The sequence below is a fragment of the Micromonospora sp. FIMYZ51 genome (assembly GCF_038246755.1).
In the GTDB taxonomy this organism is placed as follows: Bacteria; Actinomycetota; Actinomycetes; order Mycobacteriales; family Micromonosporaceae; genus Micromonospora.
Window position 1 is genome coordinate 567,167 of sequence record NZ_CP134706.1, and the last position, 57,671, is coordinate 624,837.

The window sequence follows — 57,671 nt, forward strand, 5'->3', positions numbered from 1 at the left end:
GCCGGGGCCGATCTCCAACTCCTGGCGCAGCCGGTCGATGGTGGCCAGCACCCGGGGGTCGTCGCCGGGCAGGAAACCGACAAGCGGGATCCGCAGCAGCGAGGCGTCCAGCTCGGTCGAGCCGTACGTCATCACGAAGCTGTTCACCTGCCGGTTGAAGCCGCGCTCCAGCACCTCGGCGTGCACCGCGTCGCGTGCGTCGCGCCACCGGTCCACGTCCGCGCTCCGGTCGTCGAGCAGTTCCGCCAGGCGGATGCCCCGGTCCAGGCAGACCCAGATCATCACCTTCGCGTTGACGTAGTGCTGACGGGGGCCGCGGATCTCCCAGATGCCGTGGTCCGGCTCGCGCCACCGCTGCGCCAGCATGTCGATGTGCCGGCGCAGCAGCGCCCACTGCTCGTCGGTCAGGTCGCCGGTCAGCTCGTGGTACGCCAACGCGGCGTCCAGGATGTGCCCGTACGTGTCGAACTGCACCTGTTCGGCGGCCTCGTTGCCGATCCGCACCGGCCGCGAGCCGGCGTACCCCTCCAGGTGCGGCAGCTCGCGTTCGGTATCGGTGCTGCCGTGGATGCCGATCAGCGGGGACAGCAGTTCACCGGTGCAGATCGAGATCAGGAAGTGCAGGTAACGCCGGCCCTCCTCGGCGTGTCCGAGGCGGAAGAGCGCGAGCAGCAGCAGTGCCGCGTCCCGGTGCCAGGTGTACCGGTAGTCCCAGTTGCGTACCCCGCCGATCTCCTCGGGCAGGCTGGTGGTGGGCGCGGCGATCAGCGCGCCGGTCTCGTCGAAGGAGAGCCCGCGCAGCACCAGCGCGCTGTGCCGCACGGCGTCCGCGCCGAAGCCGGTGTAGTCGCTGCGCGCCGACCAGGTCTGCCAGGTTTGACAGGTACGCGCCAGCAACTCGTCCGGGTCGATCTCGTCGGTGACGTCGTCGTCGTAGCCGACCAGCACGACCGCCGTCTGGCCGGCGGTCAGCTCCGCCTCGATCCGCAGCACTCCGTCGGTAACCTCGCAGGGCAGGTCCGAACCGACCCAGAGCGGAGTGTCGGCAACCCGCCAGCGCCCGCCGACCTGCTCCCAGGTCGCCTCCCGGACGCCGTACCCCGGCCGGGGCGTCACCCGGACCGCCAGCCGGATGCGGCCCTGCTCGACCCGCACCCGGCGGACCAGCACCTTGTCCGCGCGCAGCGGCTGGGGCCCGTCCCCGGGCGCCACCGCCAGGAAGTCGTGGCCGACCGCCGACCCGTCCGGAGTCGTCCACCGGTTCTCCAACACCAGGGTGTCCGGCAGGTACCGCCGGCTCGGTTCGGCGCAGCCCGCCACGGACAGTTCGAGCCCGCCGCCGCTGCGCCGGTCCAGCAGGCGGGCGAGGACCGCGTCCCCGGCGAAATGCGGTACGCAGAACCACTCGACCGCGCCGTCGGCGGCGACCAGCGCGGCGGTGTGCGTGTCGGAGAGGAAGGCGTACGAGTCGATAGGGGGATAGTTCATCGCAGCTCCGGAAGGATGTGGTTGGCGAAGGCGTCGAGGAAGGCGTCCTGGTCCCGCCCGACGTGGTGCAGGTAGCACTCGTCGACGCCCAGTTCGGCGTACTCGTGCAGCCACTGGGCGTACCGGGCCGGTTCGCTGGAGATCAGGACGTGCTCGCGCATGTCCTCGGCGCGGACGTAGGCGGTGGCCTCCGCCAGGTCCTCCGGCAGGGCGAGATCCCAGCCGGCGTCGCTGCCCAGGATCGCGGTACGCCACTGCTCGTGCGCCTGTCGCAGCGCGCTCTGCTCGTCGGTGGCCCAGGAGAGGTGCACCTGCAACAGCACCGGCCCCCGACCGCCACCGCCCCGGTACGCCTCGACCACCTTTCGTACCTCGGGCAGTGGCTGGTTGATGGTGATCAGGCCGTCGGCCCAGGACGCGGCCCAGCCGGCGGTGGCCGGGGTGACGGCCGCCGCGTACAGCGGCGGTGGTTCGGCCGGCCGGGACCACAGCACGGCCCGGTCCACCGTGACCAGCCCGCGGTGGCTGACGCACTCACCGGCGAAGAGGGCCCGGATCACCTCGACGCACTCGCGCAGCCGGGCGTTGCGTTCCGGCTTGCTCGGCCAGCGCTCGCCGGTGATGTGCTCGTTGAGTGCCTGGCCGCTGCCGACGGCCAGCCAGAACCGGCCGGGGAACATCTCCGCCAGGGTCGCGGCGGCCTGCGCGACGATCGCCGGGTGGTACCGCTGCCCGGGCGCGTTGACCACCCCGAAGGGCAGCTCGGTACGGGCCAGCGCGGCGCCCAGCCAGGACCAGGCAAAACCCGACTCGCCCTGCTCGGGGCCGAACGGGGCGAAATGGTCCGAACACATCGCCCGGTCGAAACCGGCGTCCTGCGCCGCCGTCACCAACCGCAGCAGCTCGCTCGGTCGGAACTGTTCGTGCGAGGCGTGGAAACCGTACGCCGGCATCCCTTTTCTCCCGTCGTCGGTCCCGCCAGCGGTTTGCCGGCGGTGCGGCGAGTGTCCGGACATGCCTACGACTACCCCGCCAGCCCGGGGGTAAGCCCCGGCAGCGCTGGTGGAGGGGAGGTGCCGGGTGGTGCGCCCGTTCGTGAACTGGTCCGGCAGCCTCGCCTTCACCCCCGCCGGCTACGCCGAGCCGACCACCGAGGAGGAGGTGCGGGAGCTGGTGCTGCGGGCCCGCGAGTCGGGCACCACCCTGCGCCCGATCGGCTCCGGACACTCGTCCAGCCCGCTGGTGCGTACCGACGACGGCACCCTGGTCAGCCTCGACCGGCTGGCGGGGGTGATCGATCAGGTCGATGAGTGCGCGACCGCCTGGGCCGGTACCCGGCTCAAAGCGCTCGGCGAGGGCCTCTACGAGGCCGGACTGGCGATGGACAACCTCGGTGACGTCGACTACCAGTCGATTGCGGGGGCCACCGCGACCGGTACCCATGGCACCGGCCTCGGCTTCGGCAACCTCTCCACGCAGGTGACCGGGGTGCGGCTGGTCACCGGGACCGGCGAGGTGCTGGAGATCTCGGCGGAGCACAACGCCGACCTGCTGCCCGCCGCCCGGCTCTCGCTCGGCGTCCTGGGCGTGGTCACCCAGCTGACCCTCGACGTGCAGCCGCGCTACGAGCTGCGCCGGCGGTCCTGGTGCGCGCCGATCGAGTGGACCCTGGACCACCTCGCCGAGCTGCAACACACCAACCGCAACATGGACTTCTACTGGTACCCACGCAGCGACCTGGCCCAGATTCGGACCATGAACCGGGCCGACGAGGTGGCCGAGGGAGAGCAGTGGACGGCCCGCCAGGTGCTGGAGGCCGATCCCTCGGCCGAAGTCCGGGAGCTGGAGATCGGACCCACTCACCGGACCATTCCGCAGAACCGGGAACTGCGCTTCGAGGAAATCGAGTACATGATCCCCTCGGAGGCGTTCCCGGCCTGCTTCGCCGAGGTGCGGCGGCGGATCCTGCGCCGGCATCGCCGCACGGTGGCCTGGCGGGTGCTGGTGCGCACCATCGCCGCGGACGACATCTGGCTGAGCAACGCGTACGGCCGGCTCACCACCACCATCGCCTGCCTACAGAACACCTCGCTGCCGTACGAGGACTACTTCCGCGACATGGAATCCGTCTTCCGGCACTACGGCGGCCGGCCGCACTGGGGCAAGAAGCACTGGCTGACCGCCCGCGAGCTGCGTCCCCTGCTGCCCCGCTGGGACGACTTCCAGGCCGTGCGGCGCCGGCTCGACCCGGACGGCGTGTTCCTCACCCCCTACCTGGCCCGGCTGCTCGGGGAGTCGTGATGGCAGAACTCGGCGCGCGGGTGTGGCTGGTGCCCGGTGGTCGCATCCCCTTCAGCGACACCGCTGCCGAGCGAGAGCTCAGTGGCGGCACCGCTGCCGAGCCGGAGTTCACCAGCTTCGACCAGCTCTGCGTGCTGAACACCACCGACCGCACGGCGGAGCTGTCGCTGGACTTCTACTACGAGGACACCGACCCGGTCGGGCCGTACCGGCTGGTCGTCGATGCCCGGCGGATCCGGCACGTACGGATCAACGACCTGATCGATCCGGAGGCGATCCGCCTCGACCGCCCGTACGGTTGTCTGGTGCGTTCCCCGGTGCCGGTGGTGGTGCAGTTCCTGCGCCAGGACACCCGGCTGCCGGACACGGTGGCACTCACCGGGTTGATGGCCTATCCCGCCGACTAGGGCCCAGCCGACCGGGTACCCCCGGCCATGCGGATCTCGGCGGAGGGCCTACGTGGCCGCGCCCGGGCCATGAGTTGGCAGACGTACCGACGGTTGCAGCAGTATCTGCTGCTGGCCGTGCAGGGCGGGCTGGCCGCGTCGCTGGCCTGGGTGGTCGCCGGCCAAGTGCTCGGTAACCCGGAACCGACCTTTGCACCGGCCGCCGCGGTCGGTGTGATCGCCGCGTCGATCGGCCGGCGTGCGATGCGTACCATCGAACTGATCATCGGTGTGGTGCTCGGCATCCTGATCGGTGACCTGCTGGTCGAGACGATCGGCAGCGGCGCCTGGCAGACCTTTGTGATCGTGTTCGTTGCGCTGCTGGTGGCGGTGGCCGTCCGGGGCACCGGCGCTCTGGTGACGCAGGCCGGCGGTACGGCGGTGCTAATCGCCACGCTCACCCCGAACGCACCGGACATCAACCTGCCCCGGACGGTCAACGCGCTGGTCGGCGGCGTGACCGGGCTGGCGGTGGTGTTGCTGATCGCGCCGATGAACCCGACCCGCAGCGTGCGTCGCGTCGCCGGCCCCGCGCTGGACACCTTCGCCCGGCAGATGACCGCCGCTGCCGAAGGACTGGCCAAGGGGGACGCCCGCAAGGTCGAGCAGGTCCTCGACGACATGCGCGCCTCCGAGGCGGAACTGCGACAGATCCGGGAGGTGGTGACCGCAGCCGGGGAGGTGGTCCGGTTCGCGCCGCTGCGCTGGCGCCGACGGCGGGCGTTGGCCGCGTACCGGGCCGGGGCGGAGCACCTGGAAAGGGCGTTCCGCAACAGCCGGACCCTGGTCCGGCGGATCTCCACGGCACTGCGGGACGGTGAGCCGGTGCCGGCCGATCTCCCCGCCGCCGTCGAGCACTACGGCCAGGGGGTGCGCCTGCTGCACCAGGAGTTCCTCCAGATGTGCGAGCCGCTGCGGACCCGGGAGCGGGTGCTGTGGGCGGTCCAGGAGGCGGGTGCGGCGTGCCGGCAGCAGATCGGCTTCTCCGGCACCATCGTGGTGTCCCAGCTGCGGACCATCGCCAACGACATGCTGCGGGCCACCGGCCTACCCGGCAACGAGGCCCGCCGACTCGTCCGCCGCGCGGCTGCCGGCGGGTAGCAGCACCTCGGCACGCTTCACCGCCTGCTCCACCCGTCCCGAGCCACCCGACGCCGCAATCCCACCCGGCGATATCGTCGGTGGTTTCGACCTGATAAGGGTGCTTTGTTCCGGAAGATGGATAGACGCAACGTCCGGCCGTCCCGGCTCGGGCGTCGACCGGGCGGCGGCCCTGATTCCGATTTCTGAATCGTCGGCGAGGTGACGGTGACGCTCGAACAGTCAGCTGCGACATCGGGTGGCGAGGAGCACCACGGCATGTCGCTCCACGAGGTGGTGCTGCTGCTGGAGACGGATCCGCAGCGCGGTCTGAGCAGTGCGGAGGCCGCTCGGCGGCTGGACCGGTACGGCCCCAACGTGCTGCCCGCCGCTGGTGGCGGCAGCCTGCTGCGCCGGATCCTGCGGCAGTTCCACAATCCGCTGATCTACGTGCTGATCGCCGCCGCTGTGGTCACCGCGGCTCTCGCGGAGTACGTCGACTCCATGGTGATCCTCGCGGTGGTGCTGATCAACGCGGGTATCGGCTACGCCCAGGAGTCCCGGGCCGAGGCGGCGTTGGACAGCCTACGGTCGATGGCGCGTACCGAGGCTCGGGTGTTCCGGGACGGCGAACCGCGGACGGTCTCCTCCGACGAGTTGGTCCCCGGCGACCTGGTGGCGTTGGAGGCGGGCGACAAGGTCCCGGTGGATCTACGCCTGGTTCGGCTGGTCGAGCTGCGCGTCGACGAGTCGGCGTTGACGGGTGAGTCGGTCCCGGTGGACAAGCTGGAGGTGGAACTGCCGGTCGGTACCCCGGTGGCCGACCGACGCAACATGGTCTGGTCGGGCACCCTCGTCACGGCCGGCAACGGAGCCGGGATCGCGGTGGCCACCGGTGCCGGAACCGAGCTGGGAAAGATCCACCGCCTGGTCGGCGCGGCGGAGACGTTGGCCACCCCGCTGACCCACAAGCTGGCCCGGTTCAGCAAGGTGCTGACCGTGGTCATCCTGTTGCTGGCGGCGGTGACCTTCGCGGTGGGCCTTTTGCGTGGCCAGGACGCGGTCGAAACGTTCACCGCCGCCGTGGCGCTCGCCGTCGGTGCGATACCCGAGGGATTGCCGGCGGCGGTCACCATCACCCTGGCCATCGGCGTGACCCGGATGGCCCGTCGACGGGCGGTGATCCGCCGCCTGCCGGCGATCGAGACGCTGGGCAGTACGACGGTCGTGTGTTCGGACAAGACCGGCACCCTCACCGAGAACCAGATGACGGTGCGAGCGCTGTGGACCCCCGACGGCGGCTACGAGGTGACCGGCTCGGGTTACCGGCCGGAGGGAGAGATTCGCGACGACGGCCGGGCCGGCGTGGCGGACAATGCGGCGCTGCGCTGGACCCTGCTGGCGGGAGCGGGGTGCAATGACGCCCGGGTGCGTGAGCAGGACGGTGAGTGGACGCTGACCGGTGACCCGACCGAGGGCGCGATGCAGGTGGTCGCGACCAAGGCGGGCGTCGACCACGATCAGCTGTCCGCCGACTATCCGCGCCGGGACGCGATCCCTTTTGACTCCAAGCGGCAGTACATGGCGACGTTGCACGACGAGCGACCGGCAGGACGCACGGTGGTCCTGGCCAAGGGTGGTGTCGAGCGGATCGTGTCGATGTGCCGCGCCGAGATGGGGGCCGACGGGGAACTCCGCCCGCTGTGCGCCGACGCCGCCCTGCGCGCGGCCGAGGAACTGGCCGGCCGAGGACTACGGGTGCTCGCCACCGCCGTACGCCCACCGGATGGTCCGCAGGACGGTTTCGACGAGGTCGCCCTGCCCGGCACGCTGGTCCTCACCGGCTTGCAGGCGATGCTCGACCCACCCAGGAGGGCCGCCGCTCCGGCGGTGCGGGCGTGCCACACCGTAGGCATCGGAGTCAAGATGATCACGGGCGACCATGCGGCGACGGCCGGTGCCATCGCCCGCCAGCTCGGCCTGCTCGACGAGGACCGGCCGGCCCGGGTGGTCACCGGCGCGGACCTCGACGGGCTGCCCGCCGAGGGCTTCGCCGACGCGGTGGACCGGGCCGTCGTCTTCGCCCGGGTCTCCCCGGAACAGAAACTCCGCCTGGTCGAGACGCTCCAGCAGCGCGGTCACGTCGTCGCGGTGACCGGCGACGGGGTCAACGACGCCCCGGCGCTGCGGCAGGCGAACATCGGCATCGCCATGGCGCGCTCCGGCACCGAGGTGGCCAAGGAGGCCGCCGACATGGTCCTCACCGACGACGACTTCGCCACCATCGAGGCCGCGGTGGAGGAGGGGCGCGGGGTCTTCGACAACATCACCAAGTTCATCGTCTGGACCCTGCCGACGAACCTGGGCGAAGGGCTGGTCGTGCTGGTCGCGATCGTGCTGGGTACCACACTGCCATTGCTGCCCACCCAGATTCTGTGGATCAACATGACCACCGCCGTCCTGCTCGGCCTGATGCTGGCGTTCGAGCCGAAGGAGCGCGGCATCATGAAACGCCCGCCCCGCGACCCGGGCCGATCCCTGCTGACGGGTGCGTTGACGATCCGGATCCTGCTGGTGGCCGGCCTGCTGGTGGCAGGCGCGTGGTGGGTGTTCCAGTGGGAGCAGTCGATCGGCGCGGATCTCGCGCAGGCGCGTACCGCCGCGCTGAACCTCTTCGTGGTGGTCGAGATGTTCTATCTGTTCAGCTGCCGGTCGCTGACCCGCTCGGCATGGCGGATCGGGTTCTTCGCCAACCGGTGGTTGCTGCTCGGGGTGGTCGCCCAGGCCGCCAGCCAACTCGCCATCACATATCTGCCGCCGATGAACACGATCTTCGGCACCGCACCGATCGGGCCGGCGGTCTGGCTCCGCATCCTGGCGGTCGGGGCGATCGTCGCCGTCGTGGTGGCCGTGGACAAGCGGCTGCGTGGTGATCTGCGCTCGTAGCCGGTCGGCGAACCAGGTCACAGCGCGAGCACCAGGTACGCGACGGTGAAGTAGATGATCAGCCCGGTCGCGTCGACAAGCGTGGTGACCATCGGTGCGGAGACCACGGCCGGGTCGATGCGCAGACGCTTGGCCAGCAGCGGCATGGTGGCCCCGACAGCGGCTGCCCAGGCGCAGATCAGCACCAGCGAGATCCCGACCACCAGGGCGATCTGGGCATCGACCACGACCGCGCCGACGACCAGGCCGACCAGCGCCAGCAGGGAGCCCAGCAGCAGACCGACCCGGGCCTCCCGCCAGATCAGCCTCGGCAGGTCCGAGCCGCGCAGCTCGCCGAGGGCGAGAGCGCGTACGGCCGAGGTGGTGGCCTGGGCCCCGGCGTTGCCGCCGGTGCCGACGAGCAGCGGGATGAACAGGGCCAGCGCGGTGACCTGTGCCAGGGTGGTCTCGAAGACCTGGAGGACGTTGACCGTGAGCACCGAGGCGACGATGAGCAGCAGGAGCCAGGGGGCGCGGGAGCGGGCCAGCCGCCACACGCTTACCGCCATGTAGTGCCCCGGCCAGGGCGCGGTGCCGGCCTGGCGGGCCACGTCCTCGGTGTCCGCAGCCTCGATGATCTCCATCGCGTCGTCGATGGTGAGCAGGCCGACCAGGCGGTCCTCGCTGTCGATGACGGGGAGCGCGAGGAGGTTGGTCTCCCGCATCAACCGGGCGGCGTCCTCGGCCGGGTCGGTGGCCCGGACCCGGGGCACCTCGGTGTCGACCAGGTCGGCCACTGCCGCGTTCGCCGAGCTCAACACGAGGTCTCGCAGCTCCACCACGCCGACCAGGCAGCGGCCCGGGTCGACCACCGGCAGCACGTACACCGTCTCGGCGTCGGTGCCCTTCCGGCGTATCACGTCGAGGGCCTCGGCCGCGGTGACCTGGCGGGGCAGCGCGACCGTCTCCGGGGTCATGATCTGGCCGACCGAGCCCGGCGGGTAGCCCAGCAGCTCGGCGGTCATCTGCCGCTCGCGCGGCGACAGCCCGGCGAGCACCCGCCCGGCGACCTTGGCCGGCGCCTCGGTGAGCATCCGGGCCCGGTCGTCTGGGGCCATCGCCTCGACCAGGTCCCGGAATGCCTGGTCGCGCAGGCCGAGCAGGATGACCTGCTGGTCGACGGGCGCCAGTTCCTCGAACACCAGCAGGGCGCGGTCCTTGTCGAGCAGCCGGAACGGCACTCCGGCGGCCACGCCGTCGAGCCGGGCGAGCGCGTCGGCGATCTCGTGCGGTGGGTGGGTATCCAGCCACTGGCGGATCAGGTCGAGGTCGTTGCGGTCGACGAGCTGCTGCAACGCCACGGTCATGCGATCACCTCCGCCAGTTTCGCCGCCGTCGCCGGGTAGTCGGATCTGGTCGGCCGCGCCGATCAGCCGATCTTGGTGGGCCGGATGATGCACACCTACCCAGCAGGCCCGGGGGCTGAACCGTTGGGCCGGTGAAGCGGGTCAGGACCACATGGCCTCGGCGACGGTGACCCCGACGAAGGCGGCACCGAGCGCGGCGCCGACGCTGACACCGGCGTTGATCAGCGCGTAGCGGTGGGCGCCGTCCTCGAAAAGCCGGACGGTTTCGTAGCCGAAGGTCGAGTAGGTGGTCAGCGCCCCGCACAGGCCGGTGCCGAGCAGGGCGACCAGGGAACCGGGTACCGCGCCGACGGCGGCGCCACCGATGAGCACGCCGAGGACGAGCGAGCCCACGACGTTGACGCTGAGGGTGCCCCAGGGAAACGCGGGACCGCACCGGGCCTGCATGGCCCGGTCGACCAGATAGCGCAGCGGCGCCCCGAGCGCGGCACCGAGCGCCACCAGGATGACAGTCATCCGCGGCTCCAGCGTCGCCCGGTGCCGGTGGCCAGGCGGGTAAGCGTCAGGCCCAGCCGGACCGCGACGAGCGCGGCGACGAGGGTGCCGGCGAGATACAGCAGTGCGGTCCGCGCCGCGCCGGCAGCCACCGCCTGCTGCACCTCGACGGCGTAGGTGGAGAAGGTGGTGTAGCCGCCGAGGACGCCGACGCCGAGGAAGGGCCGGACCAGTCGTGGCGCCCGCCAGAGCTCCGTGATCAGAACCATCAGCACGCCGATGAGCAGGCAGCCCGAGACGTTTACGGCGAAGGTGGCCCACGGGAAACCAGCGGGCGGGTGCGGAAGGGCCACCGCCAGCCCGTGCCGGGCCAGCGCGCCGACCGCACCGCCGACGGCGATCGCGGCGAGCAGGCTGGTGCTGCCGACCCGCAGCTCCGCGCGTTGGCGGGCAATGCCGAGGTCGACATCCGGATCGATCGGCGGTCGCTCAGGCTGCACCACTCCACCTCCCTGTCAGTGCACGGTATAGCGCCGCCGATCGCGTCGAGCGGGTGAGCCCGGGCTCGTTCCGGCCAGCGGTCCAGGCGATCGTCCGTCGTCATGTCTGCACGGTAAGTCCGTACCTGGGTACCGGATGCAAGCGGCGAACCGAGTGCACGTTTGGGCCGTTCGAGGGCGGGAACCGGGAGCGAACCCGGAGAGTCAGGAGCAGCGGATGAACGAGCCGGTGTCGGAGCCCGTCGGCGAGTTGGAACTCGTACATGCCTTCACCGGCCCGATGCCGACCGGGGTGAGCGTCTCGCACACCGGAAGGATCTTCGTCAACTTTCCACGCTGGGGCGACGAGGTGCCGGCCACGGTGGTCGAGCTGCGCGACGGCCGGGAGGTGCCGTTTCCGGACGAGGCATGGAACCAGCCGAGCGGCGACGACGACGCCGGGGCGTTCGTCTCGGTGCAGAACATCGTGGTCGATCCCGTCGACCGGCTCTGGGTGCTCGACACCGGCAGCCCGATGTTCCAGCCCACCCGGCCGGGCGGCCCCAAGCTGGTCCGGGTCGACCTGGACGGCAACACCGTCGCCCAGGTGATCACCTTCCCGCCGGACGTGGCGCTGCCCACCACGTACCTCAACGACGTGCGGTTCGACCTGCGGCGCGGGGAGGCCGGGATCGCGTACATCACCGACTCGGCGATCGCCGGGCCGAACGGGATCATCGTGGTCGACCTGGCCACCGGTGCGTCCTGGCGGCGGCTGCATGACCACCCGTCCACCAAGGCGGAGCCGCTGTCGGACTTCCGGCCGGTGGTGGAGGGCCGCCCGTTCCTGCAACGGCCGGCGGACGGACCCCCGGAACCGGTGACGATCGGCTCCGACGGCATCGCCATCTCCGCCGACGGCACCCGGCTCTACTACTGTGCGTTGGCCTCCCGCCGCTGGTACAGCGTGGCCACCGACGCCCTCGCCGACGCCTCGCTCAGCGAGGACGAGGTCGCCGCGACGGTGCTGCCCGAGGGGGACAAGGGCGGCGGGTCGGACGGGTTGGAGACCGACGACGCCGGGCGCATCTATCTCACCTCGTACGAGCAGAACGCGGTGCTGCGCCGCCGCCCGGACGGCGAATACGAGACCGTGGTGCACGATCCTCGACTGCTCTGGCCCGACACCATGTTCGTGGCCACCGACGGGTATCTCTACCTGACCGCCAACCAGTTGCACCGGCAGGCCAACTACCAGCGTGGCCGGGACCTGCGCCGCAAGCCGTACGCGCTGTTCCGCACCCGGATCGACGCCGGGCCGGTGCTGCTGCGCTGAGGTGCCCGACCCACTCGGTCAGGAGGGCGAACCAGCGCTGCCTCGTCGGCGCAGGAAGATCGCGCCGACCGCCAGGGCGACCAGCACCAGGCCACCGGCGAGCAGCGCGACCAGCAGGCCGGAGCCGCCGGACGACTCGCCCGCGGCGGGGCTGGCGGCAGCGGCGGAGGTGGGCGCGGTGGTCGGGGCTGCCGGCGTCGTCTCCGCCGGCTCGCTCGGCTGCGGGCTCGCGCTCGGGGAGGGCGCGGCGGTGGCGGTCGGATCGGCGACGGTGAACGTGTACGACCCCTGCACCGGGTGCCCGTCGAGGGAGACCACCCGATAGGCGACCGTGTAGACGCCGTTGTCCAGCGTCCCGTCGATGGTGATCGTGCCCTTGGTGCCGGAGACCTCCGGCTCGCTGGTGGCCACCGGCTGCTTGTCGGCGTCACTGAGCGTGATGGTGGTGAACTTCGGGTTCAGCTTCTGCATGAACTCCAGCGTCACCTTCTTCGGGGCGGTGTCGAGCTCGGCGTCCTGGGCGGGGGTCGCCTTGCGCAGGACGTTGTGCGCGTACGCGGGCGAGGCGGGTGCGACCAGCAGGGCCGCGACGGCCAGCGTGGCGGCCAGGCCGGCGACGAACGGGCGGCGGAGGTGGCGAAACATGGGTCCATTCTCCTCGTCAGTCGAGCAACTGCTGGCCGATCCAGCCGCCCTCCGGGCAGCCGGGCGGGACAGCGAAGACGGCGGAGCCGATCGGGGTGGTCCACTCGTTGAGCAGGTCCCGTTCGGCGAGCCGACGCTGGATGGGCAGGAACTGCTTGGCGATGTCCGCCTGGTACGACGCGAAGATCAGCCCGCTGTCGGCGGTGCCGTCGGCACCGGGCATTCCATCGTAGTTGTAGGGGCGCCGCAGGATCCGGAACCGGTCGTCGCTGACGTGCGCCCGGGTGAGGTGGGAAAAGTCCGGAATCACCGTCAGCCCGTCCGGGCCCAGCGCGGCGAAGTCCGGTTCGTCGTGTTCGGCCGTGCCGGTCAGCGGGGCACCGGTGTCCAGGCGTCGCCCGACGCTCAGCTCCCGGTCGGTGCGGCCAAGCAGGTCCCAGGTTTCCAGGTCCATCCTGATCCGCCGGACCACAAGGGTGGTGCCGTTGCGCAGCCAGCCCGGTCCGTCGGTGATCCAGACGGCGGTCGCCAGGGGTACGCCCGGCTTCGGGTTTGCCGTGCCGTCGAGCTGGCCGAACAGGTTGCGCTGGGTGCGGCCGGGTTCGGCACCGGCGGCCCGCCGGAAGCCCTGCTGCACCCAGCGGACGGTGGCGAACGGGCGGCTGTCCTTCACCAGCACCCGTTGGGCGTGGGCGACGGTGACCGGGTCGTCGGCGCAGATCTGCACCAGCAGGTCCCCGCCGGACCAGCGCGGTTGCAGCCGGTCGATCGGGAACGCAGGCAGGTCGACCACCGAGGGCGGGCGGCGGTCGTCAAGCCCGGCGGCGGTGAACAGGCCGGGGCCGAAGCCGAAGGTGACGGTGAGCCGGGCCGGTAGCAGTCCCAGCTCGGGTTCGGTGTCGGCCAGGGCCGGCTGACCCTGGGTGAGGCGGGCGGCGTCGTCGGAGAGCAGTCGCAGCATCCGGCCGAGGGCGGCCCGGTCGGTGCCGGTACGCAGGGTGAACGCCACGAACGCCGCGTGCGCCTGGGGCTCGGTGTCGATCCCGGACTGCCGTTCGCCGTGGAACGGCTCGACCGCCCCGCCCACGTTCGCGGCGACCGGCACCGGCTGGGGTGTGCGTACCTGCTCGGGACGGACGGCGGCGACCGAGGCGGCCCCGATCAGGGTGCCCCCGGCGGCCACGGCCCCGCCGGTGAGCAGGCCACGCCGGCTGACCCGGGTCACGGCGCGGGGCTGTGGCTGGCCGGCAGGTCGTGCGTCGGCTCGCCGTGGCCGGGGGCGTAGCTCTCCTGGGCGCCGGTGAACGGCTTGGCCACCGCAGTGAAGGTCTGCGTCCGGCCGTCGCCGAAGGTGAGGGTGAAGGTCACCTCGTCACCGGCCTTGACCGGCTGGGCGAGGTTCATCAGCATCAGGTGGTCGCCACCGGGCTCCAGCTTCTGCTCGCTGCGGGCCTTGATCACCACGCCGCCCGCCTTGGCCTGCATGACCATTTTCCCGTCCTGCATGGCCATCTCGTGCACCTCGACCGGCGAGATCTCGGTGGCCGCGCCGGTGAGGGTGACGTCGCTGTCGCTCTCGTTCACAAGCGTGGCGAACGCGCCCGTCATGCCCTCGTCGGCCGCCTTCACCCACGGATCGCGGACGGTGAGCACCCCGGCCTCGGCGCCCGGGGTGGCGGTTGCGGTGGCGGTGCCGGTCGGGTCGGGCGTACTGGTCGAGACGTCGTCGGACGCCCCGCAGCCAGCGACGAACGCGGCGAGAGCGGCCGCGGCGAACAGGGCGGTCGGGCGGGCGAGCCGGCCGGACGACGTGCTGGGCATGGACTTCCCCTCGAAGATCGATGTCGTCAGGTTGGTCGCCCCACCCCCGTCGAAAGTTCCCACCTCTGCCCCCACCCTCCTCCCCGCGCGATCTTGCACTTTCTGACCCCGCAAAGGCTAACTAAGCGGGCATAACGGCGACCAAAAGTGCAAGATCGACGGGGCGGGGGTGGGGGTGGGGTGGGGGACGGGGGTGAGGGGTGGGGGTGGGGGTGCGGGGGTTGGGGGGTTTGGGGTTGCAGATGCGGGGTTAGGGTGCGGGGGTGGCGGGGTTTCGGATGGGTGAGGCGGCGGATCTGCTCGGGGTGAGCGTGGACACGGTGCGTCGCTGGGTGGACGGAGGGCGGCTCGCCGCCAGGCGTGACGAGCACGGGCACCGGGTGATCGACGGCGTTGACCTGGCCTCGTTCGTCCGGGGCCAGGCCGGCGGGCCGGAGGGGCGTGCGCAGGAGTCCTCGGCGCGCAACCGGCTGCGCGGCATCGTCACCGCCGTGGTCAAGGACGCGGTGATGGCGCAGGTGGACATCCAGGCCGGCCCGTTCCGGCTGGTGTCGTTGATGAGCCGGGAGGCGGTCGACCACCTCGGCCTGGAGGTCGGCTCGGTGGCGGTCGCGGTGATCAAATCGACCACCGTCGTGGTGGAGAAACCTGCGGCACCGGCGGCGAGCCGGGGAAGGACCACCTGATGAGAGGCGTACGCCTGCGTACGGTCCTGGCCACGGCCACCGCGCTCGCGGTGGTGGCAGTGAGCGGGTGCGGCGGTGACGCCAGCGACCCGCCCGCCGGTGGCGACGGGATCGGCGGCGAACTCACCGTGTTCGCGGCTGCCTCGCTTACCGAGTCGTTCACCCGGCTCGGTCAGGACTTCGAGGCGGCTCACCGGGGGGTGAAGGTGGTCCTCAACTTCGCCGGCAGCTCCGCCCTGGCCAACCAGATCAACGAGGGCGCACCGGCCGACGTCTTCGCCTCCGCCGCCCCGGCCAACATGACCGCCGTCACCGAGGCGGGCAACGGCGACGGTGACCCGGTCACCTTCGCCCGCAACCAACTCGTCATCGCCGTGCCCAGGGGCAACCCGGATCAGGTGACCGGCCTGAGCGATCTCACCAGGCCCGGCACGAAGGTCGCACTCTGCGCCGAACAGGTGCCGTGCGGTGCGGCGGCGCGCCTGGCGCTGGCCGCCGCTGACGTCTCGCTCACCCCGGTCACGCTGGAACAGGACGTCAAGGCGGCACTGGCCAAGGTACGGCTGGGCGAGGTCGACGCGGCGCTGGTCTACCGCACCGACGCCCGGGCCGCCGCCGACGAACTCGACGGGGTGGAGTTCCCCGAGTCGGCCGGGGTGACCAACGACTATCCGATCGTCGTGCTGCGGGAGTCGACAAACAAGACGACCGCCCGGGCGTTCGTCGAGTACGTCCGTGCCGACGCCGGTCGCGGCGTACTCACCACGGCCGGGTTCCAGGTGCCGTAACCGGTGTCCCGTCTCGATGGCGTGCCGTCACGACCGATCACGGTCGCGGCACCGGCTCGGCGTACCAGCCGGATCCCGGTGGCACTGCTGCTGCCCGCCGCGCTCGGGCTGCTCTTCCTCGTGCTGCCGCTGGTCGGGCTGCTCGCCCGCGCCCCGTGGAGCACGCTGCCGCAGCGGCTCACCGAACCGGCCGTGCTCACCGCGCTGCGGCTGTCCATCCAGAGCGCCACCCTCGCCACCCTGCTCTGCCTGGCTCTCGGCGTACCCCTGGCCTGGCTGCTGGCCCGCGTCGAGTTTCCCGGTCGCCGGCTGGTACGCGCCCTGGTCACCGTCCCGCTGGTGCTGCCGCCGGTGGTCGGCGGCGTGGCGCTGCTGCTGGTCTTCGGCCGACGCGGGCTGGTCGGCTCCTGGCTGGACGCGACGTTCGGCATCACGCTGCCGTTCACCACCACCGCGGTCGTGCTCGCCGAGGCGTTCGTCGCCATGCCATTCCTGATCATCGCCGTGGAGGGGGCGCTGCGTGGCGCCGACACCCGATACGAGGAGGCCGCAGCCACCCTCGGTGCCGGTCGCTGGACCACCTTCACCCACGTCACGCTGCCGCTCGTCGCGCCCGGGGTGGCCGCCGGAGCCGTACTCTGCTGGGCCCGCGCCCTCGGCGAGTTCGGCGCCACCATCACCTTCGCCGGCAACTATCCGGGCCGTACGCAGACCATGCCGGTGGCCGTCTATCTCGCCCTGGAGACCGACCTGGAGGCCGCGATCGTGCTCAGCCTGATCCTGCTCACCGTCTCCGTGGTGATTCTCGTAAGCCTGCGCGATCGCTGGGTCAGCGGATGACCCGCCGCGCCGATCCGCCGGCAGCGGCCAGCCCGCCGGTTGCGGCCAGCCCGCCGGTTGCGGCCGATCCGCCGGTTGCGGCCGATCCGCCGGCGGTGGCGGGCCGGCCTCTGCTCGACGCCCGTCTGGTGGTGGAGCGGGGCGGCTTCCGGCTGGACCTGCCGCTGACCATCGACTCGGGCGAGGTAGTCGCGTTGCTCGGGCCCAACGGTGCCGGCAAGACCACCGCCCTGCGTGCCCTCGCCGGCCTGCTCCCGCTCTCGGCCGGGCACCTCACCCTGGCCGGGCGGGAGCTGGACCATCCCGCCAGTCGGACGTGGCTTCCCACCGAGCGGCGGCCGATCGGCGTGGTATTCCAGGACTACCTGCTCTTCCCGCACCTCAACGCACTTGACAATGTGGCCTTCGGCCCGCGTCGGCAGGGTCTGGGCCGGCAGCAGGCCCGGCACCAGGCGGCCGACTGGCTGGCCCGGATGGGGCTGACCGAGCACGCCCGCCGCAAGCCCCGGCAGCTCTCCGGTGGGCAGGCCCAGCGGGTGGCGCTCGCCCGCGCCCTCGCCGTCGAGCCGGCGCTGCTGCTGCTCGACGAGCCGCTGGCCGCCCTCGACGCGCGTACCCGGCTGGACACCCGAGCCCAACTGCACCAGCACCTCGCCGCCCATCCGGGAGCCACCCTGCTGGTCACCCACGACCCGCTCGACGCCCTGGTCCTCGCCGACCGGCTGGTCATCGTGGAGGACGGTCAGGTGGTCCAGGCGGGCAACGCCGCCACCATCACCGCCCAGCCCCGCACCGACTACGTGGCCCGGCTGGTCGGGCTCAACCTCTATCGGGGCCGGGCCAGCGGGCAACGGGTCCGGCTCGCCGACGACTTCGGGCTGACCACCGGCGATCGGCACGACGGCGAGGTCTTCGTGGCCTTCCCGCCCTCGGCCGTGGCCCTGCACCCGCGCCAGCCCGACGGCAGTCCCCGCAACACCTGGCCGGCCACCATCGCCGGGGTGCAGCGGCACGGCGACAACCTGCGCATCCAGCTCACCGGTCCGATCGAGGTGGCGGCCGACGTCACCCCGGCCGCCGCCGCCCAACTGCGGCTTGTTCCCGGGCAGCGGGTCTGGGCCGCGGTGAAGGCCGCCGAGACCCGCGCCTATCCCGCCGCCTGACCCGCGCCGCACCAGTACCTGATCTCCCGTCGGGGCTTCCCGGACCTGACGTCAGCCCGGTGGGCGCAGGTGGACCCGGCGTAGCAACTGGGCGTTGAGCGCGACGACGATCGTGGAGGCGGACATCAGCACCGCGCCGACGGCCGGGCTGAGCGTCACCCCGGCCCAGGCCAGGACACCGGCGGCCAGCGGCAGCGCGACCACGTTGTAACCGGCGGCCCAGGCCAGGTTCTGGAGCATTTTCCGGTACGCGGCCCGGGACAGCCGGATCACCCCGGTCACGCCGCGTGGGTCGGAGGAGGCGAGCACCACCCCGGCGGACTCGATTGCCACGTCGGTGCCCGCCCCGATGGCGATGCCGACGTTCGCCCGAGCCAGGGCGGGAGCGTCGTTGACCCCGTCGCCCACCATCGCCACCCGCAGTCCCCGGCGTTGCAGGTCCGCCACCGCGTCGTCCTTCTCCGCCGGCAGCACCTCCGCGAAGACTTCGTCCTCGCCGGGGCGGAATCCCAGGTCGGCGGCGACCGCCTGGGCGACCGGACGGGCGTCCCCGGTGATCATGACGATCTTCCGGACGCCCTGCTCGCGCAGGTCGGCGATGGCCTGGCGGGCCTCCGGCCGCACCTCGTCCTCTAAGGCGAGCGCGCCGAGCACCCGGGCCCGGTCGTCGTCGAGCCGCAGCAGGTACAGCACCGCGGCTCCCCGGCGGGACCAGTCGTCCCGTCGGCCGGCGAGGTCTGCCGGGACGGTGACGTCGAGCTCCCGCAGCAGCGCCGGGCCGCCGACGGCGTAGCCGGTCCCGTCGACCTCGGCGCGCACGCCACGGCCGGTAAGCGACTGGAAACCCGTCGCGGTCGGCCGGCCACCCCGCGCCGCTGCGGCGGCGACGATCGCCCGGGCCAGCGGATGCTCGCTGTCCGCCTCCACCGCTGCGGCGAGTGCGAGTACGTCCGCCTCGCCGTTGCCGGCGGTGAGGTCCGCGTCGCTCGTCGTTGCGCTGCCGGCGGCGGTGTTCGCCGCGCCGCTGCCGGTCGCGGCGACGCCGGTGACGACGTGTTCGCCCCGGGTCAGCGTGCCGGTCTTGTCGAACAGCACGGTGTCCACTGTGCGCATCCGCTCCAGGGCCAGCCGGTCCTTGACCAGGATGCCGCCCTTGGCGGCCACCGCCGTGGAGAGTGCGATCACCAGCGGAATGGCCAGGCCGAGCGCGTGCGGGCAGGCGATGACCAACACCGTCACCGTGCGGACTACCGCCTCGCCCAGGGTGCCGAGCACACTCCACACGGCGAGTGTGACAAGCGCGGTGGCGGTGGCGATGTAGAACAACCAGGCCGCGAAGCGGTCGGCCAGCACCTGGGCCCGGCCACTGGACTGCTGCGCCTGCGCCACCAGCCGCTGGATGCCGGCCAGTGCGGTGTCGTCGCCCACCGCGTCGACGCGTACCCGCAGTGCCGCGTCCGTGGCCACCGTGCCGGCCACCACCCGGTCGCCGGTCGACCGGGACACCGGCCTCGACTCGCCCGTGATCATTGACTCGTCCAACTCGGCCCGGCCGTGGACGATCTGCCCGTCCGCCGGCACCCGTCCACCGGGTCGCACCAGGACCAGGTCGCCGATGTGCAACTGGGTCACCGGCACCCGCTGCGGCTGGCCGTCCGGGTCGAGTCGTTCCGCGTCGTCGGGCAGGAGCGCGGCCAGCGCCGACAGGGCACCCTGGGCCTGCCCGATCGCCTTCATCTCCTGCCAGTGCCCGAGCAGCATGATCGTGACCAGGGCGGCCAGTTCCCACCAGAAATCCAGGTCGAACGCGCCGAGCGCGGTGGCCAGTGAGGCCACGTAGGCGACGGTGATCGCCATCGCGATCAGCAGCATCATGCCCGGCGCGCGGTCGGCGATCTCGCGCGCCGCGCCCTGGAGGAAGGGCCACCCGCCGTACGCGAACACCACCGTGCCCAGCACCGGACCGACCAGTTCGATCCCGGGAAAGTCCAGCCGGTAGCCGAACCAGTCCATCACCATGTGGCTGGTGACCACGATCGGTACGGTAAGCGCGAGGCTCAGCCAGAACTTACGACGGAACGCCTGCGGGTCATGTCCGGCATGCTTGTCATGCCCCCGGTGCGCAGCCGAGCCGCCATGCCCCTCGTGCCCGCCATGCATCTCAGCACCCCCTCCGTCCCTCACCATATACCCGGTGGGGGTATCGGGTGGCGGTAGATCTCTGCTGGCTAGGCATCCGCCTTGGGGCGGTCCGCGACCGGATTCGGGGAATCAGCCGGCCATAGCGGACGGGAGCGCATCTGGCATCGACTGTCCGGACTTTTATATATGACAATCGACGGTCCGAGTGTCGCGATCGTGCACTCAAGTCTCGTCCGATCCGCCAATCACCTTCCGGAAGCCGGATCATGATCCTGCGCTCGGCATCCCCCTCATGGTAGGAATGCGCTTCGACGTGGGGGCGGTTTACCCACACTCCACCATGTACCCGACACGCCCGTCGGGTCCTGCCGCGATCAACGTCGATGACGCAAGGGGGCGGAGCAGGCCGGTGAAACGTGCGGTAGCGGCGGGTGCGGTGCGCAAACATGGCGAAGCGCGTCAGGGTTGGCTGGCCCGGGGCAGCATTGTCCGTCTGCTGCGATTGCTGGTCACGGTGCCACTGATCGCCGTCGTCGGATTCGCCGGCCTGGCCTTGCAGGGCACGGTCCGGCAGGTGCTGAACGCGGGCACCGTACACGACATGGTCACGCTCTCCACCCAGGCCGGCGCGCTGGCCCGGGCTCTTCAGGCCGAGCGGGTGACCGCTGCGGTCGAGCTGACCACGCAGAGCCAGACCGCCAGCGCCACCTTCGACGAGCAGGTGGCACGCACGGACGCCGAGATCGCCGAGTTCGAGCGGCGGCGGGCGGAGGTGGAGACCTCGGTCCCCGCCCTACAGCGGATCGACGCCGGGCTGACCGCGCTGAGCACGGTACGGGAACAGGTGCGCTCCAGCCCCCGTGCCACGCTCTCCGCGATCGCCTTCAGCTACCGCATCCTCATCGCCGACCTGCTCACCTTCCGGGCGTCCGTGGCCACCGACACCTCGAACCGGATCGCCGACGACGTCCGGGCCGCGGTGGCGGTGTCGGAGGCGGGCGAGGCGATCGGGCAGCTCCAGGTCATCGTGCTGCGCAGCCTGGCCGGCGGTGAGGTGACCCCGGCCGGGCAGCAGGAGAGTGTCGGCGCCCAGGCCCGGTTCGCCGAGGCCAGCAACGCGTTCCTGGCCCTCGCCGAGCCGGGTTGGGTGGCGGGCTGGGAGCAGATCGGTACCGACCAGCAGGTGGTCGCCGCGCAGCGGCTCCAGGACCAGGTGGGTCGGACGCTGCCCGGCGAACGGCTTGTGGTCGATGCGAACGCCTGGGTCGAGGCCACCGACGGCTGGATCGGCCGGATGTTCCAGATCCAGGGCGAGGTGGACGCCGCAGTCGCCGACCGGGTGGCGGCCGAGCGGGCCCAGCTGCTCCGCAACGCGGTGCTGCAAAGCGTCGGCATCCTCGTCGTACTGGCGATCACCGCCGTACTCACCGGTGTGGTGGCCCGGCGGATCACCCGCCGGCTGCGATCCCTGCGCAACACGGTGACCAAGGTGGCGTACGACCGACTGCCCGCCGTGGTCCGTGATCTCAACGCGGCTCCGCCCGGCAGCGTGCGGCCGGACGAGGTGGCCGACCGCTCCGTGGCCGAGTTCCGGATCACCGGCGCCGACGAGATCGCCGAGGTGGCGACCGCGACCCGGGCGCTGCACCGGGAGGCGGTCCGGATCGCCGGTGAGCAGGCGGTGATGCGGGCCAACATCGCCGAGATCTTCGTCCACCTGTCCCGGCGCGAGCAGCGCCTGGTCGACGCGATGCTCGCCCAGGTCGACCTGGTCGAGCGCGACGAGGCCGACCCGGAGCGGCTCCAGCAGCTGTACCAGCTGGACCACCTCGCCACCCGGATGGCCCGGATCAACCAGAGCCTGCTGGTGCTCGGCGGTTCCGGCATCTCCCGGGTACGCCAGGAGCCGGTGCCGCTGGACCACGTGACCCAGGCGGCGCTGTCCCAGATCGAGCACTACACCCGGGTCCGGATGGGCACTGTGGACCGGGAGCTGTGCATCGCCGGTCCCGCTGTGGACGAGATCGTGCACCTGCTCGCCGAGCTGTTGGACAACGCGACCGGATACTCTCCGCCGGAGACCGAGGTGCTGGTCACCGGGCACGCGCTCTCCGACCGGGCCATCGTGCAGGTGGTGGACCAGGGCGTCGGGCTCTCCGCCCAGCGGTACCAACAGCTCAACGCCGGGCTGGCCAACCCGGCCTCGATCGAGGTGGCGGGCGTACGCGCGATGGGTCTCACCGTGGTCGCCCGGCTCGCCAGCCGGCACGGTGTCTCGGTCGAGCTGCGTCCCGGACCGACCGGCGGCACGGTGGCCGAGATCGTCATGCCGGCGTCGATCGTCGTGCGCCGACCGGTCCAGCAGCCGGAGCTGGTGAGTGCCGCGCCGGCACCGGCGCCCATTGCTGGCGCCCGTCCCGCCAGCTCCGCACTCGCCGCCGGACGGATGGCGGCACCAGCGGGCACCACTGCGGCCCGCTCCGCGCCGGCCGCTCCCGCACGCCCGGCACCGGCACCGCTGTTCCAGCCGGCAACCGTGACCAGTACGGCAGCGTCGGATCGCCGCACGGTGAACGGGTGGTTCAAGACCACGATGGATGGCGACTCGGTGGCGGTCACCTGGCCGACCGATCCCGGTGAGCGGTGGGCGGCCGCCACGATGGCCCTGCCCATTCAGACCGGACCGTTCCCGCCCCAGGCCGGGCCCTCGGCACCGCAGGCCGGACCCTCGTCGCCCCAGGTGGAGCTGGCCTACCCGCAGGCCGGACCGCCGTCCCCGCAGGCGGAGCTGCCGCCCCCGCAGGCCGGATCGCCGCCGCCGCAGGCCGGATCGTCGCCGCCGCAGGCCGGGTCGTCGCTGCCCACCCAGGGCGGACTGCCGCGTCGGGTACCGCAGTCGCACCTGATCCCGGACGCCCGGCAGCCGGATGCCAACGTCCCGCGCAAGCTCGATCCGGCCGCTGTCGCGGCGGCCATGTCGGCATACGCCAAGGGCGTTGCCGGCCGGCGAGCCCCCGCCGCCTCCTGACGATCACCCACCTCACCTCACCTCACCCCACCTCACCCCACCCCTGACTCCCCCTCACCCTGGAGCAACGCCGTGACAAGCCCGAACGACCTGAGCTGGCTGCTGCAGAACTTCGTCGCCCGTACTCCCGAGGTCAGCCACGCCCTCGCCATCTCAACCGACGGACTGGTCCTGGCGCACAACCACAGCCTGCCCCGGGACCGGGCGGACCAGCTCGCTGCCACCGGTAGCGGCCTGATCGCGCTGCTGATCGGAGCCGCCCGGTTCTTCCAAGCCGGCTCGGTGATCTCAAACGTGACCCAGATGGAGGGGGGATTCATGTTCTGCATGGCGTTCAGCGACGGCGCATCGCTGCTCGTGCTGGCCTCACCCGCCTGCGACGTGGGTCAGGTCTCGTACGAGATGACCGACCTGGCGAACCGGATGGGTGAGGCGCTCACCCCGGCGGTGCGCTCCCACCTGCTGGGGATGCTGTGACCGCCGCCCGCCCGGCCCGACGTGCCGGCTCCGTCGCGCGGCGGCTGGTCGCCGCCTCCCTTGCCGGGGTGCTGGCGTTCGGTGTCGCCGGCTGCGACGGCGATTCGGCGGCGGAGCTTCAGACGATCCGGATCGGGATGCTCACCGTGCTGGAGGGCTCCCTCCAAGCGCCCGGCTCCGAGCTGCGCGACGGATTCCAGCTCTACCTGGACATGCACGGCGGCCGGCTCGGCGGACACCCGGCCGAGATGGTCGTCGGCGACGAGGGATACGACCCCAAGGTGGCCGTCGAGTCCGCCACGAAGCTGCTGGAACAGGAGAAGGTGTCGGCGATCACCGGCATCATCAACGGCGGCAGCGTCGCCGCGATCCAGCCGCTCATCAACGAGCACAAGGTGCCGTTCATCGGCGGGCTGGGGCGACCGGCGCTTACCGACGTCACGTACGTCTGGCACACCAACCTGATCTCCGTCGAGCCGGGCGTGGCCATGGCACCCTTCGTGAAGCAGCAGGTCAAGCGGGGCAAGGTGTACGCCATCGGACCGGATTTCCAGAGCGGTCGGGACGAACTGCGCGGGTTCGTGGAGACCTTCACCGAGTTGGGTGGCCGGCTGGCCAACCCGACCGGTGACGCCGTCTTCAGCCCGTTCCCGGTCACCGAGGACTTCGGCCCGTACCTGAAGGAGATCGCCGAGTCCGGTGCGGACGCGATCTACTGCTTCTTCGACGCCCAGAACGCCATCACCTTCGTCAAGCAGTACGCCGCGTCGGAGGTGTCCCACCTGCCGCTCTATGCGGCGGGCTTCGTGACCGAACCGGCGAGCCTGCCCGAGCAGGGCGACGCGGCGGAGGGCATCTACAACGGCCTGAACTACTCGCCCGACCTCGACAACGCGGCGAACCGGGAGTTCGTGGCCGCCTGGAACGCGGCGTACCCGGGCCGGGTGCCCACCTCGGTGGTGATGGCGTCGTACGACGCGGCGGCCGTGCTGGACCGGGCGATCGCCGCCGCCGGCACCAACCCGAGCCCGGAGGCGATCAACACCGCGATCGGCGGGCTCGGGCAGCTCAACAGCCCACGCGGGCCGTGGCAGTTCGCGAAGTCGACGCACGCGCCGATCCAGAAGTGGTATCTGCGTCAGGTCCGCCGGGACGGCCGGGCCCTGACCAACGTCGTCGTCTCGGAACTGGCCACGCTCGGCGGCTGACCGTCGCAGTGCCGCCGGTGGTGGCCGGTCAGCGTTGCACCCGTGCTCCGGCGCCACGCATCAGGGCCTCGACCTCCCTGCGGTCGGCCATCGAGGTGTCGCCGGGGGTGGTCATGGCCAGCGCGCCGTGGGCGGCACCGTACTCGACGGCGACGGCCAGGTCGCCCTTTTCCAGCAGGCCGTAGACCAGGCCGGAGGCGAAGCTGTCCCCACCGCCCACCCGGTCCATGATCTCCAGGCCGGGGCGGTGGGTCGCCTCGACGAACTCGCCGCCGCCCCAGGCGATGGCACCCCAGTCGTTGACGGTGGCGGTGCGTACCGTGCGCAGCGTGGTGGCCACCACCCGGAAGTTCTGGAACTCCCGGGTGACCTCCTCGATCATGCGCCGGAAGTTCGTCACCTCCAGTTCGGCGAGGCTGGCGTCGGTGTCCGGCACCTCGAAGCCGAGGCAGGCGGTGAAGTCCTCCTCGTTGCCGATCATGACATCGACGTACCGGGCTAGGCGCCGGTTGACCTCCTGGGCGCGAGCCTGCCCACCGACCGCCTTCCAGAGGCTGGGCCGGTAGTTGAGGTCGTACGAGATGACCGTGCCGTGCCGGCGGGCCGCGATCATGGCGGCCTCGATGGTCTCCGGCGTGGTCTCCGAGAGCGCGGCGTAGATGCCGCCGGTGTGCAGCCAGCGCACCCCGAGGTCGCCGAAGAGGTGATCCCAGTCGACGTCACCGGCGCGGAGCTGGCTGGCGGCGGTGTGGCCCCGGTCCGAGGTGCCGACGGCGCCGCGTACGCCGAATCCGCGCTCGGTGAAGTTCAGGCCGTTGCGGACGCTGCGCCCGATGCCGTCGTAGGGCAGCCAGCTGATGAAGGAAGTGTCCACCCCACCCTGGAGGATCAGGTCCTCCAGCAGCCGCCCTACCTCGTTGTCGGCGAACGCGGTGACGATGGCGGTACGCAGCCCGAAGCAGCGGCGCAGGCCGCGGGCGACGTTGTATTCCCCGCCGCCTTCCCAGGCGCGGAAGTTACGGGCGGTGCGTACCCGCCCTTCGCCCGGGTCGAGCCGGAGCATCACCTCACCGAGCGAGACGAGGTCGTACCGGCACTGGTCGGCGGGGCGCAGGTCGAGAAGTGGCATCGCGGATCAGCTCTCCCGGGCGGCGGTCACGGCGGCGGCGGTCAGTCTGGTCACGTCGTCCCACCGGCCCTCGGTGAGCAGGTCAGGAGCGACCATCCACGTCCCGCCGACGGCGAGGACGGCGGGCAGGGCCAGGTAGTCGCGCAGGTTGCCGGTGTTGACGCCACCGGTGGGGATGAACCGGACGGACCGGAAGGGCGCGGCCAACGCCTTGATCATCGTGGCTCCGCCGAGTTGCTCGGCAGGGAAGAACTTGACGGTGTCGAGGCCCGCGTCGACGGCCATCTGGATCTCCGTGGCGGTGGCGGCACCCGGAAAGACGGGGATGCCCACCTGCTGGCAGTGGGCCACCACGAGCGGGCTGAAGCCGGGGCAGACGATGAACCGGGCACCGGCCGCGACGGCCTCGTCCACCTGGCCCGGGGTCAGCACGGTGCCGGCCCCGACGAGCAGGTCGGGGTCTTCGGACATGGCGCGGATGGCGTCGGCGGCGGCGTCGGTGCGGAAGGTCACCTCGACGCTGCGCAGGCCACCTGCGGTCAGCGCGGCGGCGAGGGGAGCGGCGGCGCGGGCGTCGTCGAGCACGACGACCGGAAGGATCCGCCCCGCGGGCAGGGTCTCCGAGACGCCAGCGGGCTGTTCAGAAGGATGAACGGCAGTCACATATGTGACCCTACTGCTGATTCCGGCGATGTCAATCCCGCTACAGTGACGCCATGACATCCGCCGAGGGGTTCCAGCCGGTCAAGTCGGCCGGGCGCACGCTGGAGGTGCTGGAGATGCTCGCCGCCTCCGGTGGCCGGCGTTCCCTCGGCGACCTGGCCCGCACCCTTGGCATCCCGAAGAGCAGCCTGCACGGCATCCTGCGCACGATGATCCAGCGCGGCTGGGTGGAGGCCGACGACACCGGCACCCGGTTCGGGCTGGGGGTACGGGCCCTTCAGGTCGGCGCCGCGTACCTGGACACCGACGACGCGGTCGGGCTGCTGACCGGCGTACTCGACGACCTGTCCCGGCAGTTCGGCGAGACCGTTCACCTCGGCCGGCTGGACGGGGCGCACGTGGTCTACACCGCCAAGCGGGAGTCCAGGCATCCGCTCCGGCTGTACAGCGCCATCGGCCGACGCCTGCCGGCACACGCCACCGCGCTGGGCAAGGCCCTGCTCGCCGAACGCGCCGACGAGGTGGTCGACGAGTTGGTGGGGGCGCTGCCCACGGCACTGACCCGGCACACCATCACCGACCTCGCGGCCCTGCACGCCGATCTCGCGGCCAGCCGCGAACGGGGGTACGCCGTCGACCACGAGGAGAACACCGAGGGCATCGTGTGTTTCGCGGTGGCGGTACCACTGCACGCACCGGCGGTGGACGCGATAAGTCTCTCGATACCGGTCGCCCGACTCGACGGGCAACTCGAAGAGCGGGTGGTGCAATCGCTGCGCCGCTCGGTCGACCAGGTACGCGCCGCACGCGGGCTGCTCACGCCGACCTGACGGGCCGGGACCCGAGCCAGGCCCCGACCCGTACGACGACCGATGGCCTCAGTAGGAGAGGACCGCGGTGGCGTGGGCGTCGAGGGTGATCGTCTCGCCGGGGCCGAGTGACAGGCCGATGAAGCGCATCTGCGGGTCCAGTGGCGCCTGCCGTGTCAACGGTCGGTTTCGATGCGTGGTTGAGCCCCGGCGACGAACGTGTCGAGCGCCGCCCCGTGCAGCACCCCGCCGGGCAGCGGATCGCGTCGGGCCCGCGCAGCCAGCCGCGCCACCGGCAGCCGATCCGGGCATAGCGCGGCGGCGAGCACCACATTGCCGTACCGCCGGCCGCGCAGCATCCGCCGGTCGGCGACGACACACACGTCGGCGAAGACCGCCCGCAGGGTGGCCACCTGCACCCGGGTGACCACCAGGGGCGGCAGGTCGGTGACGTTGACCAGGTAGATGCCGTCGGGCCGGAGCACCCGGGCGACCTCGGCGGCAAACGACACGGTGGCCACGTGCGGCGGCATCCGAGCCGCCCGGTAGATGTCGGCGAGCACCAGGTCGTACGTGTCGGCGGGGGCGTCGGCAACGGCCTCCCGTGCGTCGGTGACCTGCACCTCGACCCCGGCCGGCAGGGCCGGCAGTTCGCGCGCCACAAGTGCCACCACGGCCGGATCCCGCTCGACGACAAGCTGCGTCGAGCCGGGCCGGGTCGCGGCGACGTAGCGCGGTAGCGTCAGCGCGCCGCCGCCGAGATGCAGCACGTCCAGCGGGTCGCCGGTCGGTGCGGCGAGGTCGACCACGGCGGCCATCCGGCGGACGTACTCGAAGTGCAGGTACCTGGGGTCGGCAAGGTCCACGTAGGACTGCTCTACGCCGCCGGCCAGGAGCGTACGCCCGGTGGGCCGGCTCGGGTCGACGGCCAGTTCGAGCCGGTCGGATGCCTCCATGACCAGGCAGGCTAACCAGGCGCTGACCCGCCCGGCCCGGATCCTGAGGCAACCGGGCCAGGCGGTTCGGCATCAGCAGCGCCCGGGCTGGTTCTCAGGTGAGCACCTCGCGGACCCGATCGCGCTCCGCCTGGAACAGCTTCCAGAGCTGCTCCTGGTCCGCGTCCGGCAGATTCTCGACCTGACCGTAGTCGAACGGCGGTTCGGGGTCGTACTCCAGGAATGCCTGCCCCCGGCCGGCGGCCCGTTCACCCCACAGGCGCGCGGCCACCACCAGCGCGGCGTCCATTCCGGCGCTGACACCGGCGCTGGTGATGATCCGCCCGTCGACCACCCAGCGCCGCCGCTTGAAGCGCGCTCCGGACAGGGGCAACTCGTCGGCGAACGCCCAGTAGGTGGTGGCCGAGCGACCCCGCAGGATGCCGGCGGCGGCCATCAGCAGTACGCCGGTGCAGATGCCGAACGTGATGCGGGTGTGTCGATGTGCCGTCCGGATGTAGTCCAGGATCGGTCGATCCTGCATCAGGACGCTCGGCAGCCCCGGTCCCGGCACGACGAGCACGTCGGGCCGGGGGAGCGTGGCGTAGGTGGCGGTCGGTACCCACTGCATTCCTTCGCCACCGGGTATCGGCGTGAGGTCCGGGCCGACGAAGTGCAGCCGGGCCGGCGGGCCGCCCGCCCGTTGGGTGGCACCGAGGACACCTAACGGGCCGACCAGGTCGAGTGGCACGAGCCCGTTGAAGACCAGGAACGCGATGTCGAGCGGCTGTTCACCACCCGCCGGTGCCGGGCGGTGGGCCGAGGCGGGGCTGGCGCTGCCCACGGCGAATCCGGACGCGGCGAGCGCCGCCCCGATGGTCAGCAGCTGCCGTCGGTTCGGGTTGTTGTCAGGCATGGAACGTCCCTTTCTGGAACTGGTCGCGATAGGTGGTCGGGGCCATCCCGATGACCCGATGAAACGCCTGCCGCATGGTTTCGACGCTGTGGAAGCCGCACCGCTTGGCCACCACCTCGACGGGGTCGTCGCCGGCTTCGAGGAGCTGCTGGGCGGCCTCGACGCGGATCCGTTGGACGTACTGGCCGGGCGTGGTGCCGAGCACGTCGCTGAACAAGCGGGACAGGTGACGTGGACTCACCGCCGCGCGGGCGGCCATCGCCGCCAGCGAATGATCCGCGTGCGGTTGCTCGGCGACCGTGTCGAGGACCATCCGCAGTGCCGCCTGACGGGTCGACCGGGCCCGCCCGCGTACCGACAGCTGCGACTGGCCGGCCGGCCGTTGCAGGAAGACCACCAGCCACTTGGCGACCTGCCGGGCGAGCGCGCCGTCATGGTCGCGCTCCACCAGGGCCAGGGCGAGGTCGATGCCAGCGGTGACTCCGGCGGCGGTGTAGAGGTCGCCGTCGCGCACGTACATCCCGTCGGACTCGACGGTGATCTGCGGGTACCGCCTGGCCAGCTCCCGGCAGAAGGCCCAGTGGGTGGTCGCCCGCCGACCGTCGAGCAAACCGGCCTCGGCCAGCACGAACGCGCCGATGCACACCGATGCCAGCACCGTGCACCGCTCGCGTATCCGGCGTACGGCCTGGGCGAGCGGCACCAACGCGGTGCCTGTCGGTGCCGGGTCGCACCCGGCGACCAGCAACAGGTGCACCGGGCCGGTCACCGCGTCCAGGGCGGTGTCGACGCCGAGTTGCACCCCCTCCCGGGTGTGCACCGGACGGCCGTCGGGTGACGCCAGTCGGACCCGGTAGGAGCCGCCGCACTTTGCCGCGAGCGCGAAGACCTGCAACGGCCCGGCGACGTCCAGCAGCACCGCGCCATCGGCGGCGGCAATGACCACCTCCCGAGGGCCGTCACAAGGAGCCTCAGCACTCATGCAGCGATTATTTTTTGGCGCCTCGGCCACGGCAACGACGGCCAGCCCACAGAACCGGCCATGGTCGGCGGGAACCTCGGTCGATCGCCGGACGACTGGTGGCCCGGCGACGACGGTGGCCGGTCAGCGGCCGTCGAGTGCCGACTGCAACCGTTGGATGAGTGTCTTGCGGCCCTTACCGGCGCGTTCGGCGCGTAGCGCCGCTCTCAGCTGACCGGTGTCGAGGTCGCGGACGTGTCGGGTGGCCTCGGCGACCGGCAGCTCCGTGAGCGGCACGGCTGCGGCGTTGCGGCGTGCGCGTCGGGCCGGCTCGGTGTTTGCGACGTACTGCTTGCCGGACTTCGACTCCTTGCGCTTCTTGGCGTCGGTCGCGCGTTGTTGCTCGGGGGAAAGCTGGTGCCAGGCTTGCTCGGGGAGGTACCGATCGGTTTCGCCGTCGTGCCGAGCCCGGGTGGTGCCCTGCCTGTTCTGCCATTTCTGCCCACCCCAGCGTTGCAGGGATTTCTGGCGCTCGTCCTTTGGGCCCTGATAGCCGCCGCCGCGCTTCTGGTATTCCTTCGTGAGCAGCTGTGACTTGCGCGCCGACCACTGTCCCGGCCGCCCGCCCCGGTCGGAGGCCATGATTTCTGCCTTGAGCTTTTCCCGCAGCTCGGGATTTGTGTACTGCGCCATGCGCGCTGCGTACCCGCGGTGGCGCGACCTACGCACCGGCGTCGCACCACGGTTACGCCGCCTGCGGTACCACGTGCGTGCCGCCGCGCCGCTAGGCTACGGCCTCGACGCCGCACAGCTCGTCGGGGGAGGCGGACATGGCGCAGGTTCGACGTGAAGAGCCAGTGGAGGATCGGTTCTCCAGGCTGGACACGACAGTGCCGCACTCGGCGCGGGTATGGAACTACTGGCTCGGCGGTAAGGACAACTTCGCCCCGGACCGGGCAGCGGGTGACCAGGTACGAGCGGTCTTCCCGGAAATCGTCGAGGCGGCACGATACTCGCGGGCGTTCCTCGGTCGAGCGGTGACGTATCTGGCCGCAGAGGTGGGAATCCGCCAGTTTCTCGACGTCGGCACCGGCCTGCCCACGGCGGACAACACCCACGAGGTCGCCCAGCGGATCGTGCCGCAGGCACGGGTCGTCTACGTGGACAACGATCCGATGGTTCTCGCGCATGCCCGGGTGCTGCTCACCAGCAGCGAGCAGGGCGCCACCCAGTACATCGACGCCGACCTGCGCGACTCGGAGAAGATCATCCAGGGTGCTCGCGAGACGCTTGACTTCCGCGAGCCGATCGGGTTGATGTTGTTGGGCGTGATGGGCCATGTCGAGCACCCGGCCGAGGCACGAGACCTGGTCGAGGCCCTGGTCTCGGCGCTGCCATCCGGCAGCTACCTGGCGATGTCCGACGGTACGGCGACAAGCGAGCGGGCGATCGAGTCGCATCGGCAGTACAACCAGAGCGGTGCCCTGCCGTACCACCTGCGTGAGGTCGCCGACTTCACCGCGTTCTTCGCCGGCCTCGACCTGGTCGAGCCGGGTGTCGTACCACTGGGCCAATGGCGTCCGGAGCACCGGCCGACGGCCAGCGTGGACGGCTACTGCGGGATCGCTCGCAAGCCCTGACCTGCGGACCGGCCGGCGGCGTTTGCATAAGTCGGCGACCTGAGGCTTTCCTATTCGGGGCGATCTGCTGGTCGCACTGGGAATGCCGATGTGCTCGTTTATTGGGCGTCGGCGAAAGCTTGCCATGGCGAAGGCGAGCCGGCGATATGGCCGCCTCGGTTAATTGGGCACAGACCTTCCTGAGCCTACTGAGATCGGGGTGGGCGCGGCCATCGCCCGACTGTCCAGGATTCGCGCGTCGAAGGGTCATCACGATGGGCCCGACGCCTGTCCGGCGGCATCCCCAGCCGTCGCGACCTGGTCAATGTTCCTTAGCTTGCGACCGAGGGTGATTTACCGAGTTTCAGGGATATCGTTCCGTCCTTTGCTGACCGGTCCCTTTCTGCGGGTTGTGCTGGGAGGTGAAAACTAGACCTTGCTACTTGGCCTGCCCAAAATGGGAGCTGGTCGTGACGGGCCCTTTGACACTCGACGATGCTTAGGTATAGTGCGATCAATCCCCCTCAGTTGTGCCGGAAAGCGGCTGATCTGTTCATGACCCCTGGGCTGGAAAATGCGTCAACGGGCCTGCGCTTTGTCGGGCGGCGAGCACAGTTGGCGCGAATCGGTAGAGCCCGGGCGGCCGTGCTGAGCCACGGCAGGCAGATGGTCTGCGAGGTGGTCGGGGAGCCGGGCATCGGCAAGACCCGGTTCGTCCGGGAAGCCCTGGCACAGGGCCTTTCCACCGTCCCCTGGGCCGTCGGGACCTGTACGCCGGACGAGCGAGGAGTCCCCTTCCACGTCTTCCGGCACGCCTTCGCCGGGGGGCGGCCACCCCGATGCGAACTTGCCGAGCGATCCGGCGGGACGGCCGCCGAGATCTGGGCGGAGTCCGCCAGCGCCCCACCGCCGACGGGCCGGGCGTCGGACGCCCGACGGTTCCGCACCTACCAACTGGCCCGCCGGCTTATCGGTCTGGCCGCCCGGGACGGCCTGGTGCTGGTCCTCGACGATCTGCACTGGGCGGATTCCTCCTCCACCGGATTGATCGCCCACCTGTTGCGGTATCCGGTGCCGGCTCCGCTGCTGCTCGTACTCGTCTACCGTCCCCGGCAGACCGCGACGCCGATGCCGTTCGGTCCACCGGATCCCGACGAAGGTGCCGCTGCGCAGCCGAGGGCGCATGATCGGATCGAACTCCGTCCGCTGAGCCTCGACGAGGCCGCGCTACTGGGCCCCTGCGCCACCGAGGCAGAACTGCGCGCCCGGTACGACCTGACCGGCGGCAATCCCGGCTACCTGGCGGCACTGCCAGACAGCCCGCTGCTGTGCGGTGGCGCGGCGATCCGCGAACCACAGGCCGCCCGGCTCTCCGACGCGGTGGTGGCCGTGCTCCGACGCGAGTGGACAGACCTGCCACCCGTTGACGTTGCCTGCCTGCGAGCCGGTGCGATCGTCGACGCGCCCTTCACCGCCGACCTGCTCGCCGAGATCGCACAGGTGCCGACGACATCGGCGGTCGAGGCCGGCTGGCGGTTGGCCCGGCGTGACCTGTTCCGTCGGGTCCCGGGCACGGGACGGTTCACCTTCCGGCACCCGGTGCTGCGGATGGCGGTCACCCAGGACACCGACCCGGCGTGGCGGATGACGGCCTATCCGAGGGCGCTCACCGCGCTGGTCGAGCAGGGCGCTCCACCCGCGGTCCGGGCCCGCCACGCGGAACGCCTGCTCGCCCTGCCGGACGGCCGCTGGGTCGAACGCGGCGTCGACGTGCTCTGCCGGGCCGCGCAGGAAGCCCGCCGGGAAACACCGGAACTGGCCATCCGCTGGTTGCGGCTGGCGTTGCGGGCGCTCCGGTCCACCACCGGGCCGACGCAGCGTCGTCTGGACGTGTCGTTCGCACTGGCCCAGATCACCGGGGAAACGGGTGACCTGGCCGAGAGCAGAGCCCTGCTCCAGGACATCGTGCCGCTGCTCACCGCCGATCCGGACGGGCGGCGTGCCCGGGCGGTGGCTCTCTGGGCGCGGGTGGAACGCCTGCTCGGCAACTACGCGGAGGCGGCGGCGATCAGTCGGCGCGAGCTGGCCGCCGTCCCGGCCGGTCCCGGCGGCTACCAACTGGCCACCGAGATCGGCGCCGCCGGCATCCTCGCCGGCCGTCCCATGGTCGGCCTGCCGGACGTGCTCAGCACCGACCTCGGCGGCTCCGGCGTGGACCGCGCCGGCCTCCTTGCCGTCCGCAGCCTGGCCGCCGTGACCGACGGCGCGCTCGACGACGCCCGGCACCTGCTCGCTGCCGGCGTCCGGATCGTCGACTCGCTGCCGGACCGGGACGTGCGAGACCACCCCGACTGCCTGACCGCGCTCGGCTTGACCGAGCTGTATCTGGAGCGGCAGACCGACGCGGTTCGGCACCTCGACCGGGGACTCGCCCTCGTCCGGGCCGCGCACCGCGACGACGGGCTGTGTCAGCTGCTGCTCAGCCGCAGTCAGGTGGCCTACCACCACGGTCAGCTGACCACAGCCATCGACCTGGCCACCGAGGCGGGCATCGTCGCCCGGCGCATCGGCAGTCCCGATCTGCTGAGCTTCGCCCTGGCGTTCGAGGCGGAGGCGACGGCCTGGCGCGGTCGCCCCCGGGACGACGCCCGGGCGGTGGCGCTGGCCCGCAGCGCCGTCGAGATCGCCACCGACCTCGCCACCTGGTGCGGTCGTACCGCCGCGACCGCACTTGCCACCACCGCGCTGCTGGCCGGTGATCCACAGACCTGTGCCGAACTGCTGCGCTCAGCCGGCGGCGACAGCCGGCTGAGCCGCCTCCAGAGCACCCTCCGGCCAATGTGGTACGGGCTGCTCTGCGCCGCCGCGCTCGCCTCGGGCGAGGTGGCCGACGCGGAACGGCAGGCGCGGCTGGCCATGGCCGACGCGGACCAGATCGGCCTTCCCGGGCAGCGGGGCTGCGCCGAGTCGGCGTACGGCGAAGTGCTGCTCGCCCGCGGTGAGGTCGCGGCGGCGTTGGTCCACCTGGAGACCGCGGCCGACCTGTTCCGCACCGGCGGAATGGTGTTGCGGCGCAGCCTGGCGCTGGCCGCCCTGGCGAGGGCGGCCGAAGCCGCGGACCGGAGCGGCCCGGCGGAGCGGGCCCGCCGGCGGGCGCTGGAGCTGGCCGAATGGTGCGGGACGGAACGGGTCGCGCTGCGGCTGGCCCGTCCGGTCGGCCCGCGCGAGGCCGCCGCCCTGACCGACCGGGAGTGGCACATCGCGCGGCTCGCGGCGACCGGGGACACCAGCCGGCTGATCGGGCGGCAGCTGAACATCAGCCCCCGCACCGTGGAGGCCCACCTGACCCGGATCTACCGCAAAGCCGGCGTCGCCTCCCGATCGGCTCTGGTCGCCTGGGTTTCCCGGCTCGATGACACCGATCGATGAAAACGACCCGGGCCGGTTGACGTCGTTAGGTGCAACGCCGCCGGGCCGGGCAGCACGAGGCCGCACCGTCACCGGCGCGGTCCGACCGGCGCTCACATACTCGAATCCACCGGGTGCGAGGCCCGTGCGCGGTGGTGGATGGAGGACGAGATGCTGGGCAGAAGAGCTGTCAGGAGCCCGCGCGCCGTCGCCGGTCCGGTACCGGCGACGCCGTTCGCCGCCGTGGTGGCGTTGCTCCTCCTGGCCGGCTGCGGTGGCGAGCCGGTGGACGCGGCTGCCCCGGCGCCGGTCGAGTCCGCCGCCTTCGGGCCGGACCGTGCCGCGCTGGTGCTCACCGCCTTCGACCAGGCCGACTCGGCAGCCTCCGTCGCCGGTGACGTCGAGGCGCTGCGTACCCAGGAGATCCCACCCGCGCTCGACCTCAGCATCGCCGCGGTCCGCCGGGCCGCCTACCACAAGCGTCCACAACCGTCGTTCCAGCACATCAACCCGGTCTTCGCGGTGCCGGCCGGCGAAGCGACCTGCTTCCTCGCCACGGCCACCCTGCGGCTGGCCGGGTCGGAGCTGGCCCCCACCGACGTCAGTCAGTTCGTGCTCGACACCGACGGCCAGTGGAAGCTCAGCCACAACGTCCAGATCATCCAGCCGGCCCTGGTGACGGCCCGGAGCATCGGCAGCCAACCCACCACGTCCGGCGGTGCCGCCCTGGACGAGACCAGCCGCAAAGCCGTCGCCGCCGAGGTGTTCGCCCGCAGCATCGGCTCGACGACCGGCAACCGCTCCGTGGTCGAGTCGAGCCCGCTGCTCGACGGCCAGTTCGCCGGCGGTTGGGAGGTCTACGGGCAACAACTCGCCGAAGTCGGCGCGCAGGTGCAGCGGACGCTGGACCGGGCCGAGTGGTCGGACTGCGCGGTCACGCTGCCGACCGGCACGCTTACCTTCCTGACGATTCACGCCACCGACACGCTGCGGCCGGCACCCGGCGGCCCGGCGACGGTCCGGATGGTGCCGCAGAGACCGGACCTGATCGCCACCGGCCATCGCACGGCCGTGCGCGGCAAGACCATCCGGGTCACCCGGGTGGAGACGTTCCTGTTGCTGGTACCGGCGCAGACCGTCGGCACCAGCGTGTTGGGGCTCAACGACACCGCGCTTACCGTCACCGCAAGCTGACCCAAGCCCGCTTACGGCCCGCGAGGCCACCGACGGCCGGTGGGGTCGCTTACGGCCCGCGAGGCCGTCGACGGCCGGTGGGGCCGCTGACGGCAGAAACCGATGGCATCTCTCGGGATCGGACCCGCTGGACCGCGACGATGGTGGCAGCCCTGATCAGGGCAGGGCCGGCGGTGCCGCGCTCCGGCCACCAGGATCGGAGAAACCATGTGGCGTCCGCGCTTCCGATCGGACTACCTGCCGGTGCGGCTGCCCGACGGTCCGCTCGTCGTGCTGGGCGAGACCCGCAGCCTGCTCGTGGACGACCCGGTCGCCGCCGAGTTGGCCGACCACCTCGACGGTGCCGCGCCGCTGGCCGACGTGGTGGCCCGGCTGGCCGTCCGGCATCCGGTCACCGCCGTCGCCGCCGCGCTCGCCCGACTGCGCGACCACGGTCTGCTGGTGTCCGGTCCGGCGCACACCTCGCCGGCCGAGGCGGCCGGCTGGGACGCCCGGGGGGTGCCGCCCGACGTCGGGCAGCGGTGGATGGCCGGTGGTGAGGTGACAATCGTGGACCTCGGGGCGCCTCGGGTGGCCGAGACCGCCGACGCGCTGCGCGCCCTCGGGATCGCCGCGACGGTGGTCGGCCCGGACGCGCCCGACCCCGGCCCGGACGACGCCCAGGTGCTGGTGCTGCCGGGGTCGATGCTGGATCCCCGGCTGGCCCAGATCAACGACCGGCACCTGGCCGCCGGCCGCGCATGGACACTCGCCCGGCCGCACGGCAACGTCGTCTTCCTCGGGCCGCACCTGGTGCCCGGCCGCACCGGCTGCTGGGCCTGCCTGCGGCAACGCTGGCAAGAGAACGAGCAGGTGAACGCCTATCTCGGCGGACAGGGCCTGGCCGGTCCGTTGCCGCAGCCCGGTCGGGCGGTCCTGCCCGGACTGGCCACCATGGCTGCCGGGCTGCTCGCCACCGAACTCGCCGTGCTCGCCGTGCGGGGCACGTCGCCCCGGCTCACCGGCCGGATGGTCGCGCTCGACACCCGGGACCTGAGCCTGGAGGGCCACCAACTGGTACGCCAGCCGCAGTGCCCCGCCTGCGGCGACCCGGACCTCGTCCGCAAGGCCGAGCCCCGGATCGACCTGCCACCGAGCGGCACCCAACCCAGCCGGGCCGGGGAATCCCGCACCCGGGCACCCGCCGAGGCGTACGCCGCACTCGCCCACCACGTCAGCCGGTACCTGGGTGTGGTGAGCCGGCTGACCGCACTGGAGAAGACCGACAACGGCGTCACGCACACCTACTCCGCCGGCCACAATTTCGCCCAGCCCCGGCAACTCGCCGCCCTGCGTCGCAACCTGCGTGGGCAGAGCGGTGGCAAGGGCCGGACCGACCTCCAGGCCCGGATGAGCGCGATCGGGGAGGCAGTGGAGCGCTACTGCGGGGTGTGGCGTGCCGACCGCCCGGTGCACCGGGCGACGTACCGGCAACTCGGCCCGGACCGCGCGGTGCACCTGCGGGAACTGCTGCTGTTCTCCGAACGCCAGTACGCCGACCGGAGCCGGCTCAACCGCGACCTGGGCCACCTGCACCGGATTCCGTACCCCCTGAGCGACCAGGTGGAGCTGGACTGGACCACGGGCTGGTCGTTGACCCGGCAGACACCGCGCGAGCTGCCCGCCGTGCACTGCTGGTACGGGCATCCGGAGCTGACCGAGCTGGGGGTGTGCTCGGCCGACTCGAACGGCTGCGCGGCCGGCGGCAACCGGTCGGAGGCGATTGTCCAGGGCTTCTGCGAACTGGTGGAGCGGGACAGCGTGGCGCTGTGGTGGTACCACCGCTCCCGGCTGCCGGGGGTGGACCTCGCCTCGTTCGCCGACCCGTGGACCGCCGCCTGCGTCGACCATCACGCCACCGCCCTGGGCCGCGAGCTGTGGGCCCTCGACCTGACCGCCGACCTCGGCGTACCCGCGTTCGCCGCGGTGTCCCGACGGGTCGACGGTGGGCCGGAGGACGTCCTGGTCGGGTTCGGTGCACACCTGGACGCGCGGGTCGCGCTGACCCGGGCGCTCACCGAGGTCAACCAGTTCCTGCCCGCCGTCGGCGAGCCCAACTCGGCGGGCAACCGGTACGGCGCCGACGATCCGGACACCGCACGTTGGTTCGGCACCGTGCGGGTGGCCGACCAGCCCTGGCTCCGGCCGGACCCGACCCGGCCGCCGCGCACCGCCGCAGACCACGAAGCGCTCACCACCGGTGACGTCGGGGACGATGTGCGCCGCTGCGTACGCCTGGCGGAGCAGGCCGGGCTGGAAGTGATCGTCGTCGACCAGTCCCGTCCGGATATCGACCTGGCGGTGGTGAAGGTCGTCGTGCCGGGACTGCGGCACTTCTGGCGCCGGCTCGGCCCTGGCCGACTGTGGGACGTCCCGGCCCGCCTCGGCCGGGACCCGCTGGCCACCGACGAGACGTCAGCAAATCCGCTGAACGTCTTCTTCTAGCTGACCGGTGCTCCCGGTCCGCCGGGAACGTGGAAGGGACGTGCAGATGGCCACCATGGTGGACCCGGTCGGCCGGCGGTCGTGGTGAACGCCCCCGTCGGCGGTCCGCCGATCCAGGAGTCGTACCGGCTGCGTCGCGACGCGGAGCTGCGGCTCGGCGCGGACGGCTCGCTGATCCTGCGGCAGACCCGCTTCCAGCTCACCCTGGAGCAACCCGGCATGGGCCGGCGCGGGCTGCTGCTGCGGCTCGCCGACGACTGGGTGAGCGATGTCGAGGTGGGCCGGTTGGTCAGCGGCCTGGAGGGGGAGAGTCGCGTGTTGCCGGCGCAGTTGCTGCTGCGTCGGCTGCTCGCCCACTCCTGGCTGGACCGCCGCGTCCAGGTCGACGATCGGGCGTTGCTCGACCTGATGCCCACCGGCCTGGGTCGGGGCAGTCTGCCGGAGAGCCGCCCGCACACGCCAGGGGTCCGCTACCGGCTGTCCCGCTTCGCCACCCTCCAGCACGACCGGGACATGCTCGTGGCCGCGTCGTCGCTGAGCCTGCTCACGGTCGGCTGCGCCGACGCCGCCCTCGGCGGGCTACTGGCCGCCGCCGTGCCGGGCGTCGAATTCGAGACCGTGACCCGCCTGCTCGGTGTGTCGCCGCAGGCCGCCGGTCGGGTGCTCGACGAACTGGTCACCGCCCGGATCCTGGTCACCGACGCCGAGTTCGAGGCGGAACGCGATGCCGTGCCGCTGGCCTACTGGTCGCCGGAGGAACTGCGACTGCACAATCGTTCCCGGGCCGGCCGGCACGCGCTGCCGGTGGGCGGCACCTACCGGATGCGGGAGCGCTTCGCGCCGCAACCGCTGCGCCGCCCGTACGGCGGGGGTCGGGCGGTCGAGTTGCCGCTGCCGGACCTGACCACGATCGCCAAGGCGGATCCCGCGTTCAGCCAGGTCGTCGCGGACCGGCGCACCGTGCGCGAGCACGACGACGACGCACCGCTGTCCCTGGACCGGCTGGCGGAATTCCTGCACCGTTCGCAGCACACCACCGTGGTCGGCGAGGCAGGCGGACAGGAGGTCGGTCACCGGCCCTATCCGGGTGGTGGCGCGGTCTACGAGCTGGAGATCTATCCGCTTGTCGCGCGCTGCGCCGGGCTCGATGCGGGGCTCTACCACTACGACGCGGTCGGGCACCGGCTGGAGCCGGTCGCCGGCTGGGGGTCGGCCGCCGACCGGCTGTTGGCGTACGCCAGGGCGGCCGGTGCCATGCCCCGGCCGCCCCAGACGGTCCTGGTGGTCACCGCCCGGGTCCAGCGGCTGATGTGGAAGTACGAAGGGATGAGCTACGCCATGATTCTCAAGGACGCGGGTGTGCTGACCCATCAGATGTATCTCGTGGCCACCGCCATGGGGTTGGCACCGTGTGCGCTCGGTGCCGGCGACTCACACGCCTTCGCCGAGCTGTCCGGGCTGGACCCGCTCGTCGAACCGAGCGTGGCGGACTTCCTTCTCGGCTCGCGCCGCACCGCCGACCCGGCCGGAGCGGGAGGCCGGCCATGAAGTTCCGGCGGCAGGCGCTGCGCCAGTTGGAGGCGCCTGAGCAACTGGACCGGGCGGTCCGGCTGACCACCGTGCCGAGCTGGCTGGCCACCGCCGCTCTGGTCATCGTCGTGGTCGCCGCGGCTGTCTGGTCGGTACGCGCGGTGGTGCCGCGGACCGTCGAGGCGGCCGGGGTGCTGATCCACTCCAACGGGATCTCCGCACTCGACGCGCTCGACAGCGGTCAGATCACCAAGGTGTGGGCGGCACCGCACCAGCGGGTGCCCAAGGGCACCCCGCTCTACAGCCTGCGCACGGTGGACGGCAAGGTCCGGGTGGAGACGGCGCCGGGTGACGCCAACGTGGTCGCCTGGTTGGTCTCCGAAGGTGAGATCGTCACCCCCGGCACCCACCTTGCCGATCTGGAGCGGCTGGACACCGCCGGGGACGCGCTGCAAGCAGTCGTCTACGCCCCCGCCGTCGCCGCGCCGCTGCTGCAACCCGGCATACCCGTGGAGGTGGCTGCCGCAGCGGCGCCGCGCAACGTGTTCGGCACCCTGGCCGGCCAGGTGACCACGGTCGGTGCCTTCCCGGAGACCGAGGCGTCGCTGCGCGCCTTCCTGGGCACCGGCCCGGACGTCCGGCGGCTGCTCGCCCGGGGCAGCGTCGTCCGGGTGACGGTCGCCCTGGAGCCCGACCCGGCCGCTCCGGGCGGCCTACGGTGGACCAGGTCCCCGCCGCCGTTCCAGCTCAACTCGGCAAGCGAGGTGACCGCCTGGTTCACTGTGGACCGGGAGCACCCCATCGACTGGTTGCTGCGGCGATGAGCGCGCCGACGACCGCCGCCGGAGATTCGCCGGAGATTCCCCGAATCCGGCGTCGCCGGGTCCGCACCCCCACCCTGATCCAGATGGAAGCGGTGGAGTGCGGTGCCGCCGCCCTCGGGATCCTGCTCGGCCACCACGGTCGGCACGTACCGCTGGAGGAGTTGCGCCGGGTGTGCGGGGTGAGCCGCGACGGCTCCACCGCGGCCACCGTGCTCAAGGGCGCCCGCCGGTACGGGATGGTGGCCAAGGGCTTCCAGATGGACCTGGCCGGCCTGGCCAGCGTGGCGCTGCCGGCGGTGCTGTTCTGGCGGTTCGAGCACTTCGTGGTGCTCGAAGGGCTCGGCCGCAAGGTCTTCATAAACGACCCGGCCACCGGCCCCCGCGCGGTGGACTGGGCGGAGTTCGACGGCGCCTTCACCGGCATCGTGCTCACCATGCAGCCCGGCCCCGAGTTCCAGCGGGGCGGCACCCGTTACCGGATGGTCCGGGCGCTGGCCGAGCGGTGGCGTGGCCCCGGGTCGGCCATCGCGCAGATGCTGCTGCTCGGTCTGCTGATCGCCGTGGTCGGTCTGACCATCCCGGTGATGGCCCAGGTCTTCGTCGACCGGGTGCTGTTGCAGGAGGACCGGGCGGCGTTCGCCGGCCTGGTGGCGGCGGTGGCCGTCGCCGCCGTGCTGACCTTCCTGGCCAGCCTGCTTCAGCAACGCCTGACCGTACGCGCGGAGACCGCGCTCGCCCTGGCCAGCGCCACCCGGTTCTTCCGACATCTGTTGCGACTGCCGCCGACCTTCTTCGACCAGCGGCAGGCCGCCGACCTCGGCCAGCGGGTGCGCAGCAACGACGCGGTCGCGGAGGTGCTCACCCGCCGGGCGGCCACCACCGTGGTGGACACCGCCCTGGTGCTGGCGTACGGGGCCCTGCTCTGCCAGTACGACCTGCTGCTCGGACTCTGTGCGGTGGTGCTGGCCGGGCTGAACGTGAGTGTGCTGCGCTACGTCGCCTCGACCCGGTCGACGGCCGTGGTCGGACTCCAGGCGGATCGCAGCAAACTGGTGACCACCGTCTACACCACCGTCCAGATGATCGAGACGGTGAAGGCCGGCGGTGAGGAGGAGCGGGCGGTGGCCCGGTTCGCGGCACGTCACGCGACAGTCGCCTCCCGGCAACAGCGGCTGGGGGTGCCCACCGCGGTGCTCTCCGTCCTGCCGGTGTTCCTCGCCTCGGCGACCACCGCGGTGCTGTTGGGGCTGGGCAGCCGTCAGGTGGTGGCGGAGGCGATGACCGTCGGCGTACTTGTCGGCATGCAGAGCCTGGCCGTGGCGATGAACCGGCCGTTGGGCAATCTGACCGCGCTGGGCTCGCGGTTGCAGGACGTGAGCGCCGACCTCAACCGGCTACGCGACGTGGAGCGGTATCCACTGCCGTCGGCCGAGGACCGCCCAGTTCGGCCGATGACACCGATGGAGGGGCACCTGCGCATCGAGGAGGTCACCTTCGGCTACAACCCGCTGGGCCGGCCACTGCTTGAGAACTTCAGCCTGGACCTGCCGCCGGGTGCCCGGGTGGCGCTCGTCGGGCGGTCGGGCAGTGGCAAGTCGACGGTGGGCCGGCTGGTCGCCGGGCTCTACCGTCCGTGGACCGGCCGCGTCACGGTGGACGGGGCTGAACGAGCGGAGGTCGACGACGGCCTCTGGGCGGCCACCGTCGCCATGGTGGATCAGGACCAGCGGCTGTTCGAGGGGACGGTCCGGGACAACGTCACCATGTGGGACCTCACGGTTGGCGACGAGGACGTCGTCACCGCGCTGACGGACGCCTGCCTCTACGGCGAGGTCGCGGCCCGCCCGGGCGGCCTGGCCAGCCGGGTACGGGAGAACGGCGGGAACTTCTCCGGCGGGCAACGGCAACGGCTCGAGATCGCCCGCGCGCTCGTCCGCAACCCCCGGGTGCTGGTGCTGGACGAGGCCACCAGCGCCCTGGACGCCGAGACCGAACGCCGCATCGACCTGCACCTGCGCCGACGCGGGGCGACCTGCCTGATCGTGGCCCACCGCCTGTCCACGGTCCGCGACTGCGACCTGATCGTCGTGCTGGATGGCGGTCGGGAGGTGGAGCGTGGCACCCACGAGCAATTGGTTGCGCGGGACGGGGCGTACGCGCGCCTGATCCAGGACCACTGACCACGGCGATCGGAGGAGACGCTGATGAGCGGCGCGGTGGAGGAGCCCCCGGCCGGTGGCCTGATCGGCTTCTGCGGCGACGGCGTACGCCAGGTCTGTCGCCTGGACGGCCCGGTGGCCGGATGGCTGGTGACCGGTGGCGAGGCCGACCTGTTCGCGGTGCGTCGGGCCGGGTTGAGCCCCTCGCGTCGCCACCACGTGGCCCGGCTGCCCGCGGGCGGCCTGGTGCCGACGTCCACCGCGCTCGGCGCGTGGCAGTTGATCCTGGTGCCGCTGCCCGGTACGGAGCTGCGCGGACTGTCCCGGCGGCACCTGTCCCTGCTGGAGCGGCACGTCCGGCTCGACCATGCCCCGGCGGAGGGGGCAGCGCTGCGGGCGCGGACGGCCGCCACGGAACTGGTCGCGGCGGTGGACCTGGTGCTGGTCAGCATCGCCGACGCGATGCGTCGCGGCCAGGCGCCCCGGGAGGCGTCCACCCTGCACGGCCGCGAGATCGTGTCGCTGGCCGAGGGGAGCGCCCTGACCTCAGTCAGCGGCGCCTGGTGGCTGCGCAGTGCCGGTGGTCAGCTGCGGCGCAACGGTGGCGGTCCGGCGGAGATGTCGGGGGAGCAGGAGCTGCTGCTGATCGTCGGCCGCGATTGGGTGGTGGCCGAGTCGCCGTGCGCGGTGGAGAGCCTCGGCAGTTGGGACCTGCTGGTCACCGGTCAGCTCCGGTCGGCGGTCGACCAGCATGTGGCCCGGCTGCTGCGGATGGTGGAGACCCGGATCGAGGAGGCCGACGCGGCCCTGCTGCGGACGGTGGCACGCCGCCGGGACGCCGACGCCGCAGTGGTCGCTGCGGCGGCCCGTCGGTCGATCGGGGTGATCGGCGCGGGCGAGGCGGTGCCGGTTCCGGCCAGTGCACCCGACTTCGACCGGTACGGGCGAGCGGTCTCGGTGATCCGGGTGGTCACCGAGGGAATGGGTAGCCCGGTCCACGAGCCGACCGACCGCAGCCGCACCCCGTTGGACGATCGGGTGGCGGTACACGCGGTGTGCCGGGCGTCGAGCCTGTTCCTGCGCGAGGTGCAGCTTCCGGCCCACTGGTGGCGGCAGGATCTGGGGCCGCTTGTGGGGTGGCGGGTCGGCGACGACGCTCAGCCCGCCGTCGCGGTGCCGCTGCTGTTTCATCGCGGTCGCTACCACCACGTCGATCCGGACACCCGGGCGCACGGTCCGGTCGACGCGGGGTTCGCCGCCGGGATCGCCGCCGAGGCGACCCAGGTGCAGGCGCCGTTGCCGCTGGCCGCCCGGATGCGTCACCTGCTGCGGGCCGGGCTGTTCGGGGCCGCCCGCGACGTGCGGGGTCTGCTGTTCGCCGCCGCCTGCGTGGCGCTACTGGGCCTGGGCGTGCCGCTGGCCACCGGCGAGGTGCTCGGCCAGTTGGCCCGGCAGGGCAAGGTCGACGGCCTGCTCGGCTTCGTCGGGCTGATGCTCTGTGCCGCAGTGGTCGCCGGGCTGGTCGGGGTGGTGCAGAACCTGCGGCTGCTGCGCCTGGACGGCCGGTTGCAGTCCGGCGCGCAGCTGGCGATCTGGGACCGGCTGATGCGGTTGCCGGCCCGCTTCTTCACCAGCCGCAGCAGCGGTGAGATCGCCAACTCGATGTTGGGGATCTCGTTCGTCGGTGAGGCGCTGAGCGCGCTACTGCCGCAGATCGTCTCGGCGGCGGCGACCGTCGTAGTGACGCTCGGCATGCTCCTGCTGGTCGAGCCGGTGCTCGGATTGTGGGGAGTCGGCATCGTCGCCGTCACCGCGCTCGTCTTCGGCACGTTCGCCGTCCTTATCGTCCGCCAGCAACGGTCCGCGCTGCCGGCCGAGCACCGGGCGGCGGCGATGACCAACCAGTTGCTCGGCGGCATCGTCAAGATCAAGCTGGCGGCCGCCGAGGCGCGGGCCCATGCGCGCTGGTCGGAGTTGGCCGCGGTGGCCAGGGCGGCGCTGCAACGGGTCCGGCAGAGCCAGGCGGGCCTGGTCGCCTTCGCCACCGTGCTGCCGGTCGCCGGTCAACTGATCCTGTTCGCGGTGCTGATGGGGCCGCTCGCCGGCCGGGTACCGCCGGCCGACTTCTTCATCCTCAACGTCGGCTTCGCCATGCTGCTCGGGGCGCTGCTGGTGCTGGTGGCCGCCGGGGTCGAGGTGATCGCGGCAGTGCCCCGCCTGGGCAACCTGCGGGAGATCCTGCGTGCCGAACCGGAGGCCCGCCCGGACCGGGTCGACCCCGGTGAGTTGCGGGGCGAGATCGCGCTGCACCGGCTCACCTTCGCCTACCAACCGGACGAGCCGCCGGTGCTCGTCGACATCGACCTGCACGTGCGTCCGGGCGAGTTCGTCGCCATCGTCGGACCGAGTGGCTGCGGGAAGTCCACGCTGCTCCGGCTGCTGCTCGGCTTCGAACGCCAACAGCAGGGCGCGGTGCTCTACGACGGCCAGGACCTCTCCGAACTCGACGTGCATGCGGTCCGTCGGCAGTGCGGCGTGGTGCTCCAGGACGGCCAGCTCTTCGCCGGCTCGGTACGGGACAACATCTGCGGTGCCGGCAGCTTCACCCTGGACCAGGTCTGGGAGGCGGCGCGGATGGCCGGCCTGGCCAGCGACCTGGAGGCGCTGCCGATGGGCATGAGCACGATGGTGCCGTTCGGCGGCGGGACGCTCTCCGTCGGGCAGCGCCAGCGGGTGCTGATCGCCCGCGCGCTGGCTCCCCGGCCCCGGATCATCTTCTTCGACGAGGCGACGAGCGCGCTGGACAACCGGACCCAGGAGATGGTGACCAGGAGCACCGCAGCGCTGGCCGCGACCCGTGTGATCATCGCCCACCGGCTGTCCACGGTCCGCGCCGCGGACACCATCGTGGTCCTCGAAGCGGGACGGATCGTCCAGCGGGGCAGCTACGACGAGTTGATGGACCAACCCGAAGGGCTGTTCCACCGGTTGGCGCGACGGCAACTGCTCGTCGAATCGGAGGGCTCCGACGCGATGCCGGCGGGCCGGCAGCCCGACGGGCAACCCGCGACGGGCTGATGGCCCGTCAGCCGTTGTCGATCACCGAGCTGTCCTCCAGGCACACGTCCGCGTCGAGGTGGTTCTCCATCAGCTCCGCGACATGCGCCTCGGCCTGGTTCTCCACGGCCAGCCGGAACGCCTCGGTGAGCAGGTTGACCACCCCCCGGGTCAGCAACAGCGTCTCCCGGTCGAGGTCGGCCCAGGACGACTGGGCGCCGCCGCGCACCAGCTCCGGCGCGAGGGCCAACATCCGCGCGGTGACGGCGGCGACCAGCTCGTCGGCGACCGGGCGCAGGCTGTCCAGTACCTCGCTGAGGGTCTGAAGGGCGGGCACCGTGCCCATCCGGACCCGATGCAGGTCCAGTGCGGCGCGCAGCGGACGGGGCCGGACGGTGCGGACGGTGCCGTCGGTGGCCCGCCCGATCACGCCATGGCGGGTCAACGCGTGCGCCAACGCGGGATGGTCGGCCGCCAGCCGGTGCAGCATCGCGGTCAGCCCGTCGGGTGCCTCGTCACCGGCGCGGACGCCGAGCATCGCCTCGATGGAGACGAGGTTGAAGCCCTGCCGTTGCAGGGCGAGGATCGCGTCCAGCCGGCGTACGTGGGAGTCGTCGTAGAACGCGGCCCGACCGTGTCGCACCGGCGGGGGCAGCAGCCGTCGAGCCTGATGGGCCCGGATGTTGCGGGCGGACATGCCAACCTTGCGGGCGAGCTGCTCCACGGTGTATCCGGCCGCGCCACCAGGAGTCGTTCCCACGGCCGTCCTGGCCTCGTCGATGGTCACGGTGGCCTCCGGCAACTCGGTCACGGCACACGGCACCCCGTCGAACCGCTGTCGGGGTAGCGATCCGCCGATTGCAGCGTATGGGCGGGCCACGGGCCAAGGACAGACGAGGAACTACTACTTGTCTCCAGTGGTGGCAATCATTAGAATCCGCAATCCGCCGTTGGTCGCTGATTCCCAATTACCCGGCTTTCGCCGCAGCGCGACCTTTTCGCGGCCACATTCAATGAAATTCCCACTCGGCGCGCGGATCGGGTCGGCCGGTGACCCACGATGAGGCGAGGCCGGCGCTCGGTAAACCCAACGCACCGCCGGTCGCCGCCCTGGTGTCGTCACCGGCGGCTGACCATCGAAGGGAGCGGGAGTATGACACCTGTCGATCGAGCGGTCTTCGTGGCCGCGTACAGCCGGCTGGTCGCCGACGTCTGGGCCGACCCGGTGAAGGAGCAGGCGCTCGACCGGGACCCGCGCGGGTTCCTGGCCGGGTACGGGCTTCGGCTGCCCGAGCAGGTGCAGGTCCGGGTGGTTCGGGACGCCGGTGACACCGAACCTGACCTGGAGGTTCAGGTCGAGTCGTGGGAGTCGGCGGCGAGCACCGGCGTCTTCGTGCTCTTCGTGCCGTCGTTGCAGCCGGTGAGCGAGGCGGAGCTGGCCGAGGACGAGCTGGACAGCGTCGTCGCCGGCCTGGACTCCAGCTGCGCCTGCTGCTGTCCGTGCTGCTGCACCTGACACCGATGTCTGCCGTGGATCGGCCGGCGCGGCAGATTCTGGTGGCAGTCAGCCGAAATCGTTGATTGTCGAACACCTATCTTCCTAGCGTTCTCGGCACAGCAATTCGTCGTACGTCCCGCGCTGATCCACCGACGAAAGGACCCGAACGATGAGCAACGACGAGCAGGAATATGGCGCGAGGTTCGTGGCCAAGTACTCGGAGCTGGTCACCGCAGTGTGGCGCAGTGACGAGGAACTGGAACGGCTCCTCGCGGACCCGACCGGCTACGCGACAGCGGCCGGCCTGCCGGTGGACCCCGGAGCCGTGGTCGAGGTCGACCGCGCCCAGCCCGCCACGCTCTACACAAAGGACCAGATCGTCGCCGACTGGTCCGGCACTCCCGGCCGGCACGTACTGCACGTGCCCGAGGTTCCCCTGGTCGACCTCAACGAGCTGAGCGAGGCGGAGTTGGAGACGATCGCCGGTGGCGTGCCCCCGGCGGCCGACAACAACGTGAACATCATCGCCGTCCTGATCATCTGAGTTCCCCCCACCACGCCGGGAGCCTCGATGACTGACACGACCGAGACCATCGCATTCCGATCCGGCACCTACCGGACGGCCACCGTGGAGCAGACCTGGCAGCGGGTCGGTGGCATGCTCGACCGGTTCCGGATCACGCGGGTCGCCGACATCACCCGCCTCGACGAGATCGGCCTACCGGTGCACGTCGCCTACCGGCCGGTCGGAGCCACCATGGCGGTGAGCGTCGGCACCGGCGCTACGGCGACGCAGTCGCGGGTCAGCGCGGTGATGGAGAGCATCGAGTCCTGGCATGCCGAGAACCTCCGGCCGGGGACCGTCGTCCGGTCCCCGGCCGAGGCACTCGACCTGCCGTACGACGTCCGCTGGTTGCACCTGGCGGAGCGGTCGCCGCTGACTCCTGCCGTCGTACTCGACTGGGTGGCCGGCCGTGGGTTGGTGACCGGCACGCCTTGCCTGGTGCCCCGCGCCACGATCGAACTCGACTTCACCGTCCGGCGGGGCTGGGAGCGGGCCCTCTTCAGCCCCAGCAGCAACGGACTGGCCACCGGGAACACCTTCGCCGAGGCCAGCCTGCACGCCCTGCTGGAGGTCGTCGAACGCGACTGCATCGCCCCGTACTGCACCTCTGCATTGGCCGAGCGCACCTACACCGACCCGGGCACCGCCACCAACGCGATGACCCGCACCGTGTACGAGGCGTTGCGGCAGGCCGGTTGCTGGGTGGAGGTCTGCGACATCACAAACGCGGTGGGCGTACCCTGCTATGCCGCCTCGATCTGGTCGGCGGATCTGCCGGTCACCTTCGGTGGCTTCGGCTGCCACGTGGACCCGGAGATCGCCGTCGGTCGAGCCATGGCGGAGGCCGCCCAGTCGCGGCTGGTGATGGTCTCCGGTGCCCGGGACGACATCGACGCCACCGCGTACCACGACGTCGGCGCACCGCCGGTGCCGCCGCCCACCGTCGACCGGCCCGTCCATCCGGTACGCCGGGACCGCCCGCCCACCGGGGACGTGAGCCAGGTGCTGCGCGAGTTGGCGGCGCGGGTGCAGCGGATCACCGGCGTCGAACCGTTGAGCGTCGACCTGACGCACGACGACATCGGTATCCCGGTGAGCAAGGTGTTCGCCCCCGGCCTGCGGATGTTCGACGAGCGGGCGCTGAGTACCCGACCAGGAGTGCCCCGTGACTGACGTCGTCTTCATCGGTCCGAGCCTGCCGGCCGGCGAGGTCGGTCGGCTGCTGCCCGACGCGGAGGTGCTGCCGCCCGTCGCGCACGGTGACCTGCTCCGCCTGGACGTCGGCCCCGGCGATCGGGTCCTCGTCATCGACGGGTTCTTCCTGCAACACCCGCCGGTCCGCCACCGGGAGATCCTCGACCTGCTCGACCGGGGGGTGACCGTGGCCGGCGCCGCCAGCATGGGCGCCCTGCGCGCCACCGAGCTGTGGCCGTTCGGGATGCGTGGCGTGGGCGAGGTGTTCCAGCTCTACCGCGACGGCGTGATCACCGGCGACGACGAAGTGGCGGTGGTGCACGGGTCCGCCGAGGAAGGTCACCGCACGTTCAGCGAGCCGCTTGTGAACATCCGGCTCGCGCTGCGCCGCGCGGTCGCCGCCGGCGTACTCACCGCCGCCGAGGCCGCGCTGCTGCTGGAGATCGGCCGGGAGCTGCCCTTCCGGCGGCGGTCGTACCGCGCACTGGAACGCACCGCGCCACCCGAGGCGGCAGCCATTGTGGACCGGTTCCTGACCTGGTACCGGCGGGACCCCTGGGACGCCAAGGGCGCCGATGCCCGGCTGCTGCTGTCGATGGCGGCGGACAACTCGCCCGAGCTGTGTCCGGCGCACGCCGCCGACCAGCCGATCGACAACCTGCACACCCGCTTCCTCGACAGCTGGCGATCGCGGTTCGCCGGGGAAACGGTAGGCGGGCACCGGGTCAGCGACCGGGAGACCGCCGCCGCGCTGATGCTGCTGCACCCCGAGGCGCCGGCCTGGCACCGGCGGGCAGTGCTGGCCGGGCTGGCCGGCGTCGACCTCGCCGACCCGACGGTCGAGGAGCGCGCCGTCGAGGTCGCCCGCGAACGAGGGCTCACCGGTACGCCGCCGAGCGGGTGGGACTGGCTGACGGACCGGGAACGCGGTCTCGCCGATCACGAGGCGGTGCTGCGGGTGCTGGTGCGGGCGTTCGGCACCACGCCGTACCGCAGCCTGGCGCTGTGGATGGTCGCGGCGCCACTGCGTACGCCCGCGATGCTCGTTGCGGCGCGACAGGTCGCGGCGACCGCGGCGGCGCTGAACGAGACGCTCGTTCCGCGTACCACCGGGCTCCGCCGCCCGGGCGGTCGGCTGCACTTCCGCACGGAGGTCGTCGACCGGTGCTTCGCCCGGCTGTGGGGTTGTGCCGCCGACGAGCTGGAGGCGGCGGCGTGGGACCGGGGCTTCGTCGACCTGGCGGCGTTCCGGTACGCCGCCGAACCGTTTGTGGCATACGTCAAGGCGTTCGGCACCCCGCAGCTGCCGGCGGTGGCGCTGGCGCGTACGCAGGAGGAAACCCTGGCCGGTGCAGTGGCCCGGGTCGGCTGAGGAGGAGTCGATGAGCGATACGGTGCAGGCGGCGCTGATCTATCCCCCGCTTACCGATCCCACCTCGGGATACCACTCCCTGAACTACCTCGACTCGTACGCCCGGGCGCAGGGGCACCGGCCGGCGGAGATCATCGACGCCAACATCGAGGCGTTCCATCACTCGTACACCCCGTCGGCGTACGAGTGGCTGCGGCGGGAACTGTCCCGGCTCTCGGTCGACGACCTCGGCGGCCCGGACGCGCTGATGGCCCGGGCGAATCAACTCGGCCTGCCCGACCCCGATCCGGAGCGGCTGCGTCGGTCGATCGGGACCTTGCAGGATCCGGTCCTGTTCTACGACTACCGGCACTACCAGGACGCCGTCGAGGGCGTGATCTCCTGGATGGACGCGCTCGGCACGATCGGCTTCCCCGGACAGTTCCGGGCCGGCTTCCGGCTCCAGCCGCCGCCGATGATCTCGATCGGCTCGGTGGCCGCGTTGACCGACGAAACGGTGCTCGGCCGGCTCAACCGACCGTTCCAGCCGTACTACGAGGACGTGCTGATCCCGCGGCTGGTCGCGGGCGGGCACCAGGTGATCGGGATCAGCGCCACCTATCAGTGGCAGCTGCCGTTCGCGCTCTGGATCGCCCGACTCGTCCGGCGGGCCTGCCCGGACGTCTTCCTCATCGCGGGTGGCACGGAGATCTCCGACGTCTGGAAGTGTGCCAGCCGGCCCGAGTACGTCTTCCAGGTGCTCGCCGACTTCGACGCGATCGTGGTGGGGGAGGGGGAGAGCGCGTACACCGAGATCCTGGACGCGGTGGCAACCGGCACGCTGCCGGCCGGGCACCCAAACGTGCGGCTGCACCCGAAGTACGGCCGCCAGCGCCAACTGCCCCTGCGCTACGAGCGCCTGGCGCAGGTGCCGGTCCCGGACTTTTCCGGCCTGCCCTGGGATCTCTACCTCAGCCCGGAGCGGTTCGTCTACTATTCGCCGACCCGGGGCTGCTACTGGAACAAGTGCACGTTCTGCGACTACGGCCTGAACACCGACGGTCCCACCAGCCCGTGGCGGCAGGACCCGGTGGACACGATGATCGCAGACGTCACCGAGCTGTCGAAGTTCGCCAAGTTCATCTACTTCTCGGTGGACGTGCTCGCTCCCGCGACCATCCTGCGCTTCGCCGAGCAGGTCGTCGAACGAGGGCTCGACATCCGCTGGGGCGCCGAGATCCGGCTGGAGAAGTACTGGTCGGACGAGCGCTGCGAGCTGTTGCGGCGCAGCGGCTGCGTGGCCGTCTCGGTCGGCTTCGAGTCCGGCAACCAGCGCATTCTCGACCTGATCGACAAGGGCACCAAGCCGGCGCAGGTACGGCGCACCATGACCGCGATGACCAAGGCCAACATCGGTGTGCAGATGATGGGCTTCACCGGCTTTCCCACCGAGACCCGCGACGAGGCGCTGGACAGCATCACGTTCCTGCGCGACAACCCGGACCTGTGGACCCTCGGCGGGCTCGGCGAATTCATGCTGACCCCGGGCGCCATCGTCGCCAAGGAGCCGGAGCGGTTCGGCATCAGCAACGTGCGGCCGGTGGCGGGCTCGGACATCGTCCGGGTGCTCCGGTACGACGAGCCGGTGACCGAGGCGGCGCAGGCCGAGGTCGCCCAGGCCAAGGCCGGCCTCAACCCCGGGCACTTCCACCGGCCGTGGCTGGGCAGCACCGACACCCCGCACACGTTCTTCTACCACGACCGCTACGGCACGGCGGTGCGCGGCGTACTCGCCCACGACCGGGTCCGGCACGACACCGATGACCAGACCCAGTTCCTCGCCAACGGCACCTTCGTGGACTGCGGCGACGAACAGGTCTGGGAGGCGTACCGGCGGCTGCGGTCGGACGACCAGGACGGCGTCCCCGGCGACCTGCCGGCGGGCCGGCATCTGTTCCGCCGCGCCGACGGGCAGGTGTTCGCGCTGAACCGCAGCAGCCGGCTGTTCCTGGATCTCTTCACCGCCCCGCTCACCCTGGCCGAGGCACAGCGCCGGCTCTGGATCGTCGAGCCGGCGGTCGCCGACCGGGTCTGGCGGACCTTCATCGGGCAGCGGCTGATCCGCCGGCACCGCCTCCCGGCCCCCGCCGAACCCACCCGGTGAACGCGACGCGGTGAACCGACCCGGTGAACCGAGGCGGTGGACGCGACGCGGCGAACCGAGGCGGTGATCCGATCGCCGCTTTTGCAGGTAAATGTTCCTTTCCTCGGTAGCATGAGTTGACTTCGGAGGGGCCCACGATGGCTCCGGAGGAGCGCTCATCACATCGCTCGACACCCGGCCTCAGGCGTACTTCCGCGTCGCGGCGGTGTCCGGAAGTGCCACTGGAGGAGAAGTGACCGCGCAGGAGAGCGAAGAAGCGCCGTTGAGCCGGGTGCGGGACATCGGAAGCGCCGTCGGCAGAAACCTGCGGGAGCGGCTTGCGGAAATCGACCCTGAACTACTGGTGGTGGTGGCCAGCGGCAATCCGGACTCGGCGCGGGCGCTCTCCGCCGCGTACGCCGAGACGTCGATACCCGGCTCGGACCTCGCGAATCTGGCGCGCTGGAACCAGTCGAGTTGGAACAACGCCTTCCGCGACACCGGCACCTGGACCAACACCTGGGGCCAGTCTCCCCCGCCGAAGTAGGGCGACGGCGACCCGTGAACGAAAGCATCCGCACGATGCTCGGCGCGCCGTCCGTCAGGCCCGCGTTGGTGATCCTTCAGCCGACCGCCCGATGCAACCTGAACTGCACCTACTGCTACCTCCCCGATCGGCAGGACCGGGCGCTGATGAGCGACGAGGTGCTGGACGCGGCGGTCTCGTTCGTGTTCGCGTGCGACCTCCCCGACGACGGGATCGAGTTTCTGTGGCATGCCGGCGAACCGCTTGCCGCCGGACCGGCTTTCTACGAGCGGGCCTTCGCCCTGATCGCCAAGCGTGCCCCGGTGGGGTTGCGGGTGCGGCACATCCTCCAGATGAACGGCACCCTGCTGAACCAGTCCTGGTGTGACCTCTTCGTCAGGTACCAGGTGGACACGGGCCTGAGTGTGGACGGCCCGGCGGAGATCCACGATGCGAACCGGCGAACCTGGTCCGGTCGGGCGACCCACGCCAAGGTGATGCGGAGTTACCACCTGCTCCGCCGCAACGGGCTGTCACCCGGGGCGCTGTGCGTCCTGACGCCCGAGTCGCTGAGCTGGCCCGACCGGATGTACGAGTTCTTCCGGGACGCGGGATTCGGATCCGTCGGCTTCAACGTGGAGGAATCCGAGGGCGTCTACCACCACTCGCGACTGCGGGACATCGGCCCGGATCAGCTCCGGGCGTCCTATGACTCGTTCATGCGGCGGATGTGGCAGCGCTGGCGGGCCGACGGCTCGAAGATGATCATCCGGGAGTTCCACGAGATGCTTGGCGGCATCGTGCGGACGCGGCAGGAAGCCGCGCGAGTCCGGGAACCGCTGGAAGCAGTGCCGTTCTCGATCCTCACGATCCGCCGCGACGGGCGGCTGAGCACCTTCTCGCCGGAACTGGCATCGACGCCGAGCGGGGAGTACGGCGACTTCATCGTGGGCAACGTGCTCGTCGACACACCTGCCGAGGTGGCGCGGAGCGCGGCGTTCGGGCGACTGCGCCGGGACGTGGCGATCGGGCAGGACCGTTGCCGAAGCGGCTGCCAGTATTACGCGCTGTGTGGCGGCGGGTTTCAGTCGAATCGGTTCACCGAGCACGGCAGCCTGCACGCCACGGAGACCCTGACCTGCCGGCTCCACCGGCAGACGCTGGCCGACGTCGTGGTCGGCGAGCTGGCATCGGAGAGCCGCCGGCTCCGGTCGGGCGGCGTGCAGCTGACCACCGGCGTGGGCGACAGCTAGGGCGCCGATGAGTCTCGCCGTGCCGAAGGTGCAGCCCCGGACCGTGGTCGTCCAGCCGACCGCCCGCTGCAATCTGGACTGCGCCTACTGCTACGTACCGGACCGCCGCGACCGGGCCGTGATGACCGCCGAGGTGCTCGACGCGAGCGCCGACTTCATCTTCGGATGTGACCTTCCGCCCGGTGAGATCGAGTTCCACTGGCACGCGGGCGAGCCGCTGGCCGCCGGTCTGGCGTTCTACCAGCGCGCGTTCGCCGTGCTCGCCGAACGCGCCCCGCCGGACGTGCGGCTCCGGCACGTCATCCAGACCAATGGCACGCTGCTCACCCGCCGCTGGTGCGAACTGCTTGCCGAGTACGGGGTCCAGGTCGGGCTCAGCCTCGACGGGCCCGCCGATCTGCACGACCGGAGCCGACGCACCCGGTCGGGCCGCGGCACGCACGCCCGGGTGATGGCGGGTTACCGCCGCTTGCGGGATCACGGGATCTCGCCGGGGGCGATCTGCGTCCTACGGCGCGGATCGTTCGAGTTCCCGGACCGGATCTACGACTTCTTCGTCGAGGCCGGCTTCGCGTCGGTCGGCTTCAACGTCGAGGAGTCCGAGGGCGTGTACCTCCGCTCGGAACTGCTCCGGGCGGGCCTCGGTGAGATCCGTCAGTCCTACGTGGCGTTCATGAAACGGATCTGGCAAAGATGGTGGACCGGTGGGTGCAGCATCGAGATCCGCGAGTTCCACCAGTTGCTGGGCTGCCTTGAGCGGCTGCGCCAGGACGCGGCCTTCGTCCGCGAGCCAGCGGAGACCGTACCCTTCCGGATCCTCACCATCCGCCGCGACGGCGCCGTCGGCACCTTCTCGCCCGAACTGGCCGCCACGCCGAGCCGGGAGTACGAGTCGTTCGTGCTGGGCAACGTCCTGACCGACACGCCCGCTCAGGTGGCGCGCGGCGTCGCGTTCCAGCGACTGCACCGCGACATCGCGGTGGGACGGAGCCGCTGCCGGGAAGAGTGCAGCTACTTTCCGGTCTGCGGCGCGGCGTTCCAGTCCAACCGGTTCACCGAACATGGCACCTTCCGGGCCACCGAGACGCTCACCTGCCGCCTGCACCGGCAGGCCCTGACCGACGTCATCGTGGACGAGCTGAAAGATCATTTCGAGCCTTCCGGTCCGCCGGCCACGTCCGGCAGTAAACTCGACTAAAGGGACAAAGGCGACACGTGACGGATGGCGGTCATGGGGGTAGGCGCAACCGGGCAGGTCAGCTTACGGCCGGACCGTCGCGAGACCGGGCGGAGCCGGAACGACGCGCTCTGGCTCTTCGCCGGGCACGGCGTCCGGGCGCGGCGGGGCGGAACCGGCCTCGCCGCCTTGCCGGCCCTGATGGCGCAGGCCCGGACGTTTGCGGAAGCCGCCAGCCGAGTCGCCACCGGCCCCTATCCGGCGTTCGACCAGCCCGCCATGCTGGCCGCCGCGGTCGCCACGGTCGCCGCCTGCCGGCGGCAGGGCGGCACGCCGGGCGGCGTCCTCGGCCACAGCTTCGGCGAGTACCCGGCACTCGTCGCAGCCGGGGCCTGGTCGTTCCGCGACGCGGTCCGGGTGGCCGTGGCCCGGGGGCAGGCGATGGCCGACGCCGCCGACGGCACCGGCGGGATGCTCGCCGTGATCGGGCTGGCCGAGGCGGCCGTCCGGGAGGTGTGCGAGGCCCGGGCCTCGGATCCACGACTGCTGACCGTCGCCGCCCACAACAGCCCCACCCAGACCGTGCTCACCGGCGAGCGTCGACTGCTGAGCGAGGTGGCCGGCGAGTGCCGGCGTCGCGGGGCACGACGAACCCGGTTGCTGCCGGTGCCGTTCGCCGCCCACTCCCCGGCCATGGCCGGGGTACGGGAGCGGGTGGCCGAGGTGGTGACACGAGTCCGGCTCCACCGGCCAGCGGTGCCGTACTACTCCACCGTGACCGGAGCACCGGTCGACGACCCGGACGAGCTACGCCGGCTGCTGGTTCGCGCGGTGACCGAGCCGGTGCGGTTCCGACAGGCCGTGACGAGGGCCCTCGCCGACGGCTATCGGCGGGTCCTGGAGGTGGGCACCGACTCGCCGCCAGCGTTGCTCGGCCTGCTGGCTGAGACCTGCCGGGTCGACCTGCCGGCGCTACCGATGCCCCGGTTGGCGGCGGTCGCCGCGGACGCCGACGCGCCGGCCGGTCGCCCCTACCACCCCGGCATCCCTCGCCACACCGAGCCGCACCAGACAAGGAGTCACCTGGAATGACCCGCCCGACCTGTGCTCAGGAGGAGATCCTGGGCCACATCGTGGAGATCCTCGCCGAGGAACTCGCCGTACCTGCCGAGAGCGTCGTACCTGGCGCACACGTCTTCGACGACCTGGGTCTCGAGTCGCTCGACCTGCTCACCCTGATCGCCATTCTGGAGGAACGGCTGGGCATCACCGTCCTGGACGAGGAGATCGGCCACATGGCGACCGTCCAGGGCGCGGTCGACGTGGTCGCCGGCAAGCTGACGCCGTGACCCGGCGGGCCGTCGTGACCGGCATCGGCCCGGTGACCCCGGTCGGTACCGGCCGTCGGGACTTCTGGGCGTCGCTCGTCGCCGGCCGGGCGGGCATCGGGCCGATCACCCGGTTCGACCCGTCGGTGCTTTCCTCCCGGATCGCCGGGCAGGTGGACCAGGCGTCACCTGCCGCCGTCCACCCGCCGGCCCGCCGAGCCGAGCGGTTCAGC

Annotated in this window: 48 protein-coding genes (2 of these 48 running past the window's edge); 32 read left to right on the forward strand and 16 right to left on the reverse strand. The window is 71.7% G+C overall.

Annotation, left to right across the window (positions count from 1 at the left end; all coding sequences use genetic code 11):
- Together QQG74_RS02785 and QQG74_RS02790 are read right to left on the reverse strand one after the other, a co-directional pair.
- Positions 1-1,488: the 5' portion of a glycoside hydrolase family 15 protein gene (locus tag QQG74_RS02785; protein ID WP_341718719.1), read on the reverse strand. The gene continues 312 nt to the left of window position 1, outside the view; 1,488 of the gene's 1,800 nt are visible here — the first part of the coding sequence; it begins with the start codon at positions 1,486-1,488; the stop codon falls past the left edge of the window.
- Entirely contained in the window at positions 1,485-2,441 is a 957-nt protein-coding gene (locus QQG74_RS02790; RefSeq protein WP_341718720.1) for a TIGR03885 family FMN-dependent LLM class oxidoreductase, read from the reverse strand. The genes QQG74_RS02785 and QQG74_RS02790 overlap by 4 nt, the downstream gene beginning before the upstream one ends.
- A 127-nt stretch (positions 2,442-2,568) precedes the next feature.
- Here QQG74_RS02790 and QQG74_RS02795 point away from each other — a divergent pair, with 127 nt between their 5' ends.
- The 4 genes from QQG74_RS02795 to QQG74_RS02810 all read left to right on the forward strand — a co-directional run bounded on the left by QQG74_RS02795 (position 2,569) and on the right by QQG74_RS02810 (position 8,261).
- Positions 2,569-3,789 carry a D-arabinono-1,4-lactone oxidase gene (locus QQG74_RS02795; protein ID WP_341718721.1) on the forward strand — a complete coding sequence of 407 codons (1,221 nt, stop codon included), beginning with the start codon at positions 2,569-2,571 and terminating at the stop codon, positions 3,787-3,789.
- Positions 3,789-4,196 (forward strand): sensory rhodopsin transducer, encoded by a 408-nt coding sequence (locus QQG74_RS02800; RefSeq protein ID WP_341718722.1) that lies wholly within the window; start codon positions 3,789-3,791, stop codon positions 4,194-4,196. The genes QQG74_RS02795 and QQG74_RS02800 overlap by 1 nt, the downstream gene beginning before the upstream one ends.
- 27 nt (positions 4,197-4,223) lie before the next feature.
- Entirely contained in the window at positions 4,224-5,336 is a 1,113-nt protein-coding gene (locus QQG74_RS02805; RefSeq protein ID WP_341718723.1) for an FUSC family protein, read from the forward strand.
- Positions 5,337-5,594: 258 nt separating this feature from the next.
- Positions 5,595-8,261, forward strand: a complete 2,667-nt coding sequence (locus QQG74_RS02810) for an HAD-IC family P-type ATPase (protein ID WP_341718724.1) — start codon at positions 5,595-5,597, stop codon at positions 8,259-8,261.
- A 17-nt stretch (positions 8,262-8,278) separates the two neighbouring features.
- On the opposite strand, the gene mgtE is transcribed toward QQG74_RS02810, so the two are convergent.
- The 3 genes from mgtE to crcB (QQG74_RS02825) all read right to left on the reverse strand — a co-directional run bounded on the left by mgtE (position 8,279) and on the right by crcB (QQG74_RS02825) (position 10,605).
- Positions 8,279-9,607 (reverse strand): magnesium transporter, encoded by a 1,329-nt coding sequence (mgtE, locus tag QQG74_RS02815; protein WP_341718725.1) that lies wholly within the window; start codon positions 9,605-9,607, stop codon positions 8,279-8,281.
- A gap of 141 nt (positions 9,608-9,748) precedes the next feature.
- On the reverse strand, positions 9,749-10,123 hold the full coding sequence (gene crcB / locus QQG74_RS02820; RefSeq protein ID WP_341718726.1) for a fluoride efflux transporter CrcB: 375 nt from the start codon (positions 10,121-10,123) through the stop codon (positions 9,749-9,751).
- Entirely contained in the window at positions 10,120-10,605 is a 486-nt protein-coding gene (crcB, locus tag QQG74_RS02825; RefSeq protein WP_341718727.1) for a fluoride efflux transporter CrcB, read from the reverse strand. Before crcB (QQG74_RS02825) ends, crcB (QQG74_RS02820) begins: the two co-directional genes overlap by 4 nt.
- Positions 10,606-10,819: 214 nt before the next feature.
- Between crcB (QQG74_RS02825) and QQG74_RS02830 the strand changes: the two genes are divergently transcribed.
- The gene (locus QQG74_RS02830; RefSeq protein WP_341718728.1) at positions 10,820-11,917 is read left to right on the forward strand and encodes an L-dopachrome tautomerase-related protein; all 1,098 of its coding nucleotides are present in this window, start codon (positions 10,820-10,822) and stop codon (positions 11,915-11,917) included.
- 18 nt (positions 11,918-11,935) lie between these two features.
- On the opposite strand, the gene QQG74_RS02835 is transcribed toward QQG74_RS02830, so the two are convergent.
- The 3 genes from QQG74_RS02835 to QQG74_RS02845 are packed head-to-tail and all read right to left on the reverse strand — an operon-like array spanning position 11,936 to position 14,383.
- Positions 11,936-12,562 (reverse strand): copper resistance CopC family protein, encoded by a 627-nt coding sequence (locus tag QQG74_RS02835; protein WP_341718729.1) that lies wholly within the window; start codon positions 12,560-12,562, stop codon positions 11,936-11,938.
- Positions 12,563-12,578: 16 nt separating this feature from the next.
- Positions 12,579-13,787 carry a Dyp-type peroxidase gene (locus QQG74_RS02840; protein WP_341718730.1) on the reverse strand — a complete coding sequence of 403 codons (1,209 nt, stop codon included), beginning with the start codon at positions 13,785-13,787 and terminating at the stop codon, positions 12,579-12,581.
- A complete protein-coding gene (locus QQG74_RS02845) occupies positions 13,784-14,383 on the reverse strand; it encodes a copper chaperone PCu(A)C (protein WP_341718731.1) in 600 nt (199 codons plus the stop codon). The genes QQG74_RS02840 and QQG74_RS02845 overlap by 4 nt, the downstream gene beginning before the upstream one ends.
- A gap of 263 nt (positions 14,384-14,646) precedes the next feature.
- Between QQG74_RS02845 and QQG74_RS02850 the strand changes: the two genes are divergently transcribed.
- The 4 genes from QQG74_RS02850 to QQG74_RS02865 are packed head-to-tail and all read left to right on the forward strand — an operon-like array spanning position 14,647 to position 17,860.
- Complete coding sequence (locus QQG74_RS02850; protein WP_341718732.1) at positions 14,647-15,069, forward strand: TOBE domain-containing protein; 423 nt, start codon at positions 14,647-14,649, stop codon at positions 15,067-15,069.
- Positions 15,069-15,857 (forward strand): molybdate ABC transporter substrate-binding protein, encoded by a 789-nt coding sequence (gene modA, locus QQG74_RS02855; protein ID WP_341718733.1) that lies wholly within the window; start codon positions 15,069-15,071, stop codon positions 15,855-15,857. Before QQG74_RS02850 ends, modA begins: the two co-directional genes overlap by 1 nt.
- A gap of 21 nt (positions 15,858-15,878) precedes the next feature.
- Positions 15,879-16,697, forward strand: coding sequence for an ABC transporter permease (locus tag QQG74_RS02860; protein ID WP_341721114.1), 819 nt, complete (start codon positions 15,879-15,881; stop codon positions 16,695-16,697).
- Complete coding sequence (locus tag QQG74_RS02865; RefSeq protein ID WP_341718734.1) at positions 16,694-17,860, forward strand: ABC transporter ATP-binding protein; 1,167 nt, start codon at positions 16,694-16,696, stop codon at positions 17,858-17,860. The genes QQG74_RS02860 and QQG74_RS02865 overlap by 4 nt, the downstream gene beginning before the upstream one ends.
- A gap of 51 nt (positions 17,861-17,911) precedes the next feature.
- Here the strand turns inward: QQG74_RS02865 and QQG74_RS02870 are convergent, their stop codons facing one another.
- Positions 17,912-20,020: a heavy metal translocating P-type ATPase gene (locus QQG74_RS02870; RefSeq protein ID WP_341718735.1), complete on the reverse strand. Its 2,109-nt coding sequence runs from the start codon at positions 20,018-20,020 to the stop codon at positions 17,912-17,914.
- 391 nt (positions 20,021-20,411) lie between these two features.
- Between QQG74_RS02870 and QQG74_RS02875 the strand changes: the two genes are divergently transcribed.
- The 3 genes from QQG74_RS02875 (at position 20,412) to QQG74_RS02885 (ending at position 24,715) form a co-directional block, all read left to right on the forward strand.
- Entirely contained in the window at positions 20,412-23,030 is a 2,619-nt protein-coding gene (locus QQG74_RS02875) for a nitrate- and nitrite sensing domain-containing protein (RefSeq protein ID WP_341718736.1), read from the forward strand.
- A 72-nt stretch (positions 23,031-23,102) separates the two neighbouring features.
- Positions 23,103-23,507, forward strand: a complete 405-nt coding sequence (locus QQG74_RS02880) for a roadblock/LC7 domain-containing protein (protein ID WP_341718737.1) — start codon at positions 23,103-23,105, stop codon at positions 23,505-23,507.
- Positions 23,504-24,715: an ABC transporter substrate-binding protein gene (locus QQG74_RS02885; protein WP_341718738.1), complete on the forward strand. Its 1,212-nt coding sequence runs from the start codon at positions 23,504-23,506 to the stop codon at positions 24,713-24,715. The genes QQG74_RS02880 and QQG74_RS02885 overlap by 4 nt, the downstream gene beginning before the upstream one ends.
- Before the next feature lie 28 nt (positions 24,716-24,743).
- Here QQG74_RS02885 and QQG74_RS02890 read toward each other — a convergent pair whose 3' ends face one another.
- Positions 24,744-25,844 carry a sugar kinase gene (locus QQG74_RS02890; RefSeq protein ID WP_341718739.1) on the reverse strand — a complete coding sequence of 367 codons (1,101 nt, stop codon included), beginning with the start codon at positions 25,842-25,844 and terminating at the stop codon, positions 24,744-24,746.
- 6 nt (positions 25,845-25,850) lie between these two features.
- Complete coding sequence (eda, locus tag QQG74_RS02895) at positions 25,851-26,507, reverse strand: bifunctional 4-hydroxy-2-oxoglutarate aldolase/2-dehydro-3-deoxy-phosphogluconate aldolase (protein ID WP_341718740.1); 657 nt, start codon at positions 26,505-26,507, stop codon at positions 25,851-25,853.
- A 53-nt stretch (positions 26,508-26,560) separates the two neighbouring features.
- Between eda and QQG74_RS02900 the strand changes: the two genes are divergently transcribed.
- The gene (locus QQG74_RS02900; RefSeq protein WP_341718741.1) at positions 26,561-27,337 is read left to right on the forward strand and encodes an IclR family transcriptional regulator; all 777 of its coding nucleotides are present in this window, start codon (positions 26,561-26,563) and stop codon (positions 27,335-27,337) included.
- Positions 27,338-27,492: 155 nt separating this feature from the next.
- Here QQG74_RS02900 and QQG74_RS02905 read toward each other — a convergent pair whose 3' ends face one another.
- The 4 genes from QQG74_RS02905 to QQG74_RS02920 form a co-directional block, all read right to left on the reverse strand.
- Positions 27,493-28,272: a fused MFS/spermidine synthase gene (locus QQG74_RS02905; RefSeq protein WP_341718742.1), complete on the reverse strand. Its 780-nt coding sequence runs from the start codon at positions 28,270-28,272 to the stop codon at positions 27,493-27,495.
- Positions 28,273-28,366: 94 nt separating this feature from the next.
- Complete coding sequence (locus QQG74_RS02910) at positions 28,367-29,167, reverse strand: DJ-1/PfpI family protein (protein ID WP_341718743.1); 801 nt, start codon at positions 29,165-29,167, stop codon at positions 28,367-28,369.
- Entirely contained in the window at positions 29,160-30,149 is a 990-nt protein-coding gene (locus tag QQG74_RS02915) for a GlxA family transcriptional regulator (RefSeq protein ID WP_341718744.1), read from the reverse strand. Before QQG74_RS02915 ends, QQG74_RS02910 begins: the two co-directional genes overlap by 8 nt.
- Positions 30,150-30,272: 123 nt before the next feature.
- Positions 30,273-30,821, reverse strand: coding sequence for a DUF5872 domain-containing protein (locus tag QQG74_RS02920; RefSeq protein WP_341718745.1), 549 nt, complete (start codon positions 30,819-30,821; stop codon positions 30,273-30,275).
- Positions 30,822-30,958: 137 nt separating this feature from the next.
- On the opposite strand from QQG74_RS02920, the gene QQG74_RS02925 reads away from it, so the two are divergent.
- The 8 genes from QQG74_RS02925 (at position 30,959) to QQG74_RS02960 (ending at position 46,424) form a co-directional block, all read left to right on the forward strand.
- A complete protein-coding gene (locus tag QQG74_RS02925; protein WP_341718746.1) occupies positions 30,959-31,768 on the forward strand; it encodes an SAM-dependent methyltransferase in 810 nt (269 codons plus the stop codon).
- Between the two features lie 534 nt (positions 31,769-32,302).
- Entirely contained in the window at positions 32,303-35,176 is a 2,874-nt protein-coding gene (locus QQG74_RS02930; RefSeq protein ID WP_341718747.1) for an AAA family ATPase, read from the forward strand.
- Positions 35,177-35,314: 138 nt separating this feature from the next.
- Positions 35,315-36,349, forward strand: coding sequence for a hypothetical protein (locus QQG74_RS02935; protein WP_341718748.1), 1,035 nt, complete (start codon positions 35,315-35,317; stop codon positions 36,347-36,349).
- Positions 36,350-36,556: 207 nt separating this feature from the next.
- Positions 36,557-38,833: a TOMM precursor leader peptide-binding protein gene (locus QQG74_RS02940; protein ID WP_341718749.1), complete on the forward strand. Its 2,277-nt coding sequence runs from the start codon at positions 36,557-36,559 to the stop codon at positions 38,831-38,833.
- 81 nt (positions 38,834-38,914) lie between these two features.
- Positions 38,915-40,381 carry a SagB family peptide dehydrogenase gene (locus tag QQG74_RS02945; protein WP_341718750.1) on the forward strand — a complete coding sequence of 489 codons (1,467 nt, stop codon included), beginning with the start codon at positions 38,915-38,917 and terminating at the stop codon, positions 40,379-40,381.
- Positions 40,378-41,187 carry a hypothetical protein gene (locus QQG74_RS02950; protein WP_341718751.1) on the forward strand — a complete coding sequence of 270 codons (810 nt, stop codon included), beginning with the start codon at positions 40,378-40,380 and terminating at the stop codon, positions 41,185-41,187. Before QQG74_RS02945 ends, QQG74_RS02950 begins: the two co-directional genes overlap by 4 nt.
- On the forward strand, positions 41,184-43,367 hold the full coding sequence (locus tag QQG74_RS02955; RefSeq protein ID WP_341718752.1) for an NHLP family bacteriocin export ABC transporter peptidase/permease/ATPase subunit: 2,184 nt from the start codon (positions 41,184-41,186) through the stop codon (positions 43,365-43,367). Before QQG74_RS02950 ends, QQG74_RS02955 begins: the two co-directional genes overlap by 4 nt.
- Before the next feature lie 24 nt (positions 43,368-43,391).
- Entirely contained in the window at positions 43,392-46,424 is a 3,033-nt protein-coding gene (locus QQG74_RS02960) for an ATP-binding cassette domain-containing protein (RefSeq protein ID WP_341718753.1), read from the forward strand.
- Between the two features lie 7 nt (positions 46,425-46,431).
- Here QQG74_RS02960 and QQG74_RS02965 read toward each other — a convergent pair whose 3' ends face one another.
- Positions 46,432-47,214, reverse strand: coding sequence for a MerR family transcriptional regulator (locus QQG74_RS02965; RefSeq protein ID WP_341718754.1), 783 nt, complete (start codon positions 47,212-47,214; stop codon positions 46,432-46,434).
- Between the two features lie 342 nt (positions 47,215-47,556).
- Between QQG74_RS02965 and QQG74_RS02970 the strand changes: the two genes are divergently transcribed.
- The 11 genes from QQG74_RS02970 to QQG74_RS03020 all read left to right on the forward strand — a co-directional run.
- Positions 47,557-47,919 (forward strand): hypothetical protein, encoded by a 363-nt coding sequence (locus tag QQG74_RS02970; RefSeq protein WP_341718755.1) that lies wholly within the window; start codon positions 47,557-47,559, stop codon positions 47,917-47,919.
- Positions 47,920-48,070: 151 nt separating this feature from the next.
- A complete protein-coding gene (locus QQG74_RS02975; protein ID WP_341718756.1) occupies positions 48,071-48,445 on the forward strand; it encodes a hypothetical protein in 375 nt (124 codons plus the stop codon).
- Between the two features lie 27 nt (positions 48,446-48,472).
- Entirely contained in the window at positions 48,473-49,639 is a 1,167-nt protein-coding gene (locus QQG74_RS02980; RefSeq protein ID WP_341718757.1) for a YcaO-like family protein, read from the forward strand.
- A complete protein-coding gene (locus QQG74_RS02985; protein ID WP_341718758.1) occupies positions 49,632-51,032 on the forward strand; it encodes a TfuA-like protein in 1,401 nt (466 codons plus the stop codon). The genes QQG74_RS02980 and QQG74_RS02985 overlap by 8 nt, the downstream gene beginning before the upstream one ends.
- Positions 51,033-51,042: 10 nt before the next feature.
- On the forward strand, positions 51,043-53,175 hold the full coding sequence (locus QQG74_RS02990) for a radical SAM protein (protein WP_341718759.1): 2,133 nt from the start codon (positions 51,043-51,045) through the stop codon (positions 53,173-53,175).
- 232 nt (positions 53,176-53,407) lie between these two features.
- A complete protein-coding gene (locus tag QQG74_RS02995) occupies positions 53,408-53,701 on the forward strand; it encodes a hypothetical protein (protein WP_341718760.1) in 294 nt (97 codons plus the stop codon).
- A 14-nt stretch (positions 53,702-53,715) separates the two neighbouring features.
- Positions 53,716-54,933: a cyclophane-forming radical SAM/SPASM peptide maturase GrrM/OscB gene (grrM, locus tag QQG74_RS03000; RefSeq protein ID WP_341718761.1), complete on the forward strand. Its 1,218-nt coding sequence runs from the start codon at positions 53,716-53,718 to the stop codon at positions 54,931-54,933.
- Between the two features lie 7 nt (positions 54,934-54,940).
- Entirely contained in the window at positions 54,941-56,131 is a 1,191-nt protein-coding gene (gene grrM, locus QQG74_RS03005; protein ID WP_341718762.1) for a cyclophane-forming radical SAM/SPASM peptide maturase GrrM/OscB, read from the forward strand.
- A 33-nt stretch (positions 56,132-56,164) separates the two neighbouring features.
- Positions 56,165-57,202 (forward strand): ACP S-malonyltransferase, encoded by a 1,038-nt coding sequence (locus tag QQG74_RS03010; RefSeq protein ID WP_341718763.1) that lies wholly within the window; start codon positions 56,165-56,167, stop codon positions 57,200-57,202.
- Positions 57,199-57,459: an acyl carrier protein gene (locus QQG74_RS03015; RefSeq protein WP_341718764.1), complete on the forward strand. Its 261-nt coding sequence runs from the start codon at positions 57,199-57,201 to the stop codon at positions 57,457-57,459. The genes QQG74_RS03010 and QQG74_RS03015 overlap by 4 nt, the downstream gene beginning before the upstream one ends.
- Positions 57,456-57,671, forward strand: partial view of a beta-ketoacyl-ACP synthase II gene (locus QQG74_RS03020; RefSeq protein WP_341718765.1) — the 5' end (the start) only. Its footprint extends 1,005 nt past the window's final position; only the first 216 of its 1,221 coding nucleotides appear in the window; its start codon is at positions 57,456-57,458; its stop codon lies beyond the right edge, outside the window. Before QQG74_RS03015 ends, QQG74_RS03020 begins: the two co-directional genes overlap by 4 nt.

What these genes read in the sequence shown, in the direction of transcription:
- QQG74_RS02790 (WP_341718720.1), bottom strand. Translation starts at nt 2,441, where the DNA reads ATGCCGGCGTACGGTTTCCACGCCTCGCACGAACAGTTCCGACCGAGC.
- QQG74_RS02800 (WP_341718722.1), top strand. Translation starts at nt 3,789, where the DNA reads ATGGCAGAACTCGGCGCGCGGGTGTGGCTGGTGCCCGGTGGTCGCATC.
- QQG74_RS02805 (WP_341718723.1), top strand. Translation starts at nt 4,224, where the DNA reads ATGCGGATCTCGGCGGAGGGCCTACGTGGCCGCGCCCGGGCCATGAGT.
- QQG74_RS02810 (WP_341718724.1), top strand. Translation starts at nt 5,595, where the DNA reads ATGTCGCTCCACGAGGTGGTGCTGCTGCTGGAGACGGATCCGCAGCGC.
- mgtE (WP_341718725.1), bottom strand. Translation starts at nt 9,607, where the DNA reads ATGACCGTGGCGTTGCAGCAGCTCGTCGACCGCAACGACCTCGACCTG.
- crcB (WP_341718726.1), bottom strand. Translation starts at nt 10,123, where the DNA reads ATGACTGTCATCCTGGTGGCGCTCGGTGCCGCGCTCGGGGCGCCGCTG.
- QQG74_RS02830 (WP_341718728.1), top strand. Translation starts at nt 10,820, where the DNA reads ATGAACGAGCCGGTGTCGGAGCCCGTCGGCGAGTTGGAACTCGTACAT.
- QQG74_RS02835 (WP_341718729.1), bottom strand. Translation starts at nt 12,562, where the DNA reads ATGTTTCGCCACCTCCGCCGCCCGTTCGTCGCCGGCCTGGCCGCCACG.
- QQG74_RS02845 (WP_341718731.1), bottom strand. Translation starts at nt 14,383, where the DNA reads ATGCCCAGCACGTCGTCCGGCCGGCTCGCCCGCCCGACCGCCCTGTTC.
- modA (WP_341718733.1), top strand. Translation starts at nt 15,069, where the DNA reads ATGAGAGGCGTACGCCTGCGTACGGTCCTGGCCACGGCCACCGCGCTC.
- QQG74_RS02865 (WP_341718734.1), top strand. Translation starts at nt 16,694, where the DNA reads ATGACCCGCCGCGCCGATCCGCCGGCAGCGGCCAGCCCGCCGGTTGCG.
- QQG74_RS02870 (WP_341718735.1), bottom strand. Translation starts at nt 20,020, where the DNA reads ATGCATGGCGGGCACGAGGGGCATGGCGGCTCGGCTGCGCACCGGGGG.
- QQG74_RS02890 (WP_341718739.1), bottom strand. Translation starts at nt 25,844, where the DNA reads ATGCCACTTCTCGACCTGCGCCCCGCCGACCAGTGCCGGTACGACCTC.
- QQG74_RS02900 (WP_341718741.1), top strand. Translation starts at nt 26,561, where the DNA reads ATGACATCCGCCGAGGGGTTCCAGCCGGTCAAGTCGGCCGGGCGCACG.
- QQG74_RS02905 (WP_341718742.1), bottom strand. Translation starts at nt 28,272, where the DNA reads ATGGAGGCATCCGACCGGCTCGAACTGGCCGTCGACCCGAGCCGGCCC.
- QQG74_RS02910 (WP_341718743.1), bottom strand. Translation starts at nt 29,167, where the DNA reads ATGCCTGACAACAACCCGAACCGACGGCAGCTGCTGACCATCGGGGCG.
- QQG74_RS02915 (WP_341718744.1), bottom strand. Translation starts at nt 30,149, where the DNA reads ATGAGTGCTGAGGCTCCTTGTGACGGCCCTCGGGAGGTGGTCATTGCC.
- QQG74_RS02920 (WP_341718745.1), bottom strand. Translation starts at nt 30,821, where the DNA reads ATGGCGCAGTACACAAATCCCGAGCTGCGGGAAAAGCTCAAGGCAGAA.
- QQG74_RS02925 (WP_341718746.1), top strand. Translation starts at nt 30,959, where the DNA reads ATGGCGCAGGTTCGACGTGAAGAGCCAGTGGAGGATCGGTTCTCCAGG.
- QQG74_RS02930 (WP_341718747.1), top strand. Translation starts at nt 32,303, where the DNA reads ATGACCCCTGGGCTGGAAAATGCGTCAACGGGCCTGCGCTTTGTCGGG.
- QQG74_RS02935 (WP_341718748.1), top strand. Translation starts at nt 35,315, where the DNA reads ATGGAGGACGAGATGCTGGGCAGAAGAGCTGTCAGGAGCCCGCGCGCC.
- QQG74_RS02940 (WP_341718749.1), top strand. Translation starts at nt 36,557, where the DNA reads ATGTGGCGTCCGCGCTTCCGATCGGACTACCTGCCGGTGCGGCTGCCC.
- QQG74_RS02950 (WP_341718751.1), top strand. Translation starts at nt 40,378, where the DNA reads ATGAAGTTCCGGCGGCAGGCGCTGCGCCAGTTGGAGGCGCCTGAGCAA.
- QQG74_RS02955 (WP_341718752.1), top strand. Translation starts at nt 41,184, where the DNA reads ATGAGCGCGCCGACGACCGCCGCCGGAGATTCGCCGGAGATTCCCCGA.
- QQG74_RS02960 (WP_341718753.1), top strand. Translation starts at nt 43,392, where the DNA reads ATGAGCGGCGCGGTGGAGGAGCCCCCGGCCGGTGGCCTGATCGGCTTC.
- QQG74_RS02970 (WP_341718755.1), top strand. Translation starts at nt 47,557, where the DNA reads ATGACACCTGTCGATCGAGCGGTCTTCGTGGCCGCGTACAGCCGGCTG.
- QQG74_RS02975 (WP_341718756.1), top strand. Translation starts at nt 48,071, where the DNA reads ATGAGCAACGACGAGCAGGAATATGGCGCGAGGTTCGTGGCCAAGTAC.
- QQG74_RS02980 (WP_341718757.1), top strand. Translation starts at nt 48,473, where the DNA reads ATGACTGACACGACCGAGACCATCGCATTCCGATCCGGCACCTACCGG.
- QQG74_RS02990 (WP_341718759.1), top strand. Translation starts at nt 51,043, where the DNA reads ATGAGCGATACGGTGCAGGCGGCGCTGATCTATCCCCCGCTTACCGAT.
- grrM (WP_341718762.1), top strand. Translation starts at nt 54,941, where the DNA reads ATGAGTCTCGCCGTGCCGAAGGTGCAGCCCCGGACCGTGGTCGTCCAG.
- QQG74_RS03010 (WP_341718763.1), top strand. Translation starts at nt 56,165, where the DNA reads ATGGGGGTAGGCGCAACCGGGCAGGTCAGCTTACGGCCGGACCGTCGC.
- QQG74_RS03015 (WP_341718764.1), top strand. Translation starts at nt 57,199, where the DNA reads ATGACCCGCCCGACCTGTGCTCAGGAGGAGATCCTGGGCCACATCGTG.